Origin of the sequence: Aeromonas veronii, from assembly GCF_040215105.1 — a bacterium.
Classification (GTDB): Bacteria; Pseudomonadota; Gammaproteobacteria; order Enterobacterales; family Aeromonadaceae; genus Aeromonas; species Aeromonas veronii_G.
In genome coordinates this window covers 748,873-792,500 of record NZ_CP157875.1, presented here as the reverse complement: position 1 = coordinate 792,500, position 43,628 = coordinate 748,873, and the positions used below count along the sequence as shown (strand labels likewise).

At 60.8% G+C, this 43,628-nt stretch carries 45 protein-coding genes (1 of these 45 running past the window's edge); 28 read left to right on the top strand and 17 right to left on the bottom strand.

Going from position 1 to position 43,628, the window contains the following annotated elements:
• Positions 1-89: 89 nt before the first annotated feature.
• A complete protein-coding gene (locus ABNP46_RS03855; protein ID WP_349921119.1) occupies positions 90-782 on the bottom strand; it encodes a DUF6776 family protein in 693 nt (230 codons plus the stop codon).
• Between the two features lie 86 nt (positions 783-868).
• Entirely contained in the window at positions 869-2,263 is a 1,395-nt protein-coding gene (gene clcA / locus ABNP46_RS03850) for a H(+)/Cl(-) exchange transporter ClcA (protein ID WP_349921118.1), read from the bottom strand.
• Positions 2,264-2,484: 221 nt separating this feature from the next.
• Between clcA and hemL the strand changes: the two genes are divergently transcribed.
• Together hemL and ABNP46_RS03840 are read left to right on the top strand one after the other, a co-directional pair.
• A complete protein-coding gene (gene hemL / locus ABNP46_RS03845) occupies positions 2,485-3,771 on the top strand; it encodes a glutamate-1-semialdehyde 2,1-aminomutase (RefSeq protein ID WP_349921117.1) in 1,287 nt (428 codons plus the stop codon).
• Between the two features lie 269 nt (positions 3,772-4,040).
• Complete coding sequence (locus ABNP46_RS03840) at positions 4,041-4,862, top strand: hypothetical protein (RefSeq protein WP_349921116.1); 822 nt, start codon at positions 4,041-4,043, stop codon at positions 4,860-4,862.
• An 18-nt stretch (positions 4,863-4,880) separates the two neighbouring features.
• Here the strand turns inward: ABNP46_RS03840 and ABNP46_RS03835 are convergent, their stop codons facing one another.
• Together ABNP46_RS03835 and ABNP46_RS03830 are read right to left on the bottom strand one after the other, a co-directional pair.
• Positions 4,881-5,801, bottom strand: a complete 921-nt coding sequence (locus ABNP46_RS03835; RefSeq protein WP_349921115.1) for a sulfite exporter TauE/SafE family protein — start codon at positions 5,799-5,801, stop codon at positions 4,881-4,883.
• Positions 5,802-6,077: 276 nt separating this feature from the next.
• Positions 6,078-6,761 carry a phosphatase PAP2 family protein gene (locus tag ABNP46_RS03830; RefSeq protein ID WP_349921114.1) on the bottom strand — a complete coding sequence of 228 codons (684 nt, stop codon included), beginning with the start codon at positions 6,759-6,761 and terminating at the stop codon, positions 6,078-6,080.
• A 204-nt stretch (positions 6,762-6,965) separates the two neighbouring features.
• On the opposite strand from ABNP46_RS03830, the gene ABNP46_RS03825 reads away from it, so the two are divergent.
• Positions 6,966-7,475 carry a DUF2937 family protein gene (locus ABNP46_RS03825; protein ID WP_349921113.1) on the top strand — a complete coding sequence of 170 codons (510 nt, stop codon included), beginning with the start codon at positions 6,966-6,968 and terminating at the stop codon, positions 7,473-7,475.
• Between the two features lie 15 nt (positions 7,476-7,490).
• Here ABNP46_RS03825 and ABNP46_RS03820 read toward each other — a convergent pair whose 3' ends face one another.
• Positions 7,491-8,372 carry a LysR family transcriptional regulator gene (locus ABNP46_RS03820; protein WP_349921112.1) on the bottom strand — a complete coding sequence of 294 codons (882 nt, stop codon included), beginning with the start codon at positions 8,370-8,372 and terminating at the stop codon, positions 7,491-7,493.
• Positions 8,373-8,528: 156 nt separating this feature from the next.
• On the opposite strand from ABNP46_RS03820, the gene ABNP46_RS03815 reads away from it, so the two are divergent.
• Together ABNP46_RS03815 and ABNP46_RS03810 are read left to right on the top strand one after the other, a co-directional pair.
• Complete coding sequence (locus ABNP46_RS03815) at positions 8,529-8,930, top strand: DMT family transporter (protein WP_349921111.1); 402 nt, start codon at positions 8,529-8,531, stop codon at positions 8,928-8,930.
• A complete protein-coding gene (locus ABNP46_RS03810; protein ID WP_349921110.1) occupies positions 8,918-9,238 on the top strand; it encodes an SMR family transporter in 321 nt (106 codons plus the stop codon). The genes ABNP46_RS03815 and ABNP46_RS03810 overlap by 13 nt, the downstream gene beginning before the upstream one ends.
• 89 nt (positions 9,239-9,327) lie before the next feature.
• On the opposite strand, the gene gloA2 is transcribed toward ABNP46_RS03810, so the two are convergent.
• The 3 genes from gloA2 to hrpB all read right to left on the bottom strand — a co-directional run bounded on the left by gloA2 (position 9,328) and on the right by hrpB (position 14,618).
• Positions 9,328-9,729, bottom strand: a complete 402-nt coding sequence (gene gloA2, locus ABNP46_RS03805; protein ID WP_349921109.1) for an SMU1112c/YaeR family gloxylase I-like metalloprotein — start codon at positions 9,727-9,729, stop codon at positions 9,328-9,330.
• A gap of 40 nt (positions 9,730-9,769) precedes the next feature.
• Entirely contained in the window at positions 9,770-12,097 is a 2,328-nt protein-coding gene (mrcB, locus tag ABNP46_RS03800; protein ID WP_349921108.1) for a penicillin-binding protein 1B, read from the bottom strand.
• Positions 12,098-12,170: 73 nt separating this feature from the next.
• Positions 12,171-14,618: an ATP-dependent helicase HrpB gene (gene hrpB, locus ABNP46_RS03795; RefSeq protein WP_349921107.1), complete on the bottom strand. Its 2,448-nt coding sequence runs from the start codon at positions 14,616-14,618 to the stop codon at positions 12,171-12,173.
• A 201-nt stretch (positions 14,619-14,819) separates the two neighbouring features.
• Here hrpB and thpR point away from each other — a divergent pair, with 201 nt between their 5' ends.
• From thpR to ABNP46_RS03750, 9 genes are all read left to right on the top strand, one after another.
• Positions 14,820-15,365 carry an RNA 2',3'-cyclic phosphodiesterase gene (gene thpR / locus ABNP46_RS03790; RefSeq protein WP_349921106.1) on the top strand — a complete coding sequence of 182 codons (546 nt, stop codon included), beginning with the start codon at positions 14,820-14,822 and terminating at the stop codon, positions 15,363-15,365.
• Entirely contained in the window at positions 15,362-16,105 is a 744-nt protein-coding gene (sfsA, locus tag ABNP46_RS03785) for a DNA/RNA nuclease SfsA (protein WP_349921105.1), read from the top strand. The genes thpR and sfsA overlap by 4 nt, the downstream gene beginning before the upstream one ends.
• A 119-nt stretch (positions 16,106-16,224) precedes the next feature.
• Positions 16,225-16,674, top strand: a complete 450-nt coding sequence (gene dksA / locus ABNP46_RS03780) for an RNA polymerase-binding protein DksA (protein ID WP_349921104.1) — start codon at positions 16,225-16,227, stop codon at positions 16,672-16,674.
• A 113-nt stretch (positions 16,675-16,787) separates the two neighbouring features.
• Entirely contained in the window at positions 16,788-17,708 is a 921-nt protein-coding gene (gene gluQRS / locus ABNP46_RS03775) for a tRNA glutamyl-Q(34) synthetase GluQRS (protein WP_349921103.1), read from the top strand.
• Positions 17,709-17,824: 116 nt separating this feature from the next.
• The gene (pcnB, locus tag ABNP46_RS03770; protein WP_349921102.1) at positions 17,825-19,279 is read left to right on the top strand and encodes a polynucleotide adenylyltransferase PcnB; all 1,455 of its coding nucleotides are present in this window, start codon (positions 17,825-17,827) and stop codon (positions 19,277-19,279) included.
• Between the two features lie 9 nt (positions 19,280-19,288).
• Complete coding sequence (gene folK / locus ABNP46_RS03765; protein ID WP_349921101.1) at positions 19,289-19,786, top strand: 2-amino-4-hydroxy-6-hydroxymethyldihydropteridine diphosphokinase; 498 nt, start codon at positions 19,289-19,291, stop codon at positions 19,784-19,786.
• A gap of 18 nt (positions 19,787-19,804) precedes the next feature.
• Entirely contained in the window at positions 19,805-20,599 is a 795-nt protein-coding gene (panB, locus tag ABNP46_RS03760) for a 3-methyl-2-oxobutanoate hydroxymethyltransferase (protein WP_349921100.1), read from the top strand.
• 104 nt (positions 20,600-20,703) lie between these two features.
• The gene (gene panC / locus ABNP46_RS03755) at positions 20,704-21,570 is read left to right on the top strand and encodes a pantoate--beta-alanine ligase (RefSeq protein ID WP_349921099.1); all 867 of its coding nucleotides are present in this window, start codon (positions 20,704-20,706) and stop codon (positions 21,568-21,570) included.
• Between the two features lie 86 nt (positions 21,571-21,656).
• The gene (locus tag ABNP46_RS03750; protein ID WP_349921098.1) at positions 21,657-22,004 is read left to right on the top strand and encodes a putative quinol monooxygenase; all 348 of its coding nucleotides are present in this window, start codon (positions 21,657-21,659) and stop codon (positions 22,002-22,004) included.
• A gap of 84 nt (positions 22,005-22,088) precedes the next feature.
• On the opposite strand, the gene ABNP46_RS03745 is transcribed toward ABNP46_RS03750, so the two are convergent.
• From ABNP46_RS03745 to hpt, 4 genes are all read right to left on the bottom strand, one after another.
• Complete coding sequence (locus ABNP46_RS03745) at positions 22,089-22,379, bottom strand: hypothetical protein (protein WP_349921097.1); 291 nt, start codon at positions 22,377-22,379, stop codon at positions 22,089-22,091.
• A 969-nt stretch (positions 22,380-23,348) separates the two neighbouring features.
• The gene (locus tag ABNP46_RS03740) at positions 23,349-24,122 is read right to left on the bottom strand and encodes an ABC transporter permease (protein WP_349922368.1); all 774 of its coding nucleotides are present in this window, start codon (positions 24,120-24,122) and stop codon (positions 23,349-23,351) included.
• Positions 24,123-24,168: 46 nt separating this feature from the next.
• Entirely contained in the window at positions 24,169-25,086 is a 918-nt protein-coding gene (locus tag ABNP46_RS03735) for an ABC transporter ATP-binding protein (RefSeq protein ID WP_349921095.1), read from the bottom strand.
• Positions 25,087-25,194: 108 nt separating this feature from the next.
• The gene (gene hpt / locus ABNP46_RS03730) at positions 25,195-25,725 is read right to left on the bottom strand and encodes a hypoxanthine phosphoribosyltransferase (RefSeq protein ID WP_349921094.1); all 531 of its coding nucleotides are present in this window, start codon (positions 25,723-25,725) and stop codon (positions 25,195-25,197) included.
• A gap of 201 nt (positions 25,726-25,926) precedes the next feature.
• On the opposite strand from hpt, the gene ABNP46_RS03725 reads away from it, so the two are divergent.
• On the top strand, positions 25,927-26,541 hold the full coding sequence (locus tag ABNP46_RS03725; RefSeq protein ID WP_349921093.1) for a TetR/AcrR family transcriptional regulator: 615 nt from the start codon (positions 25,927-25,929) through the stop codon (positions 26,539-26,541).
• 75 nt (positions 26,542-26,616) lie between these two features.
• On the opposite strand, the gene ABNP46_RS03720 is transcribed toward ABNP46_RS03725, so the two are convergent.
• Both ABNP46_RS03720 and mpl read right to left on the bottom strand, forming a co-directional pair.
• Complete coding sequence (locus ABNP46_RS03720) at positions 26,617-27,228, bottom strand: flavin prenyltransferase UbiX (protein WP_349921092.1); 612 nt, start codon at positions 27,226-27,228, stop codon at positions 26,617-26,619.
• 1 nt (position 27,229) lies between these two features.
• Positions 27,230-28,597, bottom strand: a complete 1,368-nt coding sequence (mpl, locus tag ABNP46_RS03715) for a UDP-N-acetylmuramate:L-alanyl-gamma-D-glutamyl-meso-diaminopimelate ligase (RefSeq protein ID WP_349921091.1) — start codon at positions 28,595-28,597, stop codon at positions 27,230-27,232.
• A gap of 179 nt (positions 28,598-28,776) precedes the next feature.
• On the opposite strand from mpl, the gene ppa reads away from it, so the two are divergent.
• On the top strand, positions 28,777-29,307 hold the full coding sequence (gene ppa / locus ABNP46_RS03710) for an inorganic diphosphatase (RefSeq protein ID WP_349921090.1): 531 nt from the start codon (positions 28,777-28,779) through the stop codon (positions 29,305-29,307).
• Between the two features lie 27 nt (positions 29,308-29,334).
• Here the strand turns inward: ppa and ABNP46_RS03705 are convergent, their stop codons facing one another.
• On the bottom strand, positions 29,335-29,667 hold the full coding sequence (locus ABNP46_RS03705; RefSeq protein WP_349921089.1) for a hypothetical protein: 333 nt from the start codon (positions 29,665-29,667) through the stop codon (positions 29,335-29,337).
• 140 nt (positions 29,668-29,807) lie between these two features.
• Here ABNP46_RS03705 and ABNP46_RS03700 point away from each other — a divergent pair, with 140 nt between their 5' ends.
• From ABNP46_RS03700 to ABNP46_RS03645, 12 genes are all read left to right on the top strand, one after another.
• Positions 29,808-30,683, top strand: a complete 876-nt coding sequence (locus tag ABNP46_RS03700; protein ID WP_349921088.1) for a hypothetical protein — start codon at positions 29,808-29,810, stop codon at positions 30,681-30,683.
• 220 nt (positions 30,684-30,903) lie between these two features.
• Positions 30,904-31,446 (top strand): YtfJ family protein, encoded by a 543-nt coding sequence (locus ABNP46_RS03695; protein ID WP_349921087.1) that lies wholly within the window; start codon positions 30,904-30,906, stop codon positions 31,444-31,446.
• Positions 31,447-31,489: 43 nt separating this feature from the next.
• A complete protein-coding gene (locus tag ABNP46_RS03690) occupies positions 31,490-31,780 on the top strand; it encodes a hypothetical protein (RefSeq protein ID WP_349921086.1) in 291 nt (96 codons plus the stop codon).
• 40 nt (positions 31,781-31,820) lie between these two features.
• Entirely contained in the window at positions 31,821-32,396 is a 576-nt protein-coding gene (locus ABNP46_RS03685) for a DUF2796 domain-containing protein (protein ID WP_349921085.1), read from the top strand.
• A gap of 4 nt (positions 32,397-32,400) precedes the next feature.
• A complete protein-coding gene (locus tag ABNP46_RS03680; RefSeq protein WP_349921084.1) occupies positions 32,401-33,087 on the top strand; it encodes an ABC transporter ATP-binding protein in 687 nt (228 codons plus the stop codon).
• 70 nt (positions 33,088-33,157) lie between these two features.
• Entirely contained in the window at positions 33,158-34,405 is a 1,248-nt protein-coding gene (locus ABNP46_RS03675; RefSeq protein ID WP_349921083.1) for an ABC transporter permease, read from the top strand.
• 23 nt (positions 34,406-34,428) lie between these two features.
• Positions 34,429-34,899 carry a DUF3299 domain-containing protein gene (locus ABNP46_RS03670; RefSeq protein ID WP_349921082.1) on the top strand — a complete coding sequence of 157 codons (471 nt, stop codon included), beginning with the start codon at positions 34,429-34,431 and terminating at the stop codon, positions 34,897-34,899.
• Between the two features lie 327 nt (positions 34,900-35,226).
• A complete protein-coding gene (locus ABNP46_RS03665; protein ID WP_349921081.1) occupies positions 35,227-36,078 on the top strand; it encodes a TIGR03899 family protein in 852 nt (283 codons plus the stop codon).
• Between the two features lie 269 nt (positions 36,079-36,347).
• A complete protein-coding gene (locus ABNP46_RS03660; protein WP_349921080.1) occupies positions 36,348-37,976 on the top strand; it encodes a methyl-accepting chemotaxis protein in 1,629 nt (542 codons plus the stop codon).
• Positions 37,977-38,752: 776 nt separating this feature from the next.
• Complete coding sequence (locus tag ABNP46_RS03655; RefSeq protein WP_349921079.1) at positions 38,753-39,388, top strand: hypothetical protein; 636 nt, start codon at positions 38,753-38,755, stop codon at positions 39,386-39,388.
• A gap of 161 nt (positions 39,389-39,549) precedes the next feature.
• On the top strand, positions 39,550-40,182 hold the full coding sequence (locus ABNP46_RS03650) for a DUF2971 domain-containing protein (protein ID WP_349921078.1): 633 nt from the start codon (positions 39,550-39,552) through the stop codon (positions 40,180-40,182).
• Positions 40,183-40,485: 303 nt separating this feature from the next.
• A complete protein-coding gene (locus ABNP46_RS03645) occupies positions 40,486-40,968 on the top strand; it encodes a hypothetical protein (protein ID WP_349921077.1) in 483 nt (160 codons plus the stop codon).
• Between the two features lie 289 nt (positions 40,969-41,257).
• Here ABNP46_RS03645 and cysC read toward each other — a convergent pair whose 3' ends face one another.
• Both cysC and ABNP46_RS03635 read right to left on the bottom strand, forming a co-directional pair.
• Complete coding sequence (gene cysC / locus ABNP46_RS03640; RefSeq protein ID WP_349921076.1) at positions 41,258-41,851, bottom strand: adenylyl-sulfate kinase; 594 nt, start codon at positions 41,849-41,851, stop codon at positions 41,258-41,260.
• A gap of 182 nt (positions 41,852-42,033) precedes the next feature.
• Positions 42,034-43,628, bottom strand: the 3' portion of a protein-coding gene (locus ABNP46_RS03635; RefSeq protein WP_349921075.1) for an SLC13 family permease. The gene runs 130 nt beyond the window's last position; the window shows 1,595 of its 1,725 coding nt (coding positions 131-1,725); the start codon falls outside the window, past its right edge; its stop codon occupies positions 42,034-42,036.

The window sequence follows — 43,628 nt, the reverse complement described above, 5'->3', positions numbered from 1 at the left end:
CCTCACAACCGTTAAATCCACTTACATGGAACGGCGGAATTATCCAATACCCGACCATTCAGTTCAAGTATTCACCACTCTTCTTGTTGTTACTGGGCCGCCGGCAAGGGCGTTGGCTGGACAACCAGAGGTTTGAGCACATCGCTCCACTCGGCCAGCAGTTCCTGGGCGGGCTGACGTCCGGCCTTGGCGATGGTGATCCGCACCCGATCCGGAATGAAGCCCTCGGGCAATTGCCAGTTGCCCTCCAGCAACTGGAAGTAGCGCAAGGCGTAGCGCCCTTCCCCCGTCTTCATGCCAAGATCCCGGCTGCTGAGGGTCTTGGGTTTGTCTGCTAGGCTCCCCTCCACCCGGATCTGAACCTGCCCGCGAAACAGTTCCCGCTTCTTGGCCGGCTGCGTCAGGGCCAGACGGTAATGGTAACGACCCGGCACGCTGGTCTCCTGCAGACTGAGGTTGTCGATGACCACCCCCATCTGATCGCCGGTGGGTCTCATGATCCGCTCGAAGAAGGCGAGCTGGCGCTTCTGCTCCTGAACCTCTGCCTCCTGATCCTTGAGAGTCTGCTGCAACTGCTCGAAGGCCGCCTTCTGGGTCGCCAGCAGGGTATCCTTGATCCCCAGATCCGTCTTGAGTTGACCGATGGCCTTGCTCTGGCGCGCCAGGGTCTCCTGCTGCACCGTCAAGAGGCTGCTCTGGGCCAACTCCTGCCGATTGCCGATCACATACCCGATGAGCCCCCCCACCAGCAGCACCACCAATAACTTCACGATTTGGGACATAGGGCCTCTTCCATTATTGCGCCACACTGCGGCCTCTTCCCTTCACTATATGCGACATCAATTGATTGATGTGAACAAACAAGGGGTTAACCAACAGTCACACTACTCTCACCCCGCTTTTGACGCGCAGCCAGCCGTAAAGTTCGCTCCAGGATCTGGGAATAGATGGGCCGCCCTCCCAACCACTGAGCCACCAGGGTGGCGCCTATGGTGGTGATCATCATGGGCAGGATCAGCTGATAGTTGTCGGTCATCTCGGTCACCAGCACGATGCCGGTGATGGGGGCGCGCACGGTGGCGGCAAACAGGGCCCCCATGCCGGCGATGGCAAAGGCGCCGGGTTCAATGCCAAGGTCCGGGAAAGCCGCGTGGAAGATATGGCCGAACACCACCCCGAACAGGGTGCCGAGGGCCAGGGTGGGCGCGAAGACACCGCCGGGGGCGCCGGAGCAAAAGCAGATGAGCGTTGCGATGAGGCGCACCGTGAAGATGAGGAACAGGGTGGCCATGGCATATTCATCCCCCATCAGGTGCGGGATGAGTTCGGTGCCGCCACCGGTCACCGAGGGCACGAACAGCGACAGCACGCCGAAGGTGCCCGCCACCAGCATGCCGATGGCGACGAAGCGATGGCGCTTGTTCTGGTGCAAGGCGAGGTAACCGTCCTGACAGGCCAGCACCAGCTTGTTGAAGACAAAACCCAGCACGCCGAAGCAGGCTCCCATGAAGAGGAAGAGCCAGAGCGCCTTCAGGGCCGGGGCGTCGTAATGGGGCAGGCTTATCACCGGTGCCTGTCCCTTCATGTTCTGCAGCATCAGGGTCGCCATGACGGCGGAGATCCCCACCGCCTTGATGGCGAGGAAGGAGTAGCGAAACTGGGGGCGCATCTCCTCCATCACGAATAGGATGCCCGCGAGCGGCGCATTGAAGGCCGCCGCCAGCCCCCCGGCGGCACCCGCCGCCAGCAAGGCATGGCCATGTTCCTTGGGCAGCCGGAAGATGTCGGCCACCATCTTGCCGAGGTTGCCGCCGATCTGTACCGAGGGCCCCTCCCGTCCCAGCACCATGCCGGAGCTCAAGGTACAGATGCCACCGAAGAATTTGACCGGCAGTACCCGCCACCAACGCACCGGCCGCAGCTCGTCCATGGCTCCCTCGATCTCGGGAATGCCGGATCCCCCCGCCTCGGGAGCGAAGGCATGGGTGAGAAAGTAGCCGACCATGCCGAGCAGGGCGCTGAAGCCGAACCCCAGCCCGATGAGTTGCCACCAGGGCCTGTCCGCCAGCAGGGTGACCCGCAAGGAGATCATCCAGTGCACGCCGGATTCAAACAATCCGCACACCAGACCCGCCAGGAGACCCACCAGGGCGGCCAACAGCAGCACCAGCAGCGGCATCTTGTCCTGCAAAATAAGGCGTTGAAAGACGGGTCTGTGCCCAGGCAACGGATTATCAGAAGAAGAGGGAGCTTGTTGCGCCATGAGAAACCATATTCATCCAGCAAGGTTTGACAACACCCGGTCCCGGCTCGACTGCCCAGCACAGGGCCTTTCTGCTATAGTCGGCCCGTTTAATGTGCCACGGGGCAGGCCAGCGGCCCGGGTAATGAGAGCGCAAAGCATACTCCACCACCCGCAGGCTGCCGAGCCGCATTCGGCCACCTTTCCCGGTACGACCACCAAAATCCCATTAAGGATGATCCATGTCAAAATCAGATCAGCTGTTTGAACAGGCCCGCCAGACCATTCCGGGTGGCGTCAACTCCCCGGTCCGCGCCTTCAACGGGGTTGGTGGCACGCCCCGCTTCATCGAGAGTGCCGACGGTGCCTATCTCTATGATGTGGATGGTCAGGCCTATGTGGACTATATCGGCTCCTGGGGCCCCATGCTGCTGGGTCACAACCACCCGGCCATCAAGGCCGCCGTCATCCAGGCGGTGGAGAAGGGGCTGAGCTACGGCGCCCCCACCGAGATCGAGGTGCGCATGGCGGAGAAGGTGCGCCAGCTAGTCCCCTCCATGGAGCAGGTGCGGATGGTGAACTCGGGCACCGAAGCGACCATGAGCGCCATCCGCCTGGCCCGCGGCTACACCGGCCGCGACAAGATCGTCAAATTCGAGGGCTGCTACCACGGCCACGCCGACTCCCTGCTGGTGAAGGCCGGCTCCGGCGCCCTCACCCTGGGTCAGCCGAACAGCCCGGGCGTACCGGCGGACTTTGCCAAACACACCCTCACCTGCGTGTTCAACGATCTGGATTCGGTGCGGGACGTCTTCGCCCAGTACGCCAGCGACATCGCCTGCATCATCGTCGAACCGGTGGCCGGCAACATGAACTGCATCCCGCCGATGCCTGGCTTCCTGGAAGGGCTGCGCGCCATCTGCGACGAAGCCGGCGCCCTGCTGATCCTGGACGAAGTGATGACGGGCTTTCGGGTCGCCCTCGGCGGCGCCCAGGGCCACTACAACATTGACCCGGATCTCACCACCCTCGGCAAGATCATCGGGGCCGGCATGCCGGTGGGCGCCTTCGGCGGCAAGAAGAAGGTGATGCAGCACATCGCCCCGACCGGCCCCGTCTACCAGGCGGGCACCCTGTCCGGCAACCCGGTGGCCATGGCCGCGGGTCTGGCCATGCTGGATCTGCTGCAAGAACCCGGCCTCTATGCGCGGCTCGACGCCAAGACAGCCCAGATAGCGGAGGGCTTGAAGGCCGCCGCCGCCAAACACGGCATCCCGCTCGCCGTCACCCAGGTGGGTGGCATGTTCGGTTTCTTCTTCACCGATGAAGCCGAAATCACCCGCTATGAGCAGGTGACCCGCTGCGACATGGAACGCTTCAAGCGCTTCTACCACCTCATGCTGGAAGAGGGTGTCTACCTGGCGCCGAGCGCCTACGAGGCGGGCTTCCTCTCCCTGGCCCACGGTGACAAGGAGATAGCCCACACCCTGGCCGCCGCCGAGCGCAGCTTCGCCAAGCTGGCGGGCTGATCCCGGTCCATATAAACCCGTCCAAATAAAGAAGGGCCCTGCGGGGCCCTTCTTCTTGCCTGTGCGGCTAGCCCGCACAGGATCCTGATTGCATGCCCCCTTGTGGTGCACGCCTCTCCTCCTCCCCTTCGGGTTTGCCATGCACTGGTGCAAGCAGCGCCACCACGGCTGTCATAAAGCAGGCCCACTATTTGCACCAGATTGCTGGAGGCGGTTCACGGCATCCCGGGTGAACCGCGCCCCCAGGAGCCCACTTGACCGAGGTGTGTATGGCAGAGATGAGCCCCATCGATGTGCTGCGGCGCTATCAGGAGTACGAAACCGAGCTGGCCCCCCTGCTGCTGGGGTTACTCAACCTCCCCCCGGAGTCCCTCAAGGCCTATCCCTTCGTGCAGAGCGTGCAGAGCACGCCCCTGCCCCAGGCAAACGCCACCATCCTGGCTCCGATCCCCGCCCCCCAGGGGCAGCTCAGACTGGTGGTGCAGGGCCATGGCCGTGAGCTTGGCATCAACCTGCATCAGCTGATCGCCTGGCTGATGGGAGACAGAGAGCGGCGCCGCGCCATCCCCTGGTTCAGAGCCGTCTACGTGGTGCTGAGCCTTGCGCTGTTTCTCATCGTCGCTACCCTGATCTGGCACGGACTGGAGCAGCTCTACCTGCTGCTGTGCGGCACCCAGCCAAACCGGCTCGGCGCCTTCAGCGCCATCATCTTCCTGACCCTGGCATTGGCGGTGTTCGATCTCGGCAAGACCATATTGGAGGAGGAGGTACTGCTTCATAAGGACATCTTCCGCCACAGCGCCATTCGCCGCACCATCACCCGCTTCATCGCCGCCATCCTGATCGCGGTCTCCATCGAGGGGCTGCTGTTGCTGTTCAAGGGGTCTCTCGGCCAGGTCGAGTTGCTCTGGCCGGCGGTGGGGGTGATGGCCTGCGCCGTGGGACTGCTGCTGGCGCTCGGGCTCTACGTGTTTCTCGGCGCCAAGGCGGAGGCGGCCCTGGTCGCCTCCAGCCAGCGCCCCCTGACAAGTGGTGGCGAGCCGGGGGCCGGGCTTTCTCGGCGGCGCACCGGCTTTCGACGCGGGAGGTGATCCCTCCCCGCAAGATGGTTAGCGGGGAGCCTCGCTCAGCCCGCGCTGAGCCGGTGACTGGCTAGCGGGCTGGCGCCGTCCCGCCCGCCAGGAGGCGTACATGGTCCAGGAGGTGTAGATGACCACTAGGGCCACCAGCCATTTGAGCATCTCCATGTCCATGGACTGCACCAGCTGGGCCCCCAGCACCACGCCGAGAGGGCCGAAGATGGCCACCGCCAGCACGGCTTTGGCATCAAAGGCTCCCCGCCGGATGAAGGTACCCGCCGAGAAGACGCTCAGCACAGCGGTGGAGCCCATCATGATGGGGAAGGCCGCCATGGGATTCATCCCCAGCAGGTAGACCAGGGTCATGCAGGGGGCGAACAGGCCGATGCCGACGTTCATCAAGACCCCGAAGAGGAAGTTGCCGGCCAGGGCTATCCCCAGCTTGTAGCCGCTCAGCCCCATGGCCTCGCCACCGAGGGGGAAGAGCCCCAGCAGGCCGGCGAAGATGAGCCCGGCCACCACCAGCAGGGAGACCGCCATCACCAGCCGGATGGTCTGCCTATCGAAGCCGGCGACCCGGCTCGCCCCCCAGGCGGCTCCCGCGGCGGCCGCCGCCATCATGCTGATGAGGGTGAAGGGATCCACCTTGACCACGCCGATGAAGATGAGGGACTGGGTCACGGTCGGCAGCACGCACTGACCGTTGAGGGTGCCCGGCAGCAGACGATCATCGATGAGCTTGAACTGCTTGTAGCAGGCGGTCTTCACCGCGAAGCTGCCCACCCCCAGGGTATCGAGGAAGTTGGCGACAAAACCGATGCCCGCCACCGGCCAGAACGGCGTGGACTCGAGCTCCCCCCTGCGCCGCTTGTGCCACCAGGCGTGGATCAGCATGAAGATGAAGACCAGGGCGCAGCCGATGAACAGCAGGCGCAACAGATTGATTAGCATTGGCGTTCTCCAAAAGAGGCGGCGATGTCAAAGGCGCGCCGCCCCCGACAATGTGGCGTGGGTCCACCAGTCCGGCCCCGTCGACGGGATTGATCCCAGGGTGAGTATGCGAACTCGAACGGCGCTGCCCATACTTGCCCATGAGGGCGCAAGCCCGGGGTCATCGGCCGTAGTCATGGTCATTTCGCGACGACCACAGCCGCCGATGGAAATAAGCAAAAGAAGGCAGGTTTCCCTGCCTTCTTTTTTATTGCCAGCCATCCGATGCCGGGTCTGTCAGCCCAGCCAGCCGGGCAGCCTGGGGGCGATGCGCGCGATCAGGCGATCCGACAAGGGCGTCAGCAGCAAGAGGGGCAGACAGAGCAGGGCCAGGCAGAGGGCGCCGACATAGACATCCGTCAGCCAGTGAGCCCCGGCGAAGATGCGGGGAGCCGAGAACAGGGGCACCATCAACAGGGCGATGACACCGGCCCAACGCGGCAGGTAGCGCAGGGCGAAACCGGCGAAGATCATCAGGAACAGGGCGTGATCCCCGGGGAAGCTGTCGCTTGAAGAGTCCTTGGTCGGGATGGCGCTCAGCTCGGTCACCCGCAGCGCCCCCTCCACCATCAGGGTGGGGCTCGGGCGACTGACCGGCAGCAGGTGGCCAAACTGGTTGATCACCAGGGCCCCCAGCAGCATGACGACCCCCATGGCCACCAGCCGACGGCGCTCCTGCCCCTGTGCACGGAAGAAGCAGATGGCCAGGATCAGCCCCATGCAGGCCAAAGCCACCAGATCGAACAGGCGGTTGTTGGTGATGGCCACCAGATCCGCCCAGCGAGCGGAGTCGGCGAGCCAGCCATTGACCCGCAGGAAGGTGGCAAGATCCCAGTGATCCCAGGGGCCGTGGCCCGGCAGGGCGCCCCAACTGAGGGCGATCAGCCCCCCGACCAGATAGAAAGGTATGAACTTGCTCATGCCGAGCCTTCCTTCAGAAAAACCTTATTTTAAAGTAGATTATTCGAGATCTGAATCACAAAAATGTAAAAGTTAATGTCAGAAAGATACTCTGCCGAATCTTTTTCCACAGATCCCATGTCGACTCCCAAACTGGCAGTGCTCGGCTTGGCGCGCCAGCGGCTTGCGGCTAGTATGTGAATCCCTTCATTCAGGATGATGATGATGCGCAGCTACCTTCGCATGATGTTGTTTGCACTGGGATTATTGGCTGGGGTTCAGATCCCGGGGCTGGTCGATCTCTACTTCCAGCGGCTGGATGCCCGGGTGCAGCAGGCCAACCTCAGCCTGACCCCCTTCCAGGGCACCGCGGATCAGCACTTCGGTGGGGATCTGCAGGCCCTGATCGCCCATTACGGCGCCAGTCAGGATCCGGTCTTCACCCAGGATGCCGACAGCCTGAAGCTGCTGGTGAGCCAGCAGCGCCACCTGCAGCAGAAGCTCGCCATCAAGGATAAACCCTGGCTGCGACAGCTCTCCCACCTGCTGCTGCAACCGGACCCTCAGCTCTGGCAGGATACCCTGCACAACTACAGCTATGTGGTGCCCCTCAAGCAGGCCGCCATCGGCTGTGGTCTCGCCGTAGGCCTTATCGCCGCCCTGCTCGGGGATCTGCTGCTCGGCATCATCCTGCTGCCGTTTCGCTCGCGCCAGCCTGCCCCCCGCTATCGCTGACGCCCCTCTCCCGGCCTACTCGAAGGGTTCGAGATAGGCCTGGATCGCCTTCTTCAACCAGGCCAGCACCTTGCCGTGGTGGGCGCTTTCCGACAGATAGACCCCGTAGTCCCGCCACTGCAGGCTGAACTTGTGCTTCAGGGTCAACAGATCGCCCTGCCGCAACTGACCCTGGATCAGCGGCGAGGGCAGCACGGCCCACCCCAGCCCATCCAGCACGGCGTCCCGCATCAGCTCGAAACTGGACAGGCCGATGTGCTGGCCGCCGATGGGCAGCAGGCTCTTGACCGAGAACTCGTCGACGTAGGAGAGGGTCACCTGGGTGTGGCCGCTGAGATCCTGCTGCAACACCCGTTTCAGGCTGGACAGGGGGTGGCTCGGGGCCACCACCATCAGGGTACGGATGGGGCTGAGCACATCGATGCACAGACCGCTGCGCTCCTGCTCCTCGGTGATGAGGCCAAAAGCCGCATCCACGAACCCCTCCTCCACCAGAGATGGCAGTTCGGGGGGCGAGGCCAGCACCAGGGAGATGCTGGTGCCAGGGAACTGGCGACGCAGGGTGCCCAGCATGTCCCGCCAGACCGATTCGGGGATGGCGTCGTCCCGCGCCACCCGCAGCGCCACCTCGGCGCCGGAGGCGTGATGCTCGCACTTGAGCTGCAGGCTGTTGGCCGCCTGCAGCAGTCGCTTGCAGTCATCCAGCACCAGCTCCCCGATCTCGGTCAATCGACTGCGATTCGCCCCACGTTCAAAAAGCTCGACGCCAAGCTCCAGCTCCAGTGCTGCAATGGCCGTGCTGACCGCGCTGCGACTCTTGCCAAGGCGGCGGGCAGCATTGGCAATGGAACCACTTTCCGCTGATTCAACAAAGAGTTCTATCTGATTGAGTTTCATGAAGGTGTTGGCGTGCAGAGTATCCGATCTTTACCTTAGCCCGCCCCTTGCGCACAAGGCAAACTCGCAGCGTTTGGTTTATCGACGCTGAGCGATTCCCGACGGGGCCAAGGCCCCGGCTATCCTTGCCGGGTCGAAGTCACAGAAGGACGTTTTATGTCAATCAGTCGCATGTTATTGGCCCGGATGTTTTTGACCGGCGCCATTCTGACCGAGGTCGCAGGCACCTCCTCCATGACCCTCATCGCGGACAATGGCGCGGGTTGGCTCAACTACCTGCCCATGTGGGCGCTCATCGCCCTCTCCTACCTGATGTTGGCCAAAGCCGCCAAAACAATCTCCATTGGTATCGCGTTCGCCCTCTGGGAAGGTCTGGGGATCGCCTTGATCACCCTGGTCTCCGTGTTGTTCCTGGATTACCGCATCAGCCCCCAGGAGCTGATCGGGCTCGCGCTGGCCATAGTGGGGATTGTTATGGTGACCCTGGGTGAGAGCCATGATGAGCCGACCTCAACCCCCGCACCGCGTCAGATTGGGGAGGCCCCATGCACCCGTTGATCATCGTGCTCGGCGCCGCCCTGCTGGACATTGGCGCCAACATGGCCATCAACCGCTCGGTGGGATTTCGCTACAAGGGCTGGGGCTTTCTCGGCATCCTGCTGGTGCTCTGCGCCTTCACCCTGCTCTCCGAGGCGGTGAGCACCGGCAAGATAGATCTCGCCATCGCCTACGCCACCTGGGGTGCCATCGGCATCCTCGGCACCGCCCTTGGCGGCCTCTTGCTGTTCGGGGAGCGGCTCAAACCCATCGGCTGGGCCGGGATCCTGGTGATGGCGGTGGCGGTAGCCCTGCTGACCACCGCATGATCCACGCCAAAAGCTCATGAAAAAAGCCGTCCGGTTTGCCGGGCGGCTTTTAAACAGTCAAAACGATCGCTCAGATTGCAGCAGGCAGTCTAACTCTCTGCCTCATAGAGCTCCAACGGCAGGCCGTCGGGGTCGGCGAAGAAGGTGAAGCGCCGACCGGTCAGCTCGTCCACCCGTACCGCCTCCACCTCGATCCCCTGCCCCTGCAGATGGGCGATGACCCGCTCCAGATCCGCCACCCGAAAAGCCAGATGACGCAGGCCGCAGGCCTCGGGCCTCGAGGCGCGCGACGGTGGCGCGGGGAAGCTGAACAGCTCCAGCTGGCTGCCGTCCGGCAGGGCCAGATCCAGCTTCCAGGATTGGCGGGCTTCGCGCAGGGTCTCAGCGATGATGGGCAGTCCCAGCACCTCGTGATAGAAGCGGCGCGAGCGCGCATAGTCGCTGGCGATGATGGCCACATGGTGGATGCCGCCGAGCAGGGGTATCGTCATACCGACTCCATCAAAACGGGCGGCCAGGCCGCCCGTTTCCTTAGTTGAAGAAACCGTTGAACCAGTTGTCCAGGGCGTTGGTCGGGCTCGGGTTCGCCACCGGGGCGGCGCAGCTCATGGGTTCCCCCAGTCCTGCCAGCTTGGCCGGCACCTGCAGGCTGCCGGGGCAGTCGCTGGTGACCCGGGCACCACTGGTGCGGGAGAAGCTGGCCCAGCTCACCCCCTCCGGCATGTTCAGGCTCAGGCTGTTGACCCCGCGCTGGCTCATGTAGCCGCTGAACAGTTGCAGAGCACCGCTGGCACCGGTCAGCCCGGCCGGGGTGTTGTCGTCACGACCCACCCAGATGCTCACCAGTTCGTTGTTGTCGAGCCCGGTGAACCAGGAGTCCCGCAGTTCGTTGGTGGTCCCGGTCTTGGCGGCCATGGTGGCGCCGGGGAACTTGGCCCCGAGGGCCCGGGCCGTGCCCTGGCTCACCGTCTTGGTCATGGCGAACAGGGTCAGCCAGCTCGCCTGGGGATCCGTGACCCGCTTGGCGGCCTCGTCATGCTGATAGAGCTGGCTGCCATCGCCGTTCACCACGGCGCGAATGGCCGACAGCGGCTGGGTCAGCCCCTGGTTCGCGATGGGCAGGTACATCTGGTTCACCTCCATGGGAGAGAGCGCCACGGCCCCCAGCACCAGGGACGGATAGGGCTGGATCTCCTGGGTGACCCCGAGCTTGTGCAGGGTATCCACCACCTTGTCGAGCCCCACCTGCATGCCGAGGTTGACGGTCGGCACGTTGAGTGAGCTCGCCAGTGCCTCCATCATGGGCACGCTCTGGCGGAACTTGCGATCGTAGTTCTGGGGCGTCCAGATCTGGCCATCCTGGCCGCGGATGCGGATCGGCTGATCCTTGAGCGGCGTACCCAGGGTCAGGCCGTTGGAGAGACCGGTCAGGTAGACGGCGGGTTTCACCAGGGAACCGATCTGGCGACGGGCATCCAGCGCGCGGTTGAAACCGGCGTAGCGCGGATCCCGTCCCCCCACCATGGCGACCACTTCCCCCTTGTGCCAGTCGGAGACCACCATGGCCGCCTCCAGCTTCTTCTTGCCCCGTTGCTTCTCGATGGTGGCAAGCCCCGACTCCACCGCTTGTTCGGCGGCGTGCTGGGCGATGGGATCCAGGCTGGTGAAGATCTTGAGGCCGGACTGCTTGAGCAGATCCGGGCCGAAGCGGCTCTGGATCTCCCGCTTGAGCAGGCCCATGAAGGCCGGGGTACGGCCATAGCTCATCTGGCCACGGGTGATGATGCCAAGGGGTTGCTTGCTGGCCAGCTCATACTCGGGCTGGGTCAGGCTGCCGTGTTCCATCAGCAATTTCAGCACCAGATCCCGCCGGGCCTTGGCCCGCTCCGGGAAGCGCCAGGGATCGTAATAGGAAGGGCCCTTAACCATGCCCACCAGCAGGGCCACCTGATCGATGTCCAGCTCGTTGACCGGGATGCCGAAGTAGAAATAGGAGGCGAGCCCGAAGCCGTAGACCCCCTGGGAGAAGTTCTGCCCGAGGTAGACCTCGTTGAGATAGGCCTCCAGGATCTCGTCCTTGCTGTAGCGGTAGTCGATCAGTACCGCCATATAGGCTTCCTGCACCTTGCGCCACAGGCTGCGCTCACGGGTCAGGAAGAAGTTCTTGGCGAGCTGCTGGGTGAGGGTACTGCCCCCCTGCACGGTGCGCCCCGCCAGCACATTGGCCGCCATGGCGCGCATGATGGCCACGGGGGAGACGCCGCCATGCTGATAGAAGTCCCTGTCTTCCGTGGTGAGCAGGGTGACCAGCAGGCTGTCTGGCACCTCGGCGATGCGCACCAGCAGGCGATCCTCCCGATCCTCGGTGTTCAGCCGGTCCAGCAGCACCGGGTCCATCTGGGCATAACCGAGCTGGCGCTGGTTTTCGAGCGCCAGGATCCCGTCCAGCCGCGCACCGTTGAAGGTCAGGCGCAGGCCGCGGGCACCGTCGGCGCCGTCGTGGAAGGCGAACGGGCGGCGGATCAGGTCGATCTTGTTGCCATTGACCGCATACTCACCCGGGGTGTGGGGCTGGCGCACCTGCTTGTAGCTCAGCATGTTCAGCTCGCGCAGCATCTGGGCCTGGGAGAGACGCTGGCTGGGGTAGAGCTCCAGCGGACGGCTGTAAACCATCACCGGCAGCTGCCACTTCTCGCCATCGAAGCGCTCGCGCACCTTGGTATCGAGATAGATACCGAATACCACCATGAAGGCGCCCACCACCAGCGAGAGTTTGAAGCCAAGCCAGAACAGCTTGCGCCAGATGGTGTTGTTGGGCGCGGCCTTCTTGGGCGCGCGCTTGCGTCGTTGGGTTGCCATAAATCCTCTTTGCTTTCCTTCCTGCTTGTGTTGTCGCCTTCGCGAACGTCCGATTGCGCCTGGTCAATCGGCTCTACAATCCCATCTTCTTCTTGGTCACTCTGGTCGGCATCGCCTCGAGGGGATTGTCCGGCCAGTAGTGACGCGGGTAGCGCCCTTTCATCTCTTTCTTCACCTGCTCGTAGGAGCCCGCCCAGAAGGCGGCGAGATCCGCGGTGATCTGCAGTGGCCGCTGGGCCGGGGAGAGCAGCTCCACCACCAGGGCCACCCGGCCATCGGCCACGCAGGGCGTGCTGGCCTGACCGAACATCTCCTGGATCCGCACCGGGATCACCGGTGCCTGACCCGGCTCATAGCGGATGCGCACCCGGCTGCCGGTGGGGGCCTGGAAATGACTCGGCAACGCCTCGTCCAGCCGCTTTGGCAGGGGCCAGGGCAGAGACTGGCGCAGCAGCTCCGCCAGGTTGAGACGCTTGAGCTGCTCCAGCCTCGTCATGCCGCTCAGTGCCGGCAGCAACCATGTTTCCAGCGTTGCCAGCAGGCTGTTCTCATCCATGGCAGGCCAGCCCTCCTCCGGCAACCAGTCGGCGGCGCAGCGCAGCCGGGCCAGCAGCCCTTCACTACTCTCGTCCCAGGGCAGCACGTGCAGTCCCTTGCGACGAATGCCCTGCAGCAGGCAGCGCCCCTTCTGCTCGTCCGACAGATCCGTGAGGGGGCGCTGGCTCAGCACCAGTTCACCGAGTACCTGCTGGCGCTCGGCCCGCACCCGCTCCTCCCGTTCATCCCAGTCGAACCACTGGCGTTCGCTGACCAGTTCAGGCAGCTGGCGCACCAGCTCATCCAGCTCCACGGGTTCGGCGATGAAGATGCGGCTGCCACGCTCGTTCTGGCCCATCTCGATGGAGACGAGCGCTGCTTGCCCCTGACAGGGATGACCTTCTACCAGATCGCAGCTCACCCCACCACTGAGTTGATAGCGATTGCCGCTGCGCAGTTTGCCGATCCTGTCCGGCCAGGCGAGGGCGCAGAGCAGCCCGAGCCACTCCCCCCTGGCGGTGGAGGGGCGCACGCCGAGGCGATCAAACCAGCGGGCGGCGCCCTGGCGCAAGGCGCTCTGGCGGCGCTGGAACAGCACGGACAGACGCTCGGATCCTCGCAGATCCTCTTCCTGCAGCGCCACCAGGAAAGCGGCATCGGCGACAATCCCTGTCAGACCCTCGGCCTCGAGCTCACGGGCCCGCAGCAACATGCGCGCCAACCGGGGATGGGTCCCCAGGGCCGCCATGGCGCGGCCGGCCGGGGTCAGCTGCTGCTCCCCATCCGCTTTCATCGCGCCGAGGGAGGCCAGCAGTCGCTGGGCACTGGCCACCGCCGCCGCGGGTGGCGGGTCCAGCAGCGGCAGGCTCTCGACCCTGGCCCCCCACTGGGCGGCGTCCAGCAGCAGGCCGGTCAGCTCCTGGGTCAGGATGTCTGGCGGGCTCTGCTCGGCGAGGCGCTCCTGCACCTCGGCACTCCAGAGCCGGTAGCAGATACCCGGGCCTAAGCGGCCCGCCCGCCCCGCCCGCTGGGTGGCGGACGCCTTGGCGATCTGGCGGGTCTCCAGCCGGGTGACCCCGCTCTTGAGATCGAAGGAGGCACGCCGCTCCAGCCCGCTATCGATGACAATCGATATCCCTTCAATGGTGAGGGAGGTCTCCGCCACATTGGTGGTGAGTACCAGCTTGCGGCTGCCCGCCGGTGCCGGTTCGATGGCGGCCTGCTGGGCTTTGATGTCGAGGCGGCCATAGAGGGGGGCGAGGCGCACATCATCAGGCAGCCGCCCCTCCAGCCATTGCGCCAGTCGCTCTATCTCCCCCTGCCCCGGCAGAAACACCAGGGCGCTGCCGGGATGTGCAGCCAGCGCTTCAAGCACTACGACGCCCACCTGCGGCTCCAGCCACTGCTGGCGGTTGGCGGGGCGGTAGTGATAGTCGATGGGAAAGCCGCGCCCCTCTGAGCGGATGACGGGAGCTGTCGGCAGCAAGGCTTCCAGCGCCATGCCATCCAGAGTGGCGGACATGATCAGCAGCTTGAGATCGTCCCTCAGTCCCTGCTGGCTCTCGATGGCGAAGGCCAGGGCGGTATCCGCATGCAGGCTGCGCTCGTGAAACTCGTCGAAGATGACCAGCGACACCCCGGCGAGCTCCGGATCCTGCTGCAGCATCCGGGTCAGCACCCCTTCGGTCACTATCTCGAGCCGGGTCGCGGCGCTGGTACGGCTCTCCCCCCGCACCCGCAGGCCGATGCGCTCCCCCACCTTCTCCCCCAGCTGGCGAGCCAGAAAGCTCGCGATGTTCCGTGCCGCCAGCCGGCGGGGCTCCAGCATGATGATCCGACCGGGCAGCCGGTGCTGGCGTACCAGCTCCAGGGGCAGCAGGGTCGACTTGCCCGCGCCGGGGGGCGCCTGCAGGATCACGCTGGCATGGCTATCGATGGCATCAAACAGCTCGGGGAGCACCGAAACGATGGGGAGTTGGGACAAAACGGCGACAACCTTCTGTGGCGACATGAAAAACGGTGTCCATTCTGCCATAGCAAGGGGTCTGCTGTAAGCGCATGGCGTCGAAGCCATCCCTCTCCCCTCCCTCCCGTGCATGGCGATGACTGGCGTCGGCAAGACATTCCCCCGTCCACTGCCATAGAATGGGCTCCTACCTGCGCATCACGAGGACCGACTCCCCCCATGTCCAAACTCTTCTTCGCCCTGCCCCTGCCCGAGCTGGCTGCCGAGCTGGCCGCCTGGCGCGCAGAGCGTCCCTGGCCCGGTCTGCCGGTCCCGGCGGCGAACCTGCACCTCACCCTGGCCTTTCTCGGAGAAACCGACGAGCAGACCCAGGAGCGCCTGATTGCCGCCGCCGGACAGCAGCACTGCCCGCCCTTTGCCGTCCGGCTCGATCAGACCGGCTGGTTCGCCCGCGCCAAGGCCGCCTGGGTAGGGCCGAGGGAGTGGCCCAACGAGCTGAACGTGCTGGCCCGGGCCCTGCGCCGTCACGGCGAGAAGCTGGGGCTCGGCAACGGGGAACAGGGCTATCGCCCCCATGTCACCCTGTCGCGCAAGGCGGGGGAAGCCCCCAATGATCTGCCTGCGCCGGTCTTCGTGCTGCAGGCGGAGCGGTTCTGCCTCTATCGCTCGGTGAGCACCCCGGACGGGGTCAGCTATGAAGCCATCGCCTGCTGGCCCCTGCGGGCTCGCATCAAGGAACAAAAACCCGAGGAGCTGACCCCATGATTTTCGATCCCCCCCTGCAATGCGGGCAGCTCATCAGCCGCTACAAACGCTTCCTGACCGATGTGCAACTGGACGATGGCGAGACCATCACCATCCATTGCGCCAACACCGGCGCCATGACCGGCTGCGCCGATCCGGGCACCCGGGTCTGGTACTCCACCTCCGACAATCCCAAGCGGAAGCTGGCTCACAGCTGGGAGATTGCCGAGAGTCCGGCGGGCCATTTCATCTGCGTCAATACCGCCCGCGCCAACCAGATTGCCCGCGAGTTGATCGAGCAGGGGGCGCTGGCCCCCCTTGCCGGTTATGCCAGGCTGCGGACCGAGGTGAAATACGGGGAAGAGAACAGCCGCATCGACCTGTTGCTGGAGGACGATGACAGGCCCAGCTGCTACATCGAGGTGAAATCCGTCACCCTGCTGGACGAACGGGAGCAGACCGGCATGGGTTACTTCCCCGATGCGGTGACGACCCGGGGAGCCAAACATCTGCGTGAACTGATGGCCATGAAGGCGGCGGGGCACAGAGCCGTGTTGTTATTCATGGTGTTGCATTCGGGGATTGCGCGGATGCGCCCGGCAACGCACATCGATCCGCACTATAGTCTGCTCATTGAACAGGCAATGGCGGCGGGGGTTGAAATTTTATGCTATCGCCCCCATGTTGGGGTGCGAGGCATGGTGGCTCAAGACTTTATCCCGTTTGAATCTGACCACCTGCAACCCGAGGGCTGCAAATAAATGCTGGAATGGGTAACAATATTGGTATGGCTTGTTTGCCTACGGGTTACCCTTCTGCTATAGATACCGCCCTCAATTTATGGATGGCACGAGTCGCGTGCTGAATTAGGAGACAGGGCATGCCAACAGGCGAAAACAGGAAATCTCTGGGCCCCCTGGCCATTGCGGGTGTCGAGCCTTACCAGATGAAAGCTGGCGAGGAGTACATGAATGACCAACAGAAGGTTCATTTCCGCAAGATCCTGGGAGCCTGGCGTAACCAACTGATGCAGGAAGTTGACCGCACCGTTGACCATATGAAGGATGAGGCTGCCAATTTCCCGGATCCCGTCGATCGCGCCGCGCAGGAAGAAGAGTTCGCGCTCGAGCTGCGTACCCGCGACCGTGAACGCAAACTGATCAAGAAGATCGAGAAGACCTTGCTGCTGCTCGAAGACGATGACTTCGGATACTGCGAGCATTGCGGTATCGAGATTGGCATCCGTCGTCTGGAAGCCCGTCCGACCGCCGACCTCTGTGTCGACTGCAAGACGCTGGCCGAGATCAAGGAAAAACAGATGGCAGGCTGAGGCCGACCATCAAGGTGAATCACAGAAGGGAGCTTGCGAGCTCCCTTTTTTATTGTGATTTTGCCGGGTGCGGCCCAGAATGCGGTCTCATTATTCAGCTTTCCCCGATGATCATGCCCACCACTGCCCCCCCTACGCCCCCGACTCGCCCTTATATCGGCCGCTTCGCCCCCTCGCCGTCAGGCCCGCTCCACTTTGGATCCCTGGTGGCGGCCCTTGGCAGCTTTCTGCAGGCGAGATCCCGGCAAGGAAAATGGCTGGTGCGCATCGAGGACATCGATCCGCCGCGGGAGATGGCCGGCGCGAGCGACCTCATTCTCCGCACACTGGAGGCCCATGGCCTCGAGTGGGATGGGGAGGTTGTCTATCAGAGCCTGCGCCATGGGCGTTATGACGAGATCATCGAGGGGCTCTATCGGGCCGGCCACCTCTACTGGTGCCGCTGTACCCGGCGCGAGATCATGGCCGCCGGCGGTTTCTATGGCGGCCATTGCCGGGAGCTGGGCTTACCGGCTTCCGGCTGCGCCGCCCGCCTGCGCCAGCGCCAGCCCGTCTATCACTTCGAGGATGCGCTGCAGGGCCGGATCTCGGTGCCGGCGGCCCTGGCGGAGGAGGACTTTATCATCCGCCGCCGGGACGGGCTCTACGCCTACAACCTGGCGGTGGTGGTGGATGACATGGACTGCGGCATCACAGAGATCGTCAGGGGCGCCGATCTGCTGGAGCCCACGGTGCGCCAGATTGCGCTCTACCGGATGCTGGGGGCGCCGGTGCCCGCCTGGGTGCATCTACCCCTGGCGGTGCTGGCCGATGGCCACAAGCTCTCCAAGCAGAATCACGCCCCGGCCCTGGCGCTCGATGAGGTGAGACCCGCCCTCTGGCAGGCCCTCGCATTCCTCGGCCAAAACCCGCCTCCCGAGCTGGCCGAGGGAACCGTTGCGCAGATGATTGCCTGGGGAATAGCCCACTGGCAGTTGGCACGGGTGCCCCATCAGCCGACCATTCTGTTTGGGGGCAACAAGCCGGATACCTGACCCAGTCGGCCAGCAGGTCAGCGCCGTATCCGGTGCGCAGACCACATAGTTTCGCATTTGGCCAGGCCTGAGCTATGATAGGCCGCTATTTTTTGGCCTCCCGTCAATTTGAAGTCATGAAGAGGTGTACCATTTTTTCCCAGATCGCAAACTTTTGCCGCAAGGTGCTCGGCAAGGAAGACGGCGAGCAGTCGATGGAATCCAGCCTGCCGACCCATGTCGCCGGCCAGCGCCGCATCCTGAGCCGTGACCAGCACCCCATCTCGCGCAAAGAGATCAGCGAGAACGCGCTCAAGGTGCTCTACCGCCTGAACAAGGGAGGCTATGACGCCTACCTGGTGGGTGGCGGCGTCCGTGACATTCTGCTCGGGAAGACGCCAAAGGATTTTGACATCGCCACCAACGCGACGCCGGAACAGATCAAGGCACTGTTCAGCAACTGCCGCCTGATCGGCCGCCGCTTCCGCCTGGCTCACATCGTCTTTGGTCGTGACGTGATCGAAGTGGCCACCTTCCGGGGTCACCACCATCAGGTCAATACCAGCAAGCACGTGTCGGCCCAGTCTGATGAAGGCATGCTGCTGCGGGACAACGTCTACGGCACCATCGAAGAGGATGCCGAGCGCCGCGACTTCACCGTCAATGCCCTCTACTACAGCGCCAGGGACTTTACCCTGCACGACTTCGAGGGGGGCATCGAGGATCTGGCCGAGCGCAAGCTGGAACTGATCGGCGATCCCGAGACCCGTTATCGGGAAGATCCGGTGCGCATGCTGCGCGCCGTGCGCTTCGCCGCCAAGCTGGACATGCACATCAGCCCTCGCACCGCCGCCCCCATCAAGGAGCTGGCGCCCCTGCTGCAAGACATTCCGGCGGCCCGCCTGTTCGAGGAAACTCTCAAGCTGTTCCTCGCCGGCGACGGCCTCGCCACCTACAAGCTCCTGCGGGAATACGGTCTGTTCCAGCCCCTGTTCCCCCAGGTCGCCGCCCTGTTCACCCCCCATGGCAACTCTCCCTACGAGCAGTTCATCGAACAGGCCTTGATCGATACCGACAACCGGGTCCGTGAGGAGAAGCGGGTCAGCCCAGCCTTCCTCTACGCCACCCTGCTGTGGGGCGCCGTCGAAGCCCGTGGCCGGGTGCTGGAGAACGAGAGCGGCCTGCCCTGGTACGACGCCTTCATGCTGGCCATCAACGAGGTGCTGGATGCCCAGGTGCGGATCATCGCGGTGCCGCGCCGCTTCACCACGGACGTGCGCGACATCTGGGCACTGCAACAGCGACTGACCCGTCGCCAGGGCCGTCATCCCGAGCGCGCCATGGAGCATCCCAAGTTCCGCGCAGCTTTCGACTTCCTGTTGCTGCGCAACCGGGTCGAGCGGGGCCTGGGCGAACTCGCCAGCTGGTGGGAACGCTACGTAGCCGCCAACCCGGACGTGCGCCCGCAGTTGCAACGGGACGCGGGACGCGGTGAGCGCGCACCGGCAGGAGAGCGCAGCGGTGAGAAACGCAGCAGCAACAGCCGCAATCGCCGCCGCCCCCGTCGCCGCAAGCCCAAAGCCGCCGAGTAAGCCAGTCCCATGATCGAGGTCTTCGTCGCTATCGGCTCCAACCTGGGGGATCCTCTCGCCCAGGCCAGGCGGGCCATCAGAGCAATGATGGCGTTGCCGGAGTCTAACCTGGTACAGGCCTCGCACCTCTACGGCAGTCGCCCCATGGGCCCGGCGGATCAGCCGGACTATGTCAATGCCGTGGTGCGACTCCAGACCCGGCTCGGCCCCCTGGCCTTGCTGGATCAATTGCAGAAAATAGAGCTGGAACAAGGACGTGTGCGCAAGGACGAGCGCTGGGGTCCGCGGACCCTGGATCTGGATCTGCTGCTCTATGGTGAGCAAGTCATCCAGCATGAACGCCTGATTGTCCCCCACTACGGCATGAAGGAGCGGGAGTTCGTCCTGCTGCCCCTCGCCGAACTGGCGCCCGACCTGGTGCTGCCCTGTGGCACCCCGCTCGCCGAACTGGTTGCCCGCTGCCCGCGCAATGGTCTGTCGATCCTTGCCGGTGCCACGGATGAGTAGAGAAGTAGGAGCAACGCAATGAGCAAGATCACAACCACCGGCCTGATGAAGATGAAGCAGGACGGCCAGAAAATCACCGCCATCACCGCCTATGACGCCACCTTCGCCAAGCTGTTTGACGACGAGGGTGCACAGGTATTGCTCATCGGCGATTCCCTCGGCATGGTGCTGCAGGGTGGTGAAGACACCCTGGCGGTCAGCATGGACGAGATGGTCTACCATACCCGCTGCGTGGTGCGTGGCACCAGCAAGGCGCTGGTGGTGACCGATATGCCGTTCATGAGCTATGCCACTCCGGAGCAGACCTACCAGAACGCCGCCCGGCTGATGGCCGCAGGTGCCCGCATGGTGAAGATGGAAGGGGGCGACTGGCTCTGCGAGAGCATCCGCCATCTGACCCGCAACGGCGTGCCGGTATGCGGTCACCTGGGGCTGACCCCGCAATCCGTACACGTGTTTGGCGGCTTCAAGGTGCAGGGACGCGATGAGTATCACGCTCAGGAGATCTACCGCCAGGCCCTGGAGCTGCAAGCTGCCGGCATCCAGCTGCTGGTGCTGGAATGCGTGCCGGTCGCCTTGGCCGAGCGCATCACCAAGGCACTGCGCATCCCGGTGATCGGCATAGGTGCGGGCCCCGTCACCGATGGCCAGATCCTGGTCATGCACGACGCCTTCGGCATCACCTCCGGCTATGTGCCCAAGTTCACCAAGAACTTCCTGGCCGAGACCGGCGACATGCATGCCGCCATCCGCCTCTATGTGAAAGAGGTCAGCGAGGGCACCTTCCCGGGCCCGGAGCACTGCTTCAACTGACAGCCGGCCTCAGGGACGCGAGCGGGGGCCATGGCCCCCGTTTCGCCATCTGCCGATAACCCATTCAACCCATTCTCTTGGATCTATCCGAAGGTGAACTATTGATGCTCGTCGTTAATAATCCCGCCGCCCTGCGCGAGCAGATCGGTCAGTGGCGCCGTGAAGGTCGTGCCATCGCATTCGTCCCCACCATGGGCAACCTGCATCAGGGCCATCTGACCCTGGTCAACGAGGCCCGCAGCCACGGTGAGAAGGTGGTGGTCAGCATCTTCGTGAATCCCTTGCAGTTCGACAAGGCCGAAGACCTCGCCAACTACCCCCGCACCCTGGAGCAGGACTGCGCCGCCCTGCAGGCCGCCGGCGTGGATCTGGTGTTCACCCCGACCCCGGAACTCATGTATCCCCATGGTCTCGCCAGCCAGACCTTCGTCGAAGTGCCCGGTCTCTCCAGTCTGCTGGAAGGGGCGCTGCGTCCGGGGCACTTCCGCGGGGTAAGCACCGTCGTCACCAAGCTGTTCAACCTGGTGCAACCGGATGTGGCCTGCTTCGGCCAGAAGGACTACCAGCAGCTCGCACTGATCCGCAAAATGGTGGATGACATGGCCATGCCTATCGAGATCGTCGGTGTGCCCACGGTGCGTGCCGAAGACGGGCTGGCCCTGTCATCACGCAACGGCTACCTCACCGCTGCCGAGCGTGCCCTGGCCCCCGAGCTCGCCCGCACCATGAACTGGGTAGCCGAGCAGATCGAGGCGGGAGAGCATCACCTGCCCTCTCTGGTGGCCAAGGCCAGTCAGCGTCTGGACAACGCAGGTTTTCGGACCGATGCCATCGACATCGTCGATGCGGCGACCCTGGAGGCGGCAACCGGCGACAGCCAGCAACTGGTGATCCTGATGGCCGCTTATCTCGGCAAGGCTCGCCTCATCGACAACCGCGTCGTCACGCTTGCTCACGCTGACCCCAGCTGATGCGCCCGATGGCCGTGCTCAAGTACGGCCATTCCATCAATAGCCCCATTGCCCACCATCACTGCGCCTTATCCCAAGGAGAGACCATGTCCAAGAAGGTTTATTGCATCGCCCAGTTCCAGCCCAAGCCGGGCAAGGAGCAGGCCCTGTTCCAGGTACTGCAGAGTCTGGAGCCCAACACCCTGCGCGAAGATGGCTGCCAGCAGTACATAGTGACTCGCCACATCCCGAGCCCCTTCGCCGAGGGTGAGAGCTTCCCCATCGTCTTCAACGAGATCTGGCGTGACATGGCAAGCTTCGAGGCCCATTGCCAGCGGGCCGAGATCAAGGCCTTCTTCGAGCGTTACTGCCTCGCGGATGACGGTCTGGCCGCCAAGTGGAATGTCTGCGTCTACAGTGACGAACCGGTGCAGTACGACGCCCCCGTCTTCTGATCCGCCTGGATGACCATCACACCGGCTGAATATACAGACACCGGCGCAAGGCCGGTGTCTGGTCATCAGGTGAACCGTGGTGCGTCACTGCACTTCGGCAGCCCCCACCAGCAGGTCGTTTGAAATATTATACAGCGCCAGCCCCTTCTCGCCGTCCAGCACCTTCACATCATCACCGGCACGAAAACGCTGAAAGCTTTCTCCACATTTCACTTTATAAATTTTGTTTGACTCAAGATTAACTGAACATTGTTCGCTGTTTATAGATATCAGCTTTATTTTTGATTCTTCCAGCACATGATATCCAGCACTGACCGCGGCAGCGCTGCCGGTAATAGCCAACAGGATGGCACCGCAAACAATTCCATTTCTCATTTATCTCTCCAATGAACATTAAAATAAAGTGATCTCACAGACTATCTCGAGGCTGGTGCTGTCATGCCGTGACAAATAATGAACACCGAACCTTCCTGCCATCTCAGACAGAAAATGAGGCATGCATACACCAGACAAGTACGTGCTTCCATGGGTTATCAGGTAATACGGCTCCCGAACATGGGTAACAGAATAAGGGCCGTGTCGGCAATATTCAGGATCCCATTATTATCAACCATGGTGAGGCTGTTTTGTTCTGCATCAAAATCCGGTGAGATAATGCGCACCAAGGTTTGGCCCCGCCCAGTGCCCGTGCTGACTGAAACAGGTATCATTTTCAAGCATCCAGTACGGCTGCACCGCTCCAGCCTTCTTCCCGTTCCATCGTCATGAGGTATCACCTCCCTGCCGCCAGAGACTTTCCCTGCTCTTGGCTTTCTGACCAGGGCCATGGATGGGTTCAAGATGAAATTAGGAAAAACGATGCACCATGAATGCGATTATTTCGTCATGCATTTGTTGTAAATGTTTTAATAAAAAGCACGCCACCTTATTAATCGGTACAGATGGCATCATCAAACATAGTAAATACTGAGCCTGTAAAATTGCTAAGTTTTGATGTGGTGTTTCACCCTATAAAAACAAGCATCGCAATAATTATGATGCCAGGACTATCATGTCATCATGCACAAGAAAAACAAAACCAAGTAACATATATTAAAAGAAGGTGGAGGGATTTTAAATCCCATATCGCACAAAGAGGTTATAGAAAGATCGGGCAAAGCGAGGGGTGATGAACATAAATATAAGTCGGCATGAAATAATTGAATCAATGTATCAACTCACCTGCTTTCTTCTGCATCCACCATCAATCAATGTGGCTATATCACGAGATATGAGAAAGCGAGCGTGGAGCCTTACATGGACATAATAAAAAGGCGCCAATGGCGCCTTTTTATGCTCAGTCACTCAGTGCCGCAAGCCAGTGCCGCGAGAGATGAGCCACCAGGCCAGGCCATAGAGGGCCACGATGAAGCCGATGATGATGAGGTAGGCGGTGCCGAGCGGCACGTCGGAGATACCGAGGAAACCGTAACGGAAGGCGTTCACCATGTAGATGATGGGGTTCACCTGGGAAACCCCCTGCCAGAATGGCGGCAGCAGGGTGATGGAGTAGAAGACGCCACCAAGGTAGGTGAGCGGTGTCAGCACGAAGGTCGGGATGATGCTGATGTCATCGAAGGTCTTGGCGAACACGGCGTTGATGAGCCCCCCCAGAGAGAAGAGGATGGCGGTCAGCAACACGGTGATGAAGACGCTGAACAGGTGGTGGATCTGCAGCGGCACGAAGAACAGGGACACCAGGGTGACGATGAAGCCGACACAGAGGCCGCGGGCGACGCCGCCCCCCACGTAGCCGGCGATGATGACGTAGTTCGGCACCGGCGCCACCAGCAGCTCTTCCACGTTGCGCTGGAACTTGGCACTGAAGAAGGAGGAGGCGACGTTGGAGTAGGAGTTGGTGATGACCGACATCATGATGAGGCCGGGCACGATGAACTCCATGTAGCTGAAGCCCCCCATCTCACCGATGCGCGAGCCGATGAGGTTGCCGAAGATGACGAAGTAGAGGCTCATGGTAATGGCCGGCGGCACCAGGGTCTGCAGCCAGATCCGGGTGAAACGGACCACTTCCTTGGTCAGGATGCTCTTGAAAGCGATGTAATAGGTGTTGGCATTCATGCTGTACAAACCCCTTCCAGCAAGGTGATGGGATCAATCTCGAAACTCATGCTTTGCGCCCCTCTTCCACCAGGTTGACGAACAGCTCTTCCAGCCGGTTCGCCTTGTTGCGCATGCTCTGTACCTGCACCCCCTGGGCGGAGAGCTGCTCGAACAGGCTGTTGAGGGACTGGCTCTTGTCCAGTTCCACCTCCAGGGTGCGCTCATCCTGCATGCGGCCCTGGAATTCGGGCACATTGGGCAGGGCGGAGCCGGGGGCCAAGTCCAGCATGAAGGTCTCCCGACCCAGCTTGCCGAGCAGGTTCTTCATGCTGGTGTTTTCAATCAGCCGCCCCTTGTCGATGATGCCGATGTTGCGGCACAGCATCTCCGCCTCTTCCAGGTAGTGGGTGGTGAGTATGATGGTGACCCCCTGCTCGTTGAGCTGCTGCAGGAAGTGCCACATGGAGCGGCGGATCTCGATGTCCACCCCGGCGGTCGGCTCATCCAGGATCAGCAGCTTGGGCTCGTGCATCAGGGCGCGGGCAATCATCAGGCGGCGCTTCATGCCGCCGGACAGGGTACGGGCCGCCATGTCGCGCTTGTCCCACAAATCGAGCTGGCGCAGGTACTTCTCGGCGCGGATCTTCGCCTCGGCGCTCGGCACGCCATAGAAGCCGGCCTGGTGGATGACTATCTGGCTCACCTTCTCGAACTGGCTGAAGTTGAACTCCTGGGGCACCAGGCCGAGCTGTGCCTTGGCCAGCTCCAGTTCGCCATCGATATCATGGCCGAACACCTTTACCTTGCCGGCGCTCTTGTTCACCAGCGAGCTGATGATGCCGATGGTGGTGGACTTGCCTGCCCCGTTAGGGCCGAGCAGGGCGAAGAAATCCCCCTGCTTGACGCAGAGATCGATGCCCTTGAGGGCTTCGACGCCCCCCTGATAGGTCTTCTTCAGACCGCTGATTTCCAATGCGTTCATTGCAACCCCTGTGATGGATGAGCCCATCTCGAGACAGAAAAGGCGGCCAAGGCCGCCTGCAGGCAGTCGATGACGCTGTCACCCTGCCGTTGCCACTGTAAGCCTTGCTTATTCTTGCGGAACTACCTTGCCGATGAACGGCAGATTACGATACTTCTGGGCGTAATCGATACCACAGCCCACCACGAATTCGTCCGGGATGGAGAAGCCGATCCAGTCCACCGGTACCTGCACTTCCCGGCGAGACGGCTTGTCCAGCAGGGTGCAGATGGCCAGGGACTTGGGTTCACGCAGGGAGAGGATCTCGCGTACCTTGTTGAGGGTATAACCGGTATCGATGATGTCCTCGACGATCACCACATCCTTGCCCTTGATGTCGTCATCCAGGTCTTTGAGGATGCGCACGTCACGGGTGCTGTGCATGCCGGAGCCATAGCTGGAGGCAGTCATAAAATCCAGAGTGATGGGCAGTTGGGTCTGACGGCACAGGTCGGCCAGGAAGACACAGGAGCCACGCAGCAGGCCGATCATGACCACTTCATCGGAGCCCTGGTAGCGTGCGGTGATCTCTTCACCCAGCTTGGCGATCCGGGCGGCAACGTCAGCCTCGGAGATCATCACCTCGACGATATGTTTCATCACTTACTCCAATAATGGCCAACGGGTCGTTGGCCGTTCATGTACATCAAAGCCGAGGATTCTATCACTCCAGCCCCGAGGCGTCAGGCATACGTGATGCTTTTATCGGCTTATTTTAATTGATAGAGTTAGCAAGCCTTTCGGCATTATCGGTGACAATACTATAAACACCATAATCAATAACTATTAGATGAAAAAACTATGGAACCACGCGCAGAAATAAGACGTCGAACCCGGCTCTCGCCGGAGGCTCGTCGTGATCAATTGATGGAATGTGCCATCGAGGTATTTTCCCGTCGCGGCATCGGCCGTGCGGGGCATGCCGAGATCGCGGAACAGGCCAAGGTATCGGTTGCGACCGTATTCAACTACTTCAACACCCGTGAAGATCTGGTCGATGAAGTCCTGGTAGAGATCGAGCGTTTTGTGCAACAAATCCTCGAGCAGGCTTATACCGGTCAGGGGCCGGTCAAGGACAGCATCCACCGCCACGTCAAACTCTTTGTCGATGCGGCTTATGACAGCCCGGACCATGCCAGCATCTGGCTGGAATGGAGTTCGTCGGTCCGCGAAGAGGTCTGGCCCCGTTACACCCGTCTGCTGGACAAGGCATTGGAGCGCATCGCGCCCCACCTGCAGGCTGCCATGGACAGTGGCGAGATCCAGAGCGTGCTGTCGGCGCAGGATCTGGCCCGCTCCCTGACCGGGTTTGGCTACGTCATGATGCAGATGATCAATCAGCCCCAGCGCCCGTCCCGGGAAGAGGTGACTGATTTCCTGTTCAAATATGTGACGGCCCCCCTTCAGGCCGCCTAAACCGCCTCACCCATGAAAAAAGCGGCGCCGGACATCGAGTCCGGCGCCGCTTTTGTTTGCCTGTCCTGGCTCAGTTCAAGGCTTGGCGTAGCCCCAGCGTTGGGTCAGCGCCTGCTCGATGCCGAGATGATCCAGAACTCGCGCCACCATGAAGTCCACGAGATCCTCGATACGCTTGGGCTCGTGGTAGAAACCGGGCGCCGCTGGCATGATGGTCACCCCGAGCCGCGCCAGTTTCAGCATGTTCTCCAGATGGATGGCGGAAAACGGACTCTCCCGCGGCACCAGGATGAGCTGACCGCGCTCCTTGATCACCACGTCCGCCGCCCGCTCCAGCAGGTTGTCCGAGGTGCCATTGGCGATGGCTGAGACTGTGCCCATGGAGCAGGGACAGACCACCATCTGCCTCGGCGCCGCCGAGCCCGACGCCACCGGCGAGAACCACTCTTCCTTGCCACAGGCCACTATCTGTCCCTCTTTTGCCCCATATTCGCGGCATAGATAGGTCGACAGTTCCTTGGGGCTGCCGGGCCAATCCACCTGCTGTTCGGTCTTGAGTACCACCCGGGCCGCCGAAGAGGCCAGCAGATAGACCTTGTAATCGGCTTGTACCAGACACTCGAGCAAACGCAGCGCATATGGGGCGCCGGAAGCCCCCGTCAACGCCAAAGTGATCTGTTTATCCATGTTAACCCGCGATCTTCTGCTGGAGGCAGCCAAGCAGCTTGTCATGGATGCCGCCAAAACCGCCGTTGCTCATGATCAGAATATGATCCCCCGGGCGGCTCTCGGCCACCAGCTGGGCAATCAGGGTATCCAGTTCCCCGAACACCCGGGCCGGACGACGCATGTGAGCCGTCACCTCGCCGAGATCCCAGCCGATGTTCGGCGGCTGGAAGAAGAACACCTCATCGGTATCGTCGAAACAGGCGGCCAGCTCGGCCTTGTGCACCCCGAGCTTCATGGTGTTGGAACGCGGCTCCAGCACCGCCAGGATGCGGGCCTTGCCCACCTTGGCGCGCAGGCCGCCGAGGGTGGTCTCGATAGCGGTCGGATGGTGGGCGAAGTCGTCGTAGACGCTGACACCGGCCACCTCCCCTTTGAGCTCCATTCGCCGTTTCGGGGATTTGAACTGGCACAGGGCAGCAATGCCGTGCTCCACCATGACACCGGCATGGCGGGCGGCGGCGATGGCCATCAGGCCGTTGTTGACGTTGTGCTCGCCGATGCACTCCCAGTGCACCTCGCCCTGCTTGACGCCATCCAGCCACACCTCGAACACCGAGCCGTCGTCCGCCAGCTTGACCGCCTTCCACTTGGCGTCGTCCTGACCCACCAGCTCCACTTCGCTCCAGCAGCCCATCTCGCGCACGGCACCGAGGTTGTGATCCGCCTGCGGGAACAGCACCCGGCCATTGCTCGGCACGGTGCGCATCAGGTGGTGGAACTGGCGCTGGATGGCGGCGAGATCCGGGAAAATGTCCGCGTGATCGAACTCCAGGTTGTTCATGATCAGGGTGCGCGGGTGGTAGTGGACGAACTTGGAGCGCTTGTCGAAGAAGGCGCAGTCATACTCATCCGCCTCGATGACGAAGAAGGGGGCCGCCCCCAGGCGCGCGGAGACCGGGAAGTTGCCCGGCACGCCACCGATGAGAAAGCCTGGCTCCAGCTTGGCGTATTCCAGCACCCAGGCCAGCATGCTGGCGGTGGTGGTCTTGCCATGGGTGCCCGCCACGGCCAGCACCCAGCGATCCTTCAACACATGTTCGAGCAGCCACTGCGGGCCAGAGATATAAGGCAGGTTGCGATCCAGCACATATTCCACGCAAGGGTTGCCACGGCTCATGGCGTTACCGACCACCACCAGATCCGGCGCGGGACTGAGCTGGGACGGGTCATAGCCCTCGGTCAACTCGATCCCCTGCTGCTCGAGCTGGGTACTCATGGGGGGGTAGACATTGGCATCGGAGCCGGTCACCCGATAGCCAAGCTGCTTTGCCAACACCGCCAGACCACCCATGAAGGTGCCGCAGATCCCGAGAATATGAATGTGCATACCACTGCCTTGTCCAATGAAGGGAGTGGGCATTCTACCAAGGTCGCCGGAATTTGGCAGACCCAAGCTGCCGCCGTGGTACCAAGGCTGTCGCAATGGCCGCGAAATATGGTCATTTGACGGGACATCGCTATAATGTCGGCCTGCAAACTCGACTCCAACATGCTAAAGGAAATGTCATGAGCCTGAATCTGGTACCGGCTGGCAAGAGCCTGCCCGACGACATCTACGTCATCATCGAAATCCCGCAGAATGCCGACCCGATCAAATACGAAGTCGACAAGGACAGCGGTGCCATCTTCGTGGATCGCTTCATGTCCACCCCGATGTTCTACCCGTGCAACTACGGTTACGTGAACGCCACCCTGTCCCTGGATGGGGATCCCGTCGACGTGCTGGTTCCGACCCCCTACCCGCTGCTGGCCGGCTCCGTCATTCGCTGCCGCCCGGTCGGCGTGCTGAAGATGACCGACGAGTCTGGCGAAGATGCCAAGATCGTGGCCGTGCCGCACTCCAAGCTGACCAAGCAATACGATCACATCAAGGATGTGAACGATCTGCCCGAGCTGCTGAAAGCCCAGATCCAGCACTTCTTCGAGCGCTACAAAGAGCTGGAAGCGGGCAAGTGGGTCAAGGTGGAAGGTTGGGGCGACAAGGCCGCCGCCGAAGCCGAGATCCTGACCTCTGCCGAGCGTTACGCTGCCAAATAAGCACCGTCCTCGTGATAAAAAGGCGCCTTATGGCGCCTTTTTGTTGGTCCTTGGCTGCCTGCCCGGTGGATCCCCCTGGATATAGATGTCGCGGCCGTTGTCGCGATAGGGGCGATAGTAGTCATCGCCGCAGCGATACTCTCCACCCGCACTGCCCACCAGATCGCAGTTCACCGGCAGCACCTCCAGCCACTTGACCGCCTGCTGGAAACGCAACCACTCCTGCCATTCGTGTTCACGTGCCAACCTGTCCCGCAGGGCGAAGGTATCCGCCGGAGAGAGCCCCTGATTGACGATCACCTGGCCCGCCGCCGCCGGCAGGGTGGTTAACAACAGCAGGAATATGGCGCCAGATCTCATGGTCGTCCTCCAAATCGAATATTTTAGAAATTAAATTTAAAGCCTTATCAATTAATTACCAACTAAAGCCTCATTGGAGCAATCCAAATCCCGCGCTCTCACCTAGTTGTTTAATATCAACCGGCGCAGGAAGCATCCTCATGAAACTGGCACAAGCTCTGCTGTGGAGTCTGATGGTGGGCACCTCTTGCGCTCAGGAGGTCAATTTCAGCTGGCAATGGCTCTCCGCCGATGGCCAGCAAAAACACCTGCAACTGAGCACGGACGAACGCATTCTCTCCGCCAGTCGCCACGAGATGACCCAACTCGATGCCTCCCTCAACTATCCCCTGGAGACGCTCTACTCCTATATCAGCCCGCGCCTCTACAGCAGCATCAACCAGATCAATCAGAGCAGCCCGGAAACCGCCACCAAGTTTCGCAATCTGGAGCAGGCCTTCACCCTGCACGACAACAGCCAGGAATCGACCCAGTTCTGGCAGGCCTATCAACAATATCAGGAGGATGCCTTCTACCAGATGCGGGTCTCCCCCTGCATTCATCCGGCCAATATCAAGCTCCCCTGCGTACGGCCCAACTACTCCCAGCTGTTCTATCAGTTCAAGGGCGATCTCAAACCTCTGGCTCAACAGTTCTCCGCCAAGGATCTGGCCACCAGCGTGCATCTATTGCAGGAGTGGTTGAACGCCATTCCCACTCCGCCCGAGCAGATGGATCACTTCGCGCCGCCCCTGCAGGCCCTGCAGGACAACAAGGCGGACAGCGACGAGAAGGCGCTGCTGATGGCAAGCCTCTTGGCGGAGCTCGCCCCCCAATACATGCTCAGCATCATCTACCCCAACATCAGCATCGGCAGCGTCTCCCCTGCCTGGCTTGCCATCACCGCAGACAGCGGCCTCAAGGGAGACACCGTGGTGATCGGCAATCAGCGCCACGTGCTGCTGACCGGCTCCCCCCTGCTGGCCCAGCAGATGACCATGGCCCAGATCCCGCTGGTGAGCGAACCCCTCTACTGACGCTACTGCTCAAACCAGTTTGCAAGCAGTTGATTTTTATCGACTGCATGCGATTCTAGCGACCGCTTGCCAGCGGGCCGCCTCTGGATGGCCAGGATGGCACCCTCCGCAAGGCGATAACATTTAACACTTTTTAAACAAATCCGATCGGTTTAGGATGTAGTGTGCCTCTTCCCCTCAACCACAAGTCGTTATAACATAACAAAGGAGTGTCATACGGATGAAACATCTCGTACTTACTCTGGCGCTGCTGCCGAGCCTGGTCATGGCCCACAACATCAAGGAATCTGCCCAGGTTCCCCTGGTCAACATCGCCGACAAAGGCGAACTGGTGTTGAAGGACAAAGAGATAAGCTACCAGCCCTGGCAAAGCAAGGTGCTGACTGGCAAGGTATTTCTGATCCAGCACATCGCGGGTCGTTCCAGCGCCAAGGAGCTCAACGGCCCCATGATCGAGGCGATCAAGGCCGCCAAGCTGCCCCATGATCAATACCAGACCGTCACCATCATCAACAGCAATGACGCCATCTGGGGCACCTCCGGCTTTGTGAAGAGCAGCGCCGAAGACAGCAAGAAAGAGTTCCCCTGGTCCGCCATGGTGCTGGACGCCAAGGGCATGGCCCGCAATGCCTGGGATCTTGCGCCGGAAAGCTCGGCCATCATATTGCTGGATAAAGAAGGCAAGGTGCTGTTCGCCAAAGATGGCCAGCTCGATGCCACCGATATCACCAAGGTGATGGGGCTCATCAAGTCCCATCTCTGAATCAAAGAAAAGGGCGCTGATGGCGCCCTTTCCACAGGGGCCTATGGTTCGTTCCAAGCTGAAAATCTGGTTGCTGTTGCTGGGCTGGTTGTGGTTGCAACCGGTATTGGCGCAGCACCCGCTGGAAGCGGATCTGCCCGGCCATGATCACCATTGCCTCGTCTGCGCCCTCCACCTGGATGGCAAGCTGGCCCTGACGCCCACCCTGGCGCCTCCGGCCGCTCCCTTTATCGCCTATCCCTCCCTCACCACAGCTTTTACCCCCATCGACCATCTCGGTGTCCCCCACTACAGCATCCGTGCCCCACCAGCCGCTTCTTTCCCATTCGTTTAGATATTTCCATTATTTATCAATGAATTTGAAAGGATTAACGATGAAAGCAGCCACCCTGTTCCTGGCGGTCGCCGCCTTTGGCGTACAAGCCAACCACGATGAACACGAAAGCCACGGCCACGGCGCTCACGAGCATGGCCACGGCCACCTCAACCTGGTGCTCGACGGCAACCAGCTGATGATCGAGCTGCAGGCCCCTGCCGCCGATCTGGTGGGCTTCGAGCATGCCGCCAAGACCGATGCCGAGAAGGCGCAATACGCCAAGGCCATGGCTCAGCTCAAGCAGCCGGATGCCCTCTTCCGACTGGATCCTGCCGCCGGCTGCACCCTGGCCCAACAGGAGATCAACGCCCCCAAGGAAGAGCATGATCACGACCATGACCATGACCATGACAAGGCTGACGCCGATCACGACGAACACCATCACGAAGATGGTCACGCCGATCTCGGGGCCATGTACACCTACAACTGCCAGACGCCGGCCAAGCTGACCGGGCTGGAAGCCACCCTCTTTACCGTCTACCCGAGCCTGGAAAAGCTGAGCGTGCAGGGCATACTGCCCACCGGCCAGACCGCGGCCGAACTGACCCCGTCCGCCAACAAACTGAGCTGGTGATCCCATGACAAACGCCGTGGTTGAGATCCGCGATCTGGCCTTCGCCTGGCCAGGTGGCGAGGCTGTACTCGATCTGCCCGCCCTGCATATCGCGCAAGGGGAGCGGGTGTTCATCAAGGGGCCTTCCGGCTCCGGCAAGTCGACCCTGCTCGGGCTGCTCGCCGGGATCCAGACCGCCAACCACGGCACCCTGGAGGTGCTGGGCCAACCGCTGGCCCAGCTCTCAGGCCGCGCCCGTGATCACTTCCGGGCGGCCAATCTGGGTTACATCTTCCAGCAGTTCAATCTGCTGCCTTTTTTATCCGTACTGGACAATGTCACTACAGCGCTCACCTTCTCCCCCCAGAAGCGATCCCGCTTGCGCGCCAGCCCAGAACAGGAGGCTCGCCGCCTGCTCGGGGAATTGCAGTTGCCGGACGAAGCGCTGCACAGGCCCGTCCATGCCTTGAGCATCGGCCAGCAGCAGCGGGTCGCCGCCGCCCGGGCGCTGATAGGCTCCCCGCCGCTCGTCATCGCCGACGAGCCCACCTCGGCGCTCGATACCGACAACAGGGCCGCCTTCATCAAGTTGCTGTTCGAGGAGTGCGACAAGCAGGGCTCGACCCTCGTCTTCGTCAGCCATGACCCTTATCTCGAACCCCTCTTCCCCCGGGTGGAGAACCTGCAACAGCTCAACCGGAGGGCTGCATGAAGATCGATAACCAGAACCTCTGTCCGCCCGCGCAGGCAGGCTGCCAGCCATTCAGGATGCGGAGGTCGCCATGCTGAAACTCGCCCTGCAAAGTCTCTGGGCCCGCCGCCTCACTGCCGGGCTCACCCTGCTGGCCGTGGCCATCAGCGTCACCCTGCTGCTCGGGGTGGAGCGGGTACGCACCGAGGCACGCGCAAGCTTCGCCAACACCGTCTCGGGCACCGATCTCATCGTCGGCGCCCGCTCCGGTCAGGTGAACCTCCTGCTCTATTCGGTGTTTCGCATCGGCAACCCCACCAACAACGTGGGCTGGGATGCCTATCAGGCCATCAAGCAGCGTCCCGGCATCGCCTGGACCATCCCCCTCTCCCTCGGGGACTCCCACAAGGGCTTTCGGGTGCTCGGCACCAACGGGGACTACTTCACTCACCTGAAGTACGGTCAGCAACAGTCGCTGCAGATGCGCGAAGGCCGGCCGTTCGAGACGCCGTTTGAGGCGGTGCTCGGCGCCCAGGTGGCCGAAAAGCTCGGCTACAAGCTGGATCAGTCCATCATCATCGCCCACGGCGCCGGCAACACCTCCTTCAGCCAGCACGACAACCTGCCGTTCAAGGTGGTCGGGATACTGGCGCCGACGGGCACCCCTGTCGATCGCACCGTGCACGTGCCGCTGGCGGGCATAGAGGCCATTCACCTCGGCTGGGACACCGGTCGTCACAGCAAGAATGTCACCGCCGAGCAGGCACTTGAGCAGGATCTCACCCCCAAGACCATCACCGCCTTTATGGTGGGGCTGAGCAACCGCATATTGGCGTTCCAGCTGCAGCGGGGCATCAACACCTACACCGGCGAACCCCTGATGGCCATCCTGCCGGGGGCCGCCTTGCAGGAGCTGTGGGGCATGATGAGCGTGATGGAGACGGCGCTGACCGTCATCGCGGGCTTCGTGGTCGTGGCGGGCCTCATCGGTATGCTGACCACCCTGCTGGCGGGGCTCAACGAGCGGCGCCGCGAGCTCGCCATTCTGCGCTCCCTCGGCGCCGGCCCCTCCCACCTGTTCCTGCTGCTGGCACTGGAGGCCATGGCCCTCACCACCCTCGGCATCGCCCTCGGAGTCGGGGCCCTCTACCTCGGGCAACTGCTTGCCACCCCCTGGCTGCTCAGCCACTATGGCCTGCAACTCGGGATCGGCCTGCCGAGTGCCTATGAGTGGCAACTGCTGGGGCTGGTGTGGCTGGCGGGCATGGTGATAGGCTTGCTGCCCGCCGCCCGCGCATATCGCTACAGCCTGAGCGATGGCATGAGTATCCGGATATGACGATGACAAAGGGAACGATCAGGATGTGGAAAGTACTGACCGTGCTGCTGGGCATATTGGCTTTGCCTGCCCACGCCGTGGATTACAAGACAATCGACTGGGATATCCTCATTCCAGAGGGTGAAAAACTGCTGCCACCGCCCCAGGTCAGCCACGATGGCAACATGGCGTCAGTGCCGCAACCGGTGGGCGGGGTCAACAAGAAGCTGGACAACCAGGACTTGCGCATCCCGGGCTTCGTGGTGCCGCTCGAAGGGGATGCCAAGAAGGTCACCGCCTTCCTGCTGGTGCCCTACTTCGGCGCCTGCATCCATGTCCCGCCTCCCCCCACCAACCAGGTGATCTACGTGAGCTACCCCAAGGGCGCACCGGTGGATGACCTGTGGGACGCCATCTGGGTGCAGGGCAAGATGCGCACCATCAGTTCGAGCCATGAGATGGCCACCGCCTCCTACTCCATGGAGGCGACCGACGTCAGTGTCTACGAAGAGTAAGCCGCTGCGTCTATTGCCTTGATATGCAATCAAAATGGCCTCCCCCGGGAGGCCATTTTGTTATCCGGCCTGCACATCGGGGGCCCGGCCCCGACTGAGATCTTTCACGACCTGTAACGAGAGGTCGTCAGCAAGGCAAAGAGCAGCGCAGGAACCGGAACGTATAGATATACGTGAGCACTCTTTACCCCACCTAAGCGAGCAGCACATGAACCTTGATCACGAGCTCACAGTAAGATCGTGGATAGGTTCTGGGGATTGCTCGTTTGCCTGCTTGGAGTAACATTCAATACCAGCCAAAACCCCCTCAGCCAGCACGGAGCCAGCATGGCCGATCTGCCGCCCCCCAAGAAAGAGAGTTCCATTTTAAGCAGCCAGGAGCAGACCCTGCGCCTGGCCCGCAGCCGCGGCATCGACGGCATGCTCACCCGCAACAGTGACAGCACCTTCGAACAGCGCGCCACCTTCCGCCAACTGGCGGAGCAAGCCGCCCGCCAGCGCAATCTGGAATCCATCATGGTGATGGCCTCTCGTCACTGCGAGGAGACGGCCGCCGGCGGCGAGATGGACAGCGACTGGCTGACCCGCTTCCTGCAACTGGCCGAAGAGATCAGCATGGTGCCCATGCAGCAGCTGTGGGGGCGGATCTTCGCCCTGGAAGTCGCAACCCCGGGCCGCTTCTCCATCCGCGCCCTCAGCACCCTCAAGGAGATGACCCAGCGCGAGGCCCAGCTGTTCCAGCGCATCTGCGCCCTCTGCTGCCACTACGAGGGGAGCGACGAGCAACGCCTGCTGCTCGGTATGCACAAGGGGGCCAGCCTGCTGAGCCGCGCCAAAGTCACCCGCATGGGCCTCGGCAAATATCGGGTGCCCTACAGCGCATTGCTGCTGCTGTTCGATCTCGGTCTGCTGCACCGGGGGGAGCTCGAATCCGGCCCCCTGCCCGCCGACGGGGTGGAGCTCGCCTTTGGCAATCAGCACTGGCGGCTGCGCCAGCGCCAGAGCCACCTCACCCTGCTCTACTACCGCCTCACCCCGGTGGGCAACGAACTCGCCCTGTTGCTGGAGGAGCCGCCGCTGGAGGAGTATCTGCAGGATTTGAAGACCCTGCTCTCCACCCACCTGCAGATCGAAACCCAGATTGCGCCCCCCGCCAGCGCACCGGACATCCCCGCCTGAATCGGCCGGGAGCCCGGGCGGGCTCCCGCTTTCAGCTTGCCAAATTGCGAAACCGGCACCGCCATTGCCAAAACGGCTCCCAAAAAGCGAATCGATTCAGCTAGTCGCCACGCTGGCATTGGCGGTTTTCAGCAATCCATGCGCCTTGGGCAAATAACACGCATATCGAACGCATTTTAAGCGCCCCTTGGCACTCTGGTGCGCGGCTTGCAGTGGGACGACTAGTCCCGAACGATCGGGACTCATCATCCCCATTGTCGGACGCCCCCATGAGAGTCAACCAGCCCGTTACCCAGCGTGAGCGCCTCTACCCGGCGCATCAGAATCTCATCTCCACCACGGACCTGGAGAGCCGCATCACCTTTGCCAACGAGGAGTTCTGCCAGATAGCCGGCTTCACCCTGGCGGAGTTGCAGGGCGCCCCCCACAACCTGGTGCGCCACCCCGACATGCCGACCCAGGCCTTCGCCGACATGTGGGGCCATATCCGGGAGGGCAAGAGCTGGATGGGGCCGGTCAAGAATCGCTGCAAGAACGGGGATCACTACTGGGTCAACGCCTTCGTCACCCCCATTCAGGATGCGAGCGGCAAGGTGATGGAGTATCAGTCGGTGCGCACCGCGCCGGACGAGGCGCTCAAGCAGCGGGCCGAGAAGGTCTACGCGGGCTTGAGAGAGGGACAAGCGCCCCTGGCCCTGCGCCTGCCAGCCTTCTCCCACACGCTGGTGCTCAATGGCTGCCTGCTGCTCGCCCTTCTCGCCCTGCTGGGTCTCGGCTATGGCCATGAATCCGGCTGGCTGGCCGGGCTCGCCGCCCTGCCCCTGATCGCTGCCCTCCTGGTGGTAAATGCCCTCTCCCGGCGCCTTGGCAAACTCGGCGAGTTGGCCCGCAACCGCTTCGACAACCCGCTGATGCAGCTGCTCTACACGGGCCGGGTCGATCGGCTCGCTGCGGTCGAGCTCGCCATGAAGATGAATCAGGCCGAGTTCAACGCCGTGCTGGCCCGCACCCAGCAGACCTGCCAGCAGATCCTGACCTCCGCCCAGACGGACTTGCAAAACGCCGAGACCATCACCGACAACCTGCAGCAACAGCAGACCCAGACTAATCAGGTCGCCACCGCCATCACCGAGATGGCTCAGTCCATCCGCGAGGTCTCGCAGAGCTCCACCGCCTCCTCCGATCGGCTGGACGAAACCGCGGACCTGTTCAAGGAGGGCAACCTCCGCGTGCAGGAAACCATCGAAGAGGTGGAGGGGATGCACAGCGAGCTGGTCACCTCCAAGGGGGTGATCAACACCCTCGCCACCCAGTGCCGGGCCATCGACGGCATCCTGGATGTGATCAACAGCATCGCGAACCAGACCAACCTGCTGGCCCTCAACGCCGCCATCGAGGCCGCCCGGGCCGGCGAGGCAGGCCGCGGCTTCTCGGTGGTGGCGGACGAGATCAGATCCTTGGCCATCAAGACCCAGTCCTCCACCGGCGAGATCCAGAAGATGATAAGCCTCTTGCAGGGCAGTGCCGGGAATGCGGAGCAGGCCATGGCGCAAGGGGAGCGGCTCTCCGCCAGTTGCCGACTGAAAGCCTCCGCCACCGGCGACGTGCTGCAACAGATAAGCGATCGCCTGCTGCAGGTGACTGCCGGCAGCAACCAGATAGCCCAGGCGGTGCAGGAACAGTCCCAGGTCACCGCTGACATAGACCGCAGCGTGCTCAGCATCAAGCGCCTCGCCGACGACTCCAGTCAGGGCAGCCAGCACGCGGTGCAGGGAGTCGTGGCCCTGGTGCGCCAACTCGGCGAGCTGGAACGGCTGGTACGCCAGTTCCAGCAGCAGCCCGCCGCCCATGCCGCCAGTTCGGCCATGGCCAGTGGCCAACCCCTGCTCGCCCGCTGAGCCCTCACGGAGGAAACCAGACCCCATATAAAGACCGTGCGCTAATACAAAAAAGCATGGGCCCGTCTCTCACGAGACGGGCCCATCGACATTATGGGGCAAGGATCTCTATATCAGACCCCGCTCCCGCAGAGCGGCCAGCCGCTTATTCGCCCGAGCCACAGCTTGCCTTTGCTGCTCTCTAAATGGCGGCTGCATGACACTGCACTCAACAAAGTGGCCGCCCCGATGTCACTGCCCCACCCCGATACCGTTGAGCCTTGAGAGAGGTAGGGCACCCATCACCACACCATCCCCCCTCGAGCACAACCCGCTGACCGCTTAATTTATTGATCTTGCCCGAGAAACGACCATCTCATCCTTCCCTAACCGGCTCCGTTCGGTAACATGACCATCTGAACCACCTCTTGTCGGAGTCAACCATGAGTCAGACCAGAGCAACACCACAGGTAACAAGCAGCAGGCTGGAGGCTGAAATTCAGGGGCGGTAGCTTTGCCTAATGAACTAGATAAGCAAGTGGTGGCTTGCTGTGCGCCACTTATTGCTGTGACTATCTTTATTTTATTGGCTGTGTTTTTGCACTGCACAAATGGTAGAGAAAAAAGAGGAGGTCACGCGAATACGTCAGACACCAGATATTGGCTAGCAACATCATGATTTAAAATTAGTTTTTACGTGGCGTTTATAAGGATAATACGGAGCTATATGGCAGGCTAGACTATCGGATCAATACCGCCTTCCATCTAATCACTGTTATAACTATAGAGAGGATTAAGTGGATCATTTTTTACAAGCAAAGGTACTGAAAGCAGATTTAGTTGCTATAGATGCTCATTTTACAGAAAAGGGTATCGGTGACATGTCTACTATGATTTTGTTGAAGCAAAGCCTCATATCTGTAGCAAACTTCGTTGATTTCGAAGTCACAGTTCGTCGAGTGTACAAAGACCATCCTGAGCTAAGTGAGCACTATAAGTCATTCTCAAAGCAGTGTGATTTTGCGAAGTATCTAAGGAACAAATTTGTAGGTCATTTAAAGCAGGAGTTGGTTAATAAAACTCTTGTATGGAACCCTGAAGTTAGAATGCTTCTTGGCAAAATGGATGATCCAATTGCTGCATACATAGTTAATCAACTGATCCTAGAAACAGCAATCAACACATATGTAGACGGCGAGGAAATGCACCGGGTATTTGAGACAGAAACTGACTTAAACTATCCACCTGATAATACGAGATTTCTGAAGTTTTTGACGCTAGTTATTCGATCTTCAATCGAGTATCTAGGTAAATATTTAGAAATCAGACAACAGGAGGTGCAAGCTGAAATTGATGAAGCAAGTCAATTAGAGGGTATATTGAAGTTAGGTATCGAAGCTGGAAAAACCAAGTTTAGCTTCATCAAAAAATAATTATAACAACGCATTTAAGAGTGATCCCCAACGCTTGACACTTTCAGTTCAAGGTTGGATTTTTTGTTTAGGGTACAATGGTTTAAATTAGGTGGTGGCGCTGTTCACAGCTTAATTCGGCGTTAGGCATCCAGCCGAACATTCACAAAAAGGATTATTAATTGAAACTTTATAAGTCCCGAGGTCCAGAGCAAATGGACTTTGTCTTTGACATCTTATTTAACAAACAACTCTATTGTGCTGAGTGGCATACACTGAATGACCCTATAGAAGGGGTTTTCGTTTATTCTCATAGAGGTGAGAGTCAAGAATCAGCTGCTAATTTTATGAAAAAGGTCGAGCAGGCCAAGAAGCATCTTCGAGTTTGTTCACTATCCAAAACTTTTGATGATCACCTACTTTGGGCTCACTATGCCAGTGGCTTTTCTGGAGTAGCGATCGAGTTTGAAATAGACACTACAGAGCATGAAGTTGTAGATATTACTTACAGGGGGGTGTTTGCAGGCGTTAACGAGTCAGATAGCTCAGACCCTTCTTCTGTCGCAAGAGAAGTTCTATCTTCTAAATATGATGCTTGGTCATATGAAAAGGAAATTCGGATACTCACGACTGATAGTTTTTATAAACTGAAAAACCCAATTAGGAAGATTATTGCTGGCCATAGAATGTCACAGCCATTATTTCATGCTCTTAGAATCGTCTGCGAAAAGCTGGATATTGAAGTTGCTCGTACCGGAATTGGGGATGAGGGTATTGATGCAGATTATGTTCCGCCATATGGCGCGTCACGATAGTCATGCCTAACAAACAGTGCAAGCGGGACAAATTTTCCACTGCGCTCCAAATTCCTCCCCCTGCGGTCACTGGGCGTTCGAAATCTCGCGCCATCTATAGCGAGCGTTAGTATTAATAAGTGGAGTATGTAATAAATGTTAGAGAAAGAAATAATAACACTGGTGCTGGGTACTGGTCTAGTTTCTGCATTAGCTACAGCATCGTTTTCAAAATTTTCATCTGACAAGAGCCATAAAATTTAAAACATAACAAAAGAGCGAAAGGAATGGCGAGACCAGCTCAGAACTATTGTCATCGAAGTCGTGAAAGCATCACAGAATAAAGATATTAATACTTTGGAACTGCTTGAGGCTGAGTTGGTTGTTAGACTAAACCCTGAGGACAAAGAAGATCAGTTACTTCTAACGTCACTTAATAACATTTCAGGTGATTGGTCAGCAGTTAAGGTACAAGAATTTTGTGACCGAACATCCTACTTACTTAAACACGATTGGGAAAGAGCAAAACAAGAAGCTACAACAAAAATTTCATGCCCATCTCTTATGTGTGCAGCGACTATAGCTACAGCACTTTTGACTTTAATTGGTATACTTAATGGGATGTGGACTTACTTTTTGTTCTCTGGTGCTATTTTCACTTTGGTTTTACTAATACCCACACTTATTGAATACTTCATCATAAAAAGAAATGAAAAGTCTAAGGACAAGCGAAAACCAATACTGTATTTATGCAACCACAAAGAAAGATATGAATACAAAACCCGTAGTGAAAGAAATCAATGCTAAAAAAGCGTTTAAGACGGATTAACAACACTTGGGAAAAAAATTGGGACACTCACCTTTTAAAGTACTGTGTAGTACGGCCGTCCCCTAAAATGTATGCGAACACGGTATTATACCTCCTCTAGGCAGAGAGCCCGTCATCAGGTTCGCGGTGCAATACGCTGCGCTTATCGCACCCTACATATCAAAAGCACTCAACGGTAAATGACGGCGACAAGGCGAACAATTGGAAAGCAATAAATAAGGGGGCACAGCCCCCTAGAATATCCATGCTCGATATGGGCAATCGATCTCAGTCGATCAACCCCCGCAGCCTCAGGGTGCTCAGCAGCTCATCCACCAGCACGGCCACCGGTTTACCGGAGTTAAGCAGGTGAATTTCGGGCTGAACCGGCGCCTCGTAAGCGGAGTCGATACCGGTGAAATTGCGGATCTCCCCCGCTCGCGCCTTTTTGTAGAGCCCCTTGGGATCGCGCTCTTCACAGACGGCGAGGGGCGCATCGACAAATACCTCAACAAACTCGTCGGCTCCCAAAAGATTGCGCACCAGCTCCCGCTCGGCGCGGAACGGCGAGATAAAGGCGGTCAGGACGATAAGGCCCGCATCCACCATCAGCTTCGCCACCTCGCCGACCCGGCGGATATTCTCCTGTCTGGCGGCATCGTCGAAGCCAAGGTCACCACAGAGGCCGTGGCGCACGTTATCCCCATCCAGCAGATAGGTGTGTTTTCCCTCGGCCGCCAGCGCCTGCTCCAGCGCCCCCGCCAGGGTGGATTTGCCCGCCCCGGACAGACCGGTAAACCAGATCACCAGGGGTTTTTGCCCCTTCTGCGCGGCGCGGCTCTGTTTGTCGACGGCATGCTGATGCCACACGATATTGCTCATTCAAAACTCCTTGCTTGGCTTGCGCCTCAATGCTGAAACTCTCTGGCTCTCTGGCTCTCTGGCTCTCTGGCTCTCTGGCTCTCTGGCTCTCTGGAGCCCGGCCCAGTTACCCGCCACTGACGGGTAACTGGGCCATCGTCTATTTATCTTCCCACCGATGCCCCAAAGCCGATGGCACCGCCTTAGAACGGGAACAGCAGGGGCACCATGATGACGACCCCGATGCTGTAGGCCAGGGAGACCGGCAGGGCCAGTTTGAGGTAATCCGGCATCTTGTAGTTGCCCGCCGCGTAGACCATCAGATTGGTCTGGTAGCCGTAGGGCAGTATGAAGCTGGAGCTGGCCCCGAACAGCACTGCCAGGATGAACGGCATGGTGGAGACATCCATGCTGAGCGCCAGCTGATAACCCATGGGGAAGGCCAGGGCCGCCGCCGCGTTGTTGCTCATCAGCTCGGTCAGCACCAGGGTGAACAGGTAGATGCCGAGGAAGGCGATGAAGGGGCTGGCGCCGTTGAACTCCCCCATCAGCCAGTCGGCGATGAGGCGGGCCAGGCCGCTTTTTTCCAGCTGATCGGCGATGGCGAGCGCCCCGCCCACCACCAGCCAGATATCCAGCGGGAAGCGGCGGCGGATCTCGTCCAGCGTCAGGATGCGGGAGAACAGCAGCGCCACCAGCATCACCAGCAAGCCCTTGAACAGCGGCACCAGATCCAGCACCGACAGGGCCAGCACCCCGAGAAAGCCCAGCACCACGGCGGCGCTGCGTTTGCCATCGAGGCGGGTGGAGGCTTCCAGCCCGCTCACCACCACGAACTCCCGGGAGAGGGACTTGTTGCTGGCAAACTTGGGGCCGGGCGCCAGCAGCAGGGTATCCCCCACGTGCAGTTCAATCTGGCCGAGGCCGCCGGTGAGCTGGGTCTCGCCACGGCGCACCGCCAGCACCACGGCATCGAAGTGGGTGCGAAACTCCGCATCCTTGATGGATTGCCCCACCAAGCGCGAGCTGTGGCTGACGATCACCTCCACCAGATGCTGGCCATTGAGGCGATGCTGGCCGTAAAGATCCAGCCCCTTGAGCTCTTGCAGCACGCCGACACTCTCCACATCGCCGCAAAACAGCAGCATGTCCCCCTCGTGCAGCTCGTGTTCCGGCTGCACCGGGCAGATCACCTGGTTGCCACGGATGATCTCGGCAAGATAGAGGCTTTTGAGGCTGCGCAGGCCGTTCTCCTTGACGCTGCGCCCGGCCAGGGGCGAGCCAACCCCCACCTTGGCCTCCAGAAAGTAGCCGGATTCCCGACTCATCTCGGTGTCCTGCTCCGGCAGGTGGCGGGCAAACAGCAGCACGGCCACCAGACCGGTCAACAGGGTCCCCGCGCCCACCATGAAGAAGTCGAACATGCCGAGGGGCTGGGCCCCCATCTTGACGAGGAAGCTGTTGACGATGAGGTTGGTGGAGGTGCCGATCAGCGTCAGCACCCCGCCGAAAGTCGCCGCGAAGCACATGGGCAGCAGCAGCCGTGACGGCGCATGGTTGGGGTTGCGTTTGACCGCCCCCAGCATGGAGGCCACCACGGCGGTGTTGTTGACGAAGGCCGACAGGAAAGCGGTGGAGAACCACACCTTCACCAATACCTTGTTGAACGAGCCCGTGCCCACCAGGTTGGCGAACCAGCTCATGATCCGGGTCTTCTCCACCGCGAGCGACACCAGCAACAGCAGCACCAGGGTCAGCAGGGCGCTGTTGGTGTAGCCCGCCACCACGGCGTTGATGT

Excerpts from the sequence above, each read along its gene's own strand:
- ABNP46_RS03855 (WP_349921119.1), bottom strand. The coding sequence starts at position 782 with ATGTCCCAAATCGTGAAGTTATTGGTGGTGCTGCTGGTGGGGGGGCTC.
- clcA (WP_349921118.1), bottom strand. The coding sequence starts at position 2,263 with ATGGCGCAACAAGCTCCCTCTTCTTCTGATAATCCGTTGCCTGGGCAC.
- hemL (WP_349921117.1), top strand. The coding sequence starts at position 2,485 with ATGTCAAAATCAGATCAGCTGTTTGAACAGGCCCGCCAGACCATTCCG.
- ABNP46_RS03840 (WP_349921116.1), top strand. The coding sequence starts at position 4,041 with ATGGCAGAGATGAGCCCCATCGATGTGCTGCGGCGCTATCAGGAGTAC.
- ABNP46_RS03835 (WP_349921115.1), bottom strand. The coding sequence starts at position 5,801 with ATGCTAATCAATCTGTTGCGCCTGCTGTTCATCGGCTGCGCCCTGGTC.
- ABNP46_RS03830 (WP_349921114.1), bottom strand. The coding sequence starts at position 6,761 with ATGAGCAAGTTCATACCTTTCTATCTGGTCGGGGGGCTGATCGCCCTC.
- ABNP46_RS03825 (WP_349921113.1), top strand. The coding sequence starts at position 6,966 with ATGCGCAGCTACCTTCGCATGATGTTGTTTGCACTGGGATTATTGGCT.
- ABNP46_RS03820 (WP_349921112.1), bottom strand. The coding sequence starts at position 8,372 with ATGAAACTCAATCAGATAGAACTCTTTGTTGAATCAGCGGAAAGTGGT.
- ABNP46_RS03815 (WP_349921111.1), top strand. The coding sequence starts at position 8,529 with ATGTCAATCAGTCGCATGTTATTGGCCCGGATGTTTTTGACCGGCGCC.
- ABNP46_RS03810 (WP_349921110.1), top strand. The coding sequence starts at position 8,918 with ATGCACCCGTTGATCATCGTGCTCGGCGCCGCCCTGCTGGACATTGGC.
- gloA2 (WP_349921109.1), bottom strand. The coding sequence starts at position 9,729 with ATGACGATACCCCTGCTCGGCGGCATCCACCATGTGGCCATCATCGCC.
- mrcB (WP_349921108.1), bottom strand. The coding sequence starts at position 12,097 with ATGGCAACCCAACGACGCAAGCGCGCGCCCAAGAAGGCCGCGCCCAAC.
- thpR (WP_349921106.1), top strand. The coding sequence starts at position 14,820 with ATGTCCAAACTCTTCTTCGCCCTGCCCCTGCCCGAGCTGGCTGCCGAG.
- sfsA (WP_349921105.1), top strand. The coding sequence starts at position 15,362 with ATGATTTTCGATCCCCCCCTGCAATGCGGGCAGCTCATCAGCCGCTAC.
- dksA (WP_349921104.1), top strand. The coding sequence starts at position 16,225 with ATGCCAACAGGCGAAAACAGGAAATCTCTGGGCCCCCTGGCCATTGCG.
- gluQRS (WP_349921103.1), top strand. The coding sequence starts at position 16,788 with ATGCCCACCACTGCCCCCCCTACGCCCCCGACTCGCCCTTATATCGGC.
- pcnB (WP_349921102.1), top strand. The coding sequence starts at position 17,825 with ATGAAGAGGTGTACCATTTTTTCCCAGATCGCAAACTTTTGCCGCAAG.
- folK (WP_349921101.1), top strand. The coding sequence starts at position 19,289 with ATGATCGAGGTCTTCGTCGCTATCGGCTCCAACCTGGGGGATCCTCTC.
- panB (WP_349921100.1), top strand. The coding sequence starts at position 19,805 with ATGAGCAAGATCACAACCACCGGCCTGATGAAGATGAAGCAGGACGGC.
- panC (WP_349921099.1), top strand. The coding sequence starts at position 20,704 with ATGCTCGTCGTTAATAATCCCGCCGCCCTGCGCGAGCAGATCGGTCAG.
- ABNP46_RS03750 (WP_349921098.1), top strand. The coding sequence starts at position 21,657 with ATGTCCAAGAAGGTTTATTGCATCGCCCAGTTCCAGCCCAAGCCGGGC.
- ABNP46_RS03745 (WP_349921097.1), bottom strand. The coding sequence starts at position 22,379 with ATGAGAAATGGAATTGTTTGCGGTGCCATCCTGTTGGCTATTACCGGC.
- ABNP46_RS03740 (WP_349922368.1), bottom strand. The coding sequence starts at position 24,122 with ATGAATGCCAACACCTATTACATCGCTTTCAAGAGCATCCTGACCAAG.
- ABNP46_RS03735 (WP_349921095.1), bottom strand. The coding sequence starts at position 25,086 with ATGAACGCATTGGAAATCAGCGGTCTGAAGAAGACCTATCAGGGGGGC.
- hpt (WP_349921094.1), bottom strand. The coding sequence starts at position 25,725 with ATGAAACATATCGTCGAGGTGATGATCTCCGAGGCTGACGTTGCCGCC.
- ABNP46_RS03725 (WP_349921093.1), top strand. The coding sequence starts at position 25,927 with ATGGAACCACGCGCAGAAATAAGACGTCGAACCCGGCTCTCGCCGGAG.
- ABNP46_RS03720 (WP_349921092.1), bottom strand. The coding sequence starts at position 27,228 with ATGGATAAACAGATCACTTTGGCGTTGACGGGGGCTTCCGGCGCCCCA.
- mpl (WP_349921091.1), bottom strand. The coding sequence starts at position 28,597 with ATGCACATTCATATTCTCGGGATCTGCGGCACCTTCATGGGTGGTCTG.
- ppa (WP_349921090.1), top strand. The coding sequence starts at position 28,777 with ATGAGCCTGAATCTGGTACCGGCTGGCAAGAGCCTGCCCGACGACATC.
- ABNP46_RS03705 (WP_349921089.1), bottom strand. The coding sequence starts at position 29,667 with ATGAGATCTGGCGCCATATTCCTGCTGTTGTTAACCACCCTGCCGGCG.
- ABNP46_RS03700 (WP_349921088.1), top strand. The coding sequence starts at position 29,808 with ATGAAACTGGCACAAGCTCTGCTGTGGAGTCTGATGGTGGGCACCTCT.
- ABNP46_RS03695 (WP_349921087.1), top strand. The coding sequence starts at position 30,904 with ATGAAACATCTCGTACTTACTCTGGCGCTGCTGCCGAGCCTGGTCATG.
- ABNP46_RS03690 (WP_349921086.1), top strand. The coding sequence starts at position 31,490 with ATGGTTCGTTCCAAGCTGAAAATCTGGTTGCTGTTGCTGGGCTGGTTG.
- ABNP46_RS03685 (WP_349921085.1), top strand. The coding sequence starts at position 31,821 with ATGAAAGCAGCCACCCTGTTCCTGGCGGTCGCCGCCTTTGGCGTACAA.
- ABNP46_RS03680 (WP_349921084.1), top strand. The coding sequence starts at position 32,401 with ATGACAAACGCCGTGGTTGAGATCCGCGATCTGGCCTTCGCCTGGCCA.
- ABNP46_RS03675 (WP_349921083.1), top strand. The coding sequence starts at position 33,158 with ATGCTGAAACTCGCCCTGCAAAGTCTCTGGGCCCGCCGCCTCACTGCC.
- ABNP46_RS03670 (WP_349921082.1), top strand. The coding sequence starts at position 34,429 with ATGTGGAAAGTACTGACCGTGCTGCTGGGCATATTGGCTTTGCCTGCC.
- ABNP46_RS03665 (WP_349921081.1), top strand. The coding sequence starts at position 35,227 with ATGGCCGATCTGCCGCCCCCCAAGAAAGAGAGTTCCATTTTAAGCAGC.
- ABNP46_RS03660 (WP_349921080.1), top strand. The coding sequence starts at position 36,348 with ATGAGAGTCAACCAGCCCGTTACCCAGCGTGAGCGCCTCTACCCGGCG.
- cysC (WP_349921076.1), bottom strand. The coding sequence starts at position 41,851 with ATGAGCAATATCGTGTGGCATCAGCATGCCGTCGACAAACAGAGCCGC.